Annotated in this window: 42 protein-coding genes and 8 pseudogenes (2 of these 50 cut by a window edge); 22 read left to right on the top strand and 28 right to left on the bottom strand. The window is 59.2% G+C overall.

Annotated elements, in window-relative coordinates:
* The 3 genes from HB778_RS35310 to HB778_RS35300 form a co-directional block, all read right to left on the bottom strand.
* On the bottom strand, positions 1-481 hold the 5' portion of the coding sequence (locus tag HB778_RS35310; protein WP_183465480.1) for an efflux RND transporter permease subunit. Its footprint begins 2,621 nt before the window's first position; the window shows 481 of its 3,102 coding nt (coding positions 1-481); its start codon is at positions 479-481; the stop codon falls past the left edge of the window.
* Positions 481-1,707 (bottom strand): efflux RND transporter periplasmic adaptor subunit, encoded by a 1,227-nt coding sequence (locus HB778_RS35305; protein WP_244662072.1) that lies wholly within the window; start codon positions 1,705-1,707, stop codon positions 481-483. The genes HB778_RS35310 and HB778_RS35305 overlap by 1 nt, the downstream gene beginning before the upstream one ends.
* A gap of 229 nt (positions 1,708-1,936) precedes the next feature.
* Positions 1,937-2,617, bottom strand: a complete 681-nt coding sequence (locus tag HB778_RS35300) for a response regulator transcription factor (RefSeq protein ID WP_183454827.1) — start codon at positions 2,615-2,617, stop codon at positions 1,937-1,939.
* A gap of 373 nt (positions 2,618-2,990) precedes the next feature.
* Here HB778_RS35300 and HB778_RS35295 point away from each other — a divergent pair, with 373 nt between their 5' ends.
* Together HB778_RS35295 and HB778_RS35290 are read left to right on the top strand one after the other, a co-directional pair.
* Positions 2,991-3,674 (top strand): response regulator transcription factor, encoded by a 684-nt coding sequence (locus HB778_RS35295; protein WP_183454828.1) that lies wholly within the window; start codon positions 2,991-2,993, stop codon positions 3,672-3,674.
* Positions 3,661-5,037 (top strand): sensor histidine kinase, encoded by a 1,377-nt coding sequence (locus tag HB778_RS35290; protein WP_183454830.1) that lies wholly within the window; start codon positions 3,661-3,663, stop codon positions 5,035-5,037. Before HB778_RS35295 ends, HB778_RS35290 begins: the two co-directional genes overlap by 14 nt.
* Positions 5,038-5,324: 287 nt before the next feature.
* Here HB778_RS35290 and HB778_RS35285 read toward each other — a convergent pair whose 3' ends face one another.
* Complete coding sequence (locus HB778_RS35285) at positions 5,325-6,362, bottom strand: IS110 family transposase (RefSeq protein ID WP_183459330.1); 1,038 nt, start codon at positions 6,360-6,362, stop codon at positions 5,325-5,327.
* A 168-nt stretch (positions 6,363-6,530) separates the two neighbouring features.
* Here HB778_RS35285 and HB778_RS35280 point away from each other — a divergent pair, with 168 nt between their 5' ends.
* The 3 genes from HB778_RS35280 (at position 6,531) to HB778_RS35270 (ending at position 8,636) form a co-directional block, all read left to right on the top strand.
* Positions 6,531-7,355, top strand: a complete 825-nt coding sequence (locus HB778_RS35280) for an IS5 family transposase (protein WP_183465479.1) — start codon at positions 6,531-6,533, stop codon at positions 7,353-7,355.
* Between the two features lie 76 nt (positions 7,356-7,431).
* Positions 7,432-7,662, top strand: a complete 231-nt coding sequence (locus tag HB778_RS35275; RefSeq protein ID WP_183465478.1) for a hypothetical protein — start codon at positions 7,432-7,434, stop codon at positions 7,660-7,662.
* A 602-nt stretch (positions 7,663-8,264) separates the two neighbouring features.
* On the top strand, positions 8,265-8,636 hold the full coding sequence (locus tag HB778_RS35270) for an XRE family transcriptional regulator (protein ID WP_183465477.1): 372 nt from the start codon (positions 8,265-8,267) through the stop codon (positions 8,634-8,636).
* Positions 8,637-8,866: 230 nt separating this feature from the next.
* Here the strand turns inward: HB778_RS35270 and HB778_RS35265 are convergent, their stop codons facing one another.
* From HB778_RS35265 to aztA, 8 genes and pseudogenes are all read right to left on the bottom strand, one after another.
* Positions 8,867-9,901: a sensor domain-containing diguanylate cyclase gene (locus tag HB778_RS35265; protein WP_183465476.1), complete on the bottom strand. Its 1,035-nt coding sequence runs from the start codon at positions 9,899-9,901 to the stop codon at positions 8,867-8,869.
* A gap of 81 nt (positions 9,902-9,982) precedes the next feature.
* A complete protein-coding gene (locus HB778_RS35260; protein ID WP_183465494.1) occupies positions 9,983-11,800 on the bottom strand; it encodes a sensor domain-containing phosphodiesterase in 1,818 nt (605 codons plus the stop codon).
* 346 nt (positions 11,801-12,146) lie between these two features.
* Positions 12,147-13,370, bottom strand: a complete 1,224-nt coding sequence (gene zigA / locus HB778_RS35255; protein WP_183465475.1) for a zinc metallochaperone GTPase ZigA — start codon at positions 13,368-13,370, stop codon at positions 12,147-12,149.
* An 84-nt stretch (positions 13,371-13,454) separates the two neighbouring features.
* Positions 13,455-13,994: pseudogene (locus HB778_RS42105) on the bottom strand (metal-binding protein ZinT); the annotation flags it as partial.
* Positions 13,995-14,006: 12 nt separating this feature from the next.
* Positions 14,007-15,217 (bottom strand): annotated as a pseudogene (gene aztD / locus HB778_RS43615) (zinc metallochaperone AztD); the annotation flags it as partial.
* Between the two features lie 102 nt (positions 15,218-15,319).
* Positions 15,320-16,186, bottom strand: coding sequence for a metal ABC transporter solute-binding protein, Zn/Mn family (locus HB778_RS35245; protein WP_244662070.1), 867 nt, complete (start codon positions 16,184-16,186; stop codon positions 15,320-15,322).
* A 165-nt stretch (positions 16,187-16,351) separates the two neighbouring features.
* Positions 16,352-17,227 (bottom strand): zinc ABC transporter permease AztB, encoded by an 876-nt coding sequence (gene aztB / locus HB778_RS35240; protein WP_183465473.1) that lies wholly within the window; start codon positions 17,225-17,227, stop codon positions 16,352-16,354.
* The gene (gene aztA, locus HB778_RS35235) at positions 17,227-18,075 is read right to left on the bottom strand and encodes a zinc ABC transporter ATP-binding protein AztA (protein WP_183465472.1); all 849 of its coding nucleotides are present in this window, start codon (positions 18,073-18,075) and stop codon (positions 17,227-17,229) included. Before aztA ends, aztB begins: the two co-directional genes overlap by 1 nt.
* 152 nt (positions 18,076-18,227) lie before the next feature.
* On the opposite strand from aztA, the pseudogene HB778_RS35230 reads away from it, so the two are divergent.
* From HB778_RS35230 to HB778_RS35205, 6 genes and pseudogenes are all read left to right on the top strand, one after another.
* Positions 18,228-18,599 (top strand): annotated as a pseudogene (locus tag HB778_RS35230) (Fur family transcriptional regulator); the annotation flags it as partial.
* Positions 18,592-19,785, top strand: coding sequence for a CobW family GTP-binding protein (locus HB778_RS35225; protein WP_183465470.1), 1,194 nt, complete (start codon positions 18,592-18,594; stop codon positions 19,783-19,785). The pseudogene HB778_RS35230 and the gene HB778_RS35225, both read left to right, overlap by 8 nt.
* Before the next feature lie 25 nt (positions 19,786-19,810).
* On the top strand, positions 19,811-20,815 hold the full coding sequence (locus HB778_RS35220; RefSeq protein ID WP_183465469.1) for a CobW family GTP-binding protein: 1,005 nt from the start codon (positions 19,811-19,813) through the stop codon (positions 20,813-20,815).
* Positions 20,816-20,899: 84 nt separating this feature from the next.
* Positions 20,900-21,187, top strand: a complete 288-nt coding sequence (locus HB778_RS35215) for a nitrate reductase (RefSeq protein ID WP_183465468.1) — start codon at positions 20,900-20,902, stop codon at positions 21,185-21,187.
* Between the two features lie 13 nt (positions 21,188-21,200).
* Positions 21,201-22,244, top strand: a complete 1,044-nt coding sequence (locus tag HB778_RS35210) for an NAD(P)/FAD-dependent oxidoreductase (RefSeq protein WP_348524773.1) — start codon at positions 21,201-21,203, stop codon at positions 22,242-22,244.
* A 179-nt stretch (positions 22,245-22,423) separates the two neighbouring features.
* Positions 22,424-22,699 carry a zf-TFIIB domain-containing protein gene (locus tag HB778_RS35205; protein ID WP_183465467.1) on the top strand — a complete coding sequence of 92 codons (276 nt, stop codon included), beginning with the start codon at positions 22,424-22,426 and terminating at the stop codon, positions 22,697-22,699.
* Positions 22,700-23,180: 481 nt separating this feature from the next.
* Here HB778_RS35205 and HB778_RS35200 read toward each other — a convergent pair.
* From HB778_RS35200 to HB778_RS35170, 7 genes and pseudogenes are all read right to left on the bottom strand, one after another.
* Positions 23,181-23,641: pseudogene (locus HB778_RS35200) on the bottom strand (IS6 family transposase); the annotation flags it as partial.
* Between the two features lie 265 nt (positions 23,642-23,906).
* Positions 23,907-24,479, bottom strand: coding sequence for a glutamate acetyltransferase (locus HB778_RS35195; RefSeq protein ID WP_183465466.1), 573 nt, complete (start codon positions 24,477-24,479; stop codon positions 23,907-23,909).
* A gap of 171 nt (positions 24,480-24,650) precedes the next feature.
* A complete protein-coding gene (locus tag HB778_RS35190; protein WP_183465465.1) occupies positions 24,651-25,526 on the bottom strand; it encodes a hypothetical protein in 876 nt (291 codons plus the stop codon).
* A gap of 132 nt (positions 25,527-25,658) precedes the next feature.
* Positions 25,659-26,309: a helix-turn-helix domain-containing protein gene (locus tag HB778_RS35185; protein ID WP_244662069.1), complete on the bottom strand. Its 651-nt coding sequence runs from the start codon at positions 26,307-26,309 to the stop codon at positions 25,659-25,661.
* A 230-nt stretch (positions 26,310-26,539) separates the two neighbouring features.
* The gene (locus HB778_RS35180; protein WP_244662078.1) at positions 26,540-27,583 is read right to left on the bottom strand and encodes a LysR family transcriptional regulator; all 1,044 of its coding nucleotides are present in this window, start codon (positions 27,581-27,583) and stop codon (positions 26,540-26,542) included.
* 410 nt (positions 27,584-27,993) lie between these two features.
* On the bottom strand, positions 27,994-29,349 hold the full coding sequence (locus tag HB778_RS35175; protein ID WP_183465462.1) for an alpha,alpha-trehalose-phosphate synthase (UDP-forming): 1,356 nt from the start codon (positions 29,347-29,349) through the stop codon (positions 27,994-27,996).
* A gap of 414 nt (positions 29,350-29,763) precedes the next feature.
* Positions 29,764-30,002: pseudogene (locus tag HB778_RS35170) on the bottom strand (DDE-type integrase/transposase/recombinase); the annotation flags it as partial.
* Positions 30,003-30,211: 209 nt separating this feature from the next.
* Between HB778_RS35170 and HB778_RS35165 the strand changes: the two are divergent.
* On the top strand, positions 30,212-30,910 hold the full coding sequence (locus tag HB778_RS35165) for a transposase (RefSeq protein WP_183465461.1): 699 nt from the start codon (positions 30,212-30,214) through the stop codon (positions 30,908-30,910).
* Positions 30,911-30,914: 4 nt separating this feature from the next.
* Here HB778_RS35165 and HB778_RS35160 read toward each other — a convergent pair whose 3' ends face one another.
* Complete coding sequence (locus HB778_RS35160; RefSeq protein ID WP_183465460.1) at positions 30,915-31,898, bottom strand: IS5 family transposase; 984 nt, start codon at positions 31,896-31,898, stop codon at positions 30,915-30,917.
* A gap of 462 nt (positions 31,899-32,360) precedes the next feature.
* Between HB778_RS35160 and HB778_RS42100 the strand changes: the two are divergent.
* The 3 genes and pseudogenes from HB778_RS42100 to HB778_RS42095 form a co-directional block, all read left to right on the top strand.
* Positions 32,361-32,579, top strand: a pseudogene (locus HB778_RS42100) (insulinase family protein); the annotation flags it as partial.
* A gap of 52 nt (positions 32,580-32,631) precedes the next feature.
* Complete coding sequence (locus HB778_RS35155) at positions 32,632-33,690, top strand: class I SAM-dependent methyltransferase (protein ID WP_183465459.1); 1,059 nt, start codon at positions 32,632-32,634, stop codon at positions 33,688-33,690.
* A 355-nt stretch (positions 33,691-34,045) separates the two neighbouring features.
* Positions 34,046-34,232 (top strand): annotated as a pseudogene (locus HB778_RS42095) (transposase); the annotation flags it as partial.
* A gap of 129 nt (positions 34,233-34,361) precedes the next feature.
* Here HB778_RS42095 and HB778_RS35150 read toward each other — a convergent pair.
* The 3 genes and pseudogenes from HB778_RS35150 to HB778_RS43610 form a co-directional block, all read right to left on the bottom strand.
* The gene (locus tag HB778_RS35150; protein ID WP_244662068.1) at positions 34,362-35,792 is read right to left on the bottom strand and encodes an FAD/NAD(P)-binding protein; all 1,431 of its coding nucleotides are present in this window, start codon (positions 35,790-35,792) and stop codon (positions 34,362-34,364) included.
* Positions 35,789-36,238: pseudogene (locus HB778_RS35145) on the bottom strand (LLM class flavin-dependent oxidoreductase); the annotation flags it as partial. The pseudogene HB778_RS35145 and the gene HB778_RS35150, both read right to left, overlap by 4 nt.
* Positions 36,208-37,893, bottom strand: coding sequence for a DUF4158 domain-containing protein (locus tag HB778_RS43610; protein WP_432421282.1), 1,686 nt, complete (start codon positions 37,891-37,893; stop codon positions 36,208-36,210). The gene HB778_RS43610 and the pseudogene HB778_RS35145, both read right to left, overlap by 31 nt.
* A 194-nt stretch (positions 37,894-38,087) precedes the next feature.
* Here HB778_RS43610 and HB778_RS35135 point away from each other — a divergent pair, with 194 nt between their 5' ends.
* Complete coding sequence (locus HB778_RS35135; RefSeq protein ID WP_183465458.1) at positions 38,088-38,660, top strand: recombinase family protein; 573 nt, start codon at positions 38,088-38,090, stop codon at positions 38,658-38,660.
* 351 nt (positions 38,661-39,011) lie between these two features.
* Complete coding sequence (locus tag HB778_RS42085) at positions 39,012-39,188, top strand: hypothetical protein (RefSeq protein ID WP_244662067.1); 177 nt, start codon at positions 39,012-39,014, stop codon at positions 39,186-39,188.
* A 369-nt stretch (positions 39,189-39,557) separates the two neighbouring features.
* Here HB778_RS42085 and HB778_RS35125 read toward each other — a convergent pair whose 3' ends face one another.
* From HB778_RS35125 to HB778_RS35105, 5 genes are all read right to left on the bottom strand, one after another.
* Entirely contained in the window at positions 39,558-40,646 is a 1,089-nt protein-coding gene (locus HB778_RS35125; protein ID WP_183465457.1) for a radical SAM protein, read from the bottom strand.
* Complete coding sequence (locus HB778_RS35120) at positions 40,643-41,896, bottom strand: APC family permease (RefSeq protein WP_183465456.1); 1,254 nt, start codon at positions 41,894-41,896, stop codon at positions 40,643-40,645. Before HB778_RS35120 ends, HB778_RS35125 begins: the two co-directional genes overlap by 4 nt.
* A 250-nt stretch (positions 41,897-42,146) precedes the next feature.
* The gene (locus HB778_RS35115; protein ID WP_183465455.1) at positions 42,147-42,893 is read right to left on the bottom strand and encodes a YqcI/YcgG family protein; all 747 of its coding nucleotides are present in this window, start codon (positions 42,891-42,893) and stop codon (positions 42,147-42,149) included.
* A 362-nt stretch (positions 42,894-43,255) separates the two neighbouring features.
* Entirely contained in the window at positions 43,256-44,599 is a 1,344-nt protein-coding gene (locus HB778_RS35110; RefSeq protein ID WP_183461167.1) for an IS1380 family transposase, read from the bottom strand.
* Between the two features lie 829 nt (positions 44,600-45,428).
* Positions 45,429-45,824, bottom strand: a complete 396-nt coding sequence (locus HB778_RS35105; protein ID WP_183465454.1) for a hypothetical protein — start codon at positions 45,822-45,824, stop codon at positions 45,429-45,431.
* Positions 45,825-46,031: 207 nt separating this feature from the next.
* On the opposite strand from HB778_RS35105, the gene HB778_RS35100 reads away from it, so the two are divergent.
* The 5 genes from HB778_RS35100 to HB778_RS35085 all read left to right on the top strand — a co-directional run.
* Complete coding sequence (locus HB778_RS35100; protein ID WP_244662066.1) at positions 46,032-46,853, top strand: DMT family transporter; 822 nt, start codon at positions 46,032-46,034, stop codon at positions 46,851-46,853.
* 91 nt (positions 46,854-46,944) lie between these two features.
* Positions 46,945-48,186 carry an argininosuccinate synthase-related protein gene (locus HB778_RS42080; protein ID WP_244662065.1) on the top strand — a complete coding sequence of 414 codons (1,242 nt, stop codon included), beginning with the start codon at positions 46,945-46,947 and terminating at the stop codon, positions 48,184-48,186.
* Entirely contained in the window at positions 48,183-48,926 is a 744-nt protein-coding gene (locus HB778_RS42075; RefSeq protein ID WP_244662064.1) for a 2OG-Fe dioxygenase family protein, read from the top strand. The genes HB778_RS42080 and HB778_RS42075 overlap by 4 nt, the downstream gene beginning before the upstream one ends.
* A gap of 1,079 nt (positions 48,927-50,005) precedes the next feature.
* Positions 50,006-56,455, top strand: coding sequence for a non-ribosomal peptide synthetase (locus HB778_RS35090; protein WP_244662063.1), 6,450 nt, complete (start codon positions 50,006-50,008; stop codon positions 56,453-56,455).
* Positions 56,456-56,517: 62 nt separating this feature from the next.
* Positions 56,518-57,671: the 5' portion of an MATE family efflux transporter gene (locus tag HB778_RS35085; protein ID WP_183465453.1), read on the top strand. It continues 199 nt past the right edge of the window; the window shows 1,154 of its 1,353 coding nt (coding positions 1-1,154); its start codon is at positions 56,518-56,520; the stop codon falls past the right edge of the window.

The following is a 57,671-nucleotide window of genomic DNA, read 5'->3' as shown; positions in this document are numbered from 1 at the left end:
CGTCCTCGGCATAGTGGTCGAGCTCGGTCGTCGCCATGATGTCGGAGCTCAGCGAAAGGGTCAGCAGCGTCGCCTCTGCCGGATTGACCTTGTGGTATGTCGGCGGGCTGGTCATGCTTTTGGGCAGCAAGCCGCTGGTCGCCGAGATCGCCGCTTGCACATCCTGCGCTGCGGCATTGATGTCGCGCGTCAGGTCGAACTGCATGACGATCGTGGTGCGGCCCGACGCACTGGACGACGTCATCTGCGTCACGCCGGAAACGCTCGACAGCGAATTTTCCAGCGGTGTCGCAACCGTGTTCGCCATCGTGTCGGCGCTGGCACCCGGAACCTGCGCCTCAACCTCGATCGTCGGGAAGTCGATCTGCGGCAACGGCGCCACCGGCAGGCTAAAATAAGCCACCGCGCCCAGCATCAGGACGCCGAGCGCCAGCAGGCAGGTGCCGACACGGCGCCGGATGAAGAGTTCCGAGATGCTCATCATTTCGTCTCCAGCGCCACCTTCTGGGACGGGTCGTCGGCCTGCGTCACCTTCACGCTCGTCCCCTCGGTCAGGCGGGACTGGCCAGACACCACGATGTTGTCGCCGGCCACCGCGCCGGAGGTCAGCATGGTGACGTCGCCGACCACATCGCCTGTGGTCACCTTGGCGATGGTAACGGTGTTGTCCGGCTTGACGACGAAGACATAGGGGCCGCTCTGGCCGCTCTGCACCGCGGCCGAAGGCAGCACGACGGCGTTATGCTCGGTACGCACACCGACCTGAACCGTCACCAGTGCCCCCGGCCAGAGCGCCTTGTCGTTGTTGTCGAATTCAGCTTTCAGCTTGATCATGCCGGTCGTCGTGTCGATCTGGCTGTCGATGGCCGTCAGCTTGCCGTCAGCGATCTTCCTGGAGCTGTCCCTGGCGTCGGCGGCAACCGGGAGCGACCCGGCGGACTGGCCGGACTGAAGGTCGGGCAACTGGTCCTGGGGCAGCGAGAACTGCACGGCGATCGGTTGCATCTGGGTGATGGTGACGATGCCGGTGGCATCATTGGCATGCACCAGCGTACCCTCATTGGCCTGCTTCAGGCCCACGCGCCCGGAGATCGGCGCGGTGATCGTAGCATAGTCGAGATTGAGCTTGGCGGTATCGACTGCGGCCTGATCGCCATCAACCGCCGCCTGCATGACCGCAACCTGGGCGCGGGCCGTATCGGCCGCCTGCGTGGTGCCGGCCCCGGACTGGGTGAGCTTCGTCGCCCGCGCTTCATCGGCGCGCGCATTGGCGAGCTGCGCGACATCCTTCTGCAAAGTGGCCTGCGCCTGCGCGAGCAGCGCGGCATAGGCCCGTGGATCGATCTGGGCAAGGATATCGCCCGCCTTCACCTCCTCTCCCTCGCCGAAGAAGATGCGCTGTATCTGTCCGTCGACCCTGGCCTTGACGTCGACCTGGTTCAGCGGAAGCACGGTGCCGAGCCCGGTGCGCGCGATCGGCAGGTCGCGTACAGAGGCAATGGCGGCGGTGACCGGAATCGGCGCGGCGGCGATCTTGGCAAGCGGCGCGGTATCGCCCTGGCGGAGCGTCAGGGCTCCGGCACCTGCCGCCACGACAAGGATCACGCCGAGCGCCAGCCACCGTACCGTGCCGAGAGCGGACCTCTGGCCGTCTGCCGTCTTGCCACTAGTTGTCTGGTTGTCTTGGTTTTCAGGGTCGTCGCGCACAGGGGGCTCCATGGTTCGACTGCCGTTGTGGCGGAAGAGACGGCTGGCATTTCTCTGTTTCAACGGCGTGCCCAAAAAATGGGAGCGCCCTTGGAGACAGTTTTCGGCCGGCGTCCCGCTTCTCGACAGGCAGCGCAGTGCAATTGCTGCATTGCACAATCACCATGGGGTCGCGTTCATGTCGGCCCGTTCGCCCGAACATGAAATATCGTTCAGGTAGGAACATTCGCTAGGGCCGCTGCGGACTGAGAACGTAGCCCGAGCCCTGCACCGTGTGGATCAGCGGGGCGGCGAACCCCTCATCCACCTTGCCGCGCAAGCGGTGGATATGCATGTCGACGACGTTGCCGCGCGGTTCGAAATCATAGGGCCATGCCGTTTCGAGCAGCATCGAACGCGTCACGATCTGGCCGGCGTGGCGCATCAGCAGCTCCAGCAACAGGAATTCCCGGTACTGGAGATCGATGTGGCGTGCACCGCGCACCGCGCGCCGGCCAAGCACATCAAGCTCCAGGTCGCCGACCTTCAGCACCGCCTGCCGCCGTGTCGGCTGGACGCGCCTTGCCAACGCGTCGAGTCGCGCCAGTATCTCCGAGAAGGCATAGGGCTTGGCGATGTAATCGTCGCATCCCGCCTGTAGGCCTTCGATCCTGTCTTGCGTGCTGGCGCGGGCGCTCAACATCAACGCCGGCACCTGGTTGCCGTGGGCCCGGATGCCTTTGACCAATTCGATCCCGTCCATCTGCGGAAGCATCCTGTCGAGGACGAGAACGTCGTAGATGTCTTCCAGCGCCATGGCCAGGCCCGTCGCGCCGTCGCGAGCGCGGTCGACGACATGGCCGGCTTCCGAAAGCCCGCGCTTCAGGTAGCTTGCCGTCTTTTCATCGTCTTCGACAATCAGGATACGCATCGGACCGCCATTCTCGCCACCGGAAGATGAACCGTTCCCATGATATGGCGAAATTGCCGGATCAGAGGATCTGGAAGGAGAAACCGAGCTTCCCAGGACCAGGCTGACGCCAAACGCACCGACCGGATTTGCATCTCCCGCAAAACATAGGCGCGAGAGGCGACCATGACCAGATTTGCTCAGTCTCGTCGCGGCCCGCCAGTGACCTTCCTTTGCCATCGTCAGGTCGCCGCTGTGGACCTCCGCCGAGGGCTTTCCGGAATCAAACATGAATCCGATTTAATGTTGGCGCGAAACCGATCTAGGTCGCATGCGTCTAAAGGAATACCATATGCAAGCAACAACATGACCTTGCTCGCCGTCGGAGTGCAGTGTGACAACCATACTGGTGATAGAGGACGATGCGCAGACCTCGCGCGAAATCGAGGCTGCGCTTGTCGACTATGGATATGAGACGCGGACGGCCTTCACCGGCCGCGACGGTCTCGTGAAAGCGATCAGCGATCCCTATGATGCCATCGTTCTCGATCGCATGCTGCCGGGCAACCTCGACGGGCTGGGCGTGCTGGCGGCGCTGCGTGCGGCCGGCATCCATGCGCCGGTGCTGATCCTCAGCGCCTTGACGGCCGTCGATGAACGCGTTCGCGGACTGAAGGCCGGCGGCGATGACTACTTGACCAAGCCTTTCGATTTCCTTGAGCTGACGGCCAGACTGGATGTCCTGCTCCGCCGGCGCAATGCACCGATAACCGAATCCGTACTGCGTGCCGGCTCGTTGGAGGTGGACCTTCTGACACACACCGTTCGCCGCCAGGGCCAGCTCGTCGACCTGCTGCCGCGGGAATACCGGCTCTTGGAATATCTTGTCCGCAATGCCGGACAGGTGGTGACGCGCACCATGTTGTTCGAGGAGATATGGCACTACCGTTACGACGAGCCAACCAATCTCATCGATGTGCATGTCAGCAAGCTGCGGCGCAAGATCGACACGGCCGGCGAGCCGTCGGTCATCCAGACGGTGCGCGGCTCGGGTTACGTCCTCAATGCGGCTGGTTGAGCTCTCCAGGACAACCAGCTTCAGGCTGGCGATCGCGTTCCTGGCTTTGTTCGGCCTGGCGTCGCTGACACTTTTCGCCTTCATCTCATGGGAAGTGAAAGGCTTTCTCTCGAACAGGGTTGACGAGTGGGTGCAGCGTGAGGGCAAGGTGCTATCGCGTCTCGATGCGACCGCGCTGGCGCAGAGGCTGGACAACCGCCAGCGCGACGACGCCACCACCGAGCGGCCGATTACCCTTTACGATGCGACCGGCAAGGTCCTCGCCGGCAACCCGCTACCCTTCCCCGCCGGACATGACAATGCCACCGCCCCGTTCGAGTTTGGCCACGGAAGCCATCTTCCCATGGCGCCCTTTCGCGGGCTGACCTGGCGATTGCCGACAGGCCAAACCCTGCTTGTTGCGCAAAGCGTCGACGAATTGAACGAATTCGGCGACGTCCTGCTCGGCGCAATGTTGCTCGCCGGCGGCGTGACGACGGTTCTGGGATTGGTTGGAGCGATCCTGATCGGCGCCGGTGCCGTCCGGCAACTGGACGACATCACCAGGGCGACCCGCAGCATCGTCAAGGGCGACCTCTCCGGCCGCCTGCCGACGCGAGGCAGCGGAGACGTCGGGCGGCTTGTCGCCGTGGTCAACGAGATGTTGGACGAATTGCAGCGGCTGATGAACGAGGTGAAAGGCGTCTGCGACAACATCGCCCATGAAATGCGCACGCCGCTGACCCGCCTGCTTGCCGGTCTCGACCGTTCGAGAAGACGGTCGTCATCCACTGCCGACTATGCCGAAAGCGTCGACGAGGCGATTGCCGAAACGCAAGGCATCTTGAAGACCTTCGGCGCGCTGTTGCGCATTTCCGAAATCGAGGACGGCGCGCGGCGGGCCGGTTTCATCGACGTCGACCTTGGCGCCATCGTCACCGATGCCGTCGAGTTCTACGAGCCGCTGGCCGAGGACAAGAACATCACGCTCAGATCCTATTTCGAGGGCGAGCCCGCCAGACCCTCGCGCGGTGACCCGAGCCTGCTCTTCGAGGCTTTCGCCAACCTGATCGACAATGCGATCAAATTCACGCCGGCAGGCGGCTCCGTCGAGGTCCGGTTTGCCCGCAGCGGCGCAGCCGACATCGTCTCTGTCAGCGACACCGGCCCCGGTATTTCCGAGGCCGACCGAACCATGGTTCTGAAGCGGTTCTACCGCGCGGAGCCGAGCCGTCACGAACCCGGCAACGGCCTCGGCCTCAGTCTGGTGGCGGCGATCGCGCGCTTACATGACATGGATATGGTGATCGAAGGACCACCCGGTTGCCGGATAGCCTTGACCCGCGACCGATCCGAGACGCTGTCGCACATAGTCGAGAATTGAGAGCCTTCTCTGATTGGGGTCGTTGAGGTCAAGATGCTCCTGCACTTTTTTCTGGACCGTTCCGTGGGTCACTCGCTTCTCTTCGCGGTCGGCGCTCTGGCCGCCGCATGATGGGGTCAGGAGAGCGAGGCGTCTCAATCTGTTTCACGACTTTGCCGAGTTTTGGCCGGCAGGTTCGGGACTCTCAACGAGATCGCCTCGCCCATCGTCCCCACGGAACGATCCGGGCATCGCCGTTTCGGGCGAAGGCTTTGTTCGTGTTGCGTGTTCCTTTGATTGGCCTCGGTTCACGCCGCCGCCGCGGCAGGCTCCTTTCCAAAGCGGAATTCGGTTGCCTCGGCCCACATGCGATGCAGGATGACCGCCAGCTTGCGGGCCACCGCCACCCGCGCCCGCGCCATGCCCCGGCGCCTGGCGATGGTCATGCCCCAGGCCCTGAGGCTCGACCACTTCTTCGATCGCACGAGCAGCGAATGCGCTGCCTCGTAGAGGGCGGTGCGGGCGAGTTCATCGCCGCAGCGGCTGACCCTTCCCTGGATGTCGGTCTCGCCGGACTGGTAGCGCGCCGGCGTCAGCCCCAGATGCGCTCCTACCGCCCGCGACGAGCCGAACCGCTCCGGCCGGTCGATCGTGGCGCGGAAGGCAAGCGCGGTGATCGGCCCGACGCCCGGCGCGCTCATCAGCCGCCGGCAGACTTCCTCCTTGCGCACGATATCGAGAACCTGCTTGGTCAGGCGGGCGAACTCTCCCAGCATGACGGCGAGGATCGCAAGCAGCGGCTCGACCATCGCCATCATCTGGGCGTCGGCGCCGGCCAGTTCCCGCACGCGGCCGGCAAAAGCGCTGCGCGACGGCAAGCCCAGTTTGACGCCGGCCTCGCGCAGCATCGCCCGCACCACGTTCTCGATCGAACGCATCTCGTTCAGCACCGTGCGGCGGGCAACCAGCAGCGAGCGCCAAAGCCGGCACTGCCGGCTCTTGACGTGCACCTGCTGATACCAGCCGGTGCGCATGATCTGCGCCAGCGCGCGGGCGTCATTGCGATCGGTCTTGTTGGGCATGGTCTTCATCGCCGCATTGGCCTGCCGCGTCTCGATGCAGATCGCCGGCAAGCCTTCGGCGTGCAATCCATCGTGAAGCCAGGCCGTCAGCGAGCACGCTTCCAGGCCGATCCGCTCAAGCGGCAAGCCGGTCCCCTTCAGCGCGTCACACAACGCCTGCGGATCGCTCAACGCTCTCGCCTCCTTCACGATCCGGCCAGTCTCGTCGACAATGCAAATAGAGGTCTCTTCCAAAGACACGTCCAGTCCGGCAAAGTACTTCATGGCTGCTCCTTCCAAATGTTTGTGGCGACTCACATCGACCACGTTTTCACATTTCGACAGGAGCAGCCGCCATCATCTGGCTCGGCCGAGACCCCAATCACCCCATCTGTTTTGAAAATCGGCTTGCTATGGGTTCCGTCTGAGGCTGGGTTATGATTCAAGCTGTGGATGTGGACAGAGCAGAGCCGTGGCCGGATGGCCCAGATTGCCAAGAAGACCAAGCGCTACCCGTCTGATTTGACGGACGAGGAGTGGGAGCAGTTCGCACCGCTGATGCCCAAGCCTGGGCGTCGCGGGCGTCCGCGCGAGGTTGATTTCCGGGAGGTGGTCAACGCGGTGCGCTACCTGGTCCGCTCCGGTTGCGGTTGGCGGATGCTGCCGATCCATTTCGGACCCTGGCAGACGGTCTACGGCTGGTTCCGCGAATTGGCGCGGCGCTTTCTGTTCCAGACCATCCACGACGTGGCGCTGATGCTGGATCGCGAGCGAGCCGGGCGCGAGGCCAGTCCCACGGCTGGCGTGATCGACAGCCAGTCGGTCAAGGCTCCGCAAGCTGAAACAAGGGGTTACGACGCCGGCAAGAAGATCGTCGGCCGCAAGCGACACATTGCCGTCGATACGGATGGACGGCTGTTGATGGTCAACCTCACCACCGCCGATATCTCCGACAGTGCTGGCGCTCAGGCGATCCTGGATGGTATCCGCAAGCGCTGGCCCTGGGTCAAGCATCTGTTCGCCGACGGCGCCTATGACCGGCTGAAGCTCATGGACAAAGCCACCTATCTCGACTTCGTGGTCGAGATCATCCGTCGATCCGACGACCAGAAGGGCTTCGAAGTCTTGCCCCGCCGCTGGGTCGTCGAGCGGACCTTCGGCTGGATGACCCGATGGCGCCGCCTCGTGCGCGACTACGAGCAGCGCATCGACGTCTCTCACGCCATGATCCTTGTCGCAATGGGCGGCAATCTCATCCGTCGAAACGCTCATCCGTGAATTTCAAAACGGACTCTAAGGGCGTCGCTGCTTGAGAGCTAAGAACGCACTCTCGCCCGTCTATGAGGCGCAAGAGATGCTGAAACGCTACCTTCCTAGTTGCACGCTATATCCTGCCAACCTAGCGCTGCTTCAGCGTGTGTTTGACCAGGTGTGTTGCGAGCGCGCCTACGAGGCACAATCGCTAGATGCGGAGATTGCGGCAACGACATTGCTGCACCTGTTTCAGCATGGGATGACCAATGAGGCCGCACTTTTGGCGGAAATGCGAAGATGGCAGCAAGAATTCATCCGACGAGCGAGCTGAGCTGGCGCAAACGCGAGTGATGCCGACCTTTGATCGCAAGAGAGAGCGCCAAAGCAGAGATAGTGGTCCACACAAGAATACTTCACGCATTGCCCTGGTGGGCGTCCAGCCCATTTTCGTAAATCCGCTTTAGCACGTCGCAGGCAGTCTCGGCACGCTGGCGCGCGCAGCCGATAAGCATTTTTTCCTCCCAACATCGCAGGCGCACCAGCGATGTCGTCCCATACCGTCCGTTACCAGACTGCTCAGGAACGCAGCTAAATCTAGGTTGGCTATCTTCCATCTGCGCAAACGAGTAGGAAGCCTGTTGGTTCAACAGCCGCTCATATTTCGGGGCAGAAACGGGTCGTCGGGGGCGACGACGAAGGCAACTGAGAGGCAACCTTATTGAGACAAACCTTTCAACGAATAGCGCGTGGCGGCTAGTCCGGTTGCACGCCCGCAAACCGCCGCAGTCCTGGTCCCCGGAGTTCGATGTAAGCCAGGAGGTTTGATCCAACGCGCCGTGCGGCATTCTGAGAACATTCACTATACAATATAATCGCATTGCGGCATTGATGGTCTCCGCAGGCGGCAGGTGCCTCTCTGGAGTTCGTCCATTCATGTCGCGCGTCCGCAAGCCCCAGCCGGTCGATCATTCCATCCTCAATGAAATGCTGGCGCTGCACCTCCAGCAGCTTGAGATCCAGAATGGTGGGATGGAGGCCTTCCTCTCCAAGACGGGGTTGGCGCGAGGGACCTACTACACGATGCTGCGCGGCATCGGAAATCCAACCCTGAAGACAATCGAGCGCATCGCTTCCAAGCTCAATATGACCGTATTCGAGTTGCTGGGCTTCGAGATTGACGATGCGCGCAGGGCGCTGAAGAAGCGCGGCGTCGACTATGATGAGCTGACCTCAGCCATCCGGAAAAAAGATGAAGCTACCCGGCGTGTAGTGCGGCAGACCCGGTCGCAGAAGCTATTGGGCTAAACTAAGCTCGTGTTCACGACCTCATCCTTGTTACGCGCAACCTGATGATTTCGCTGGCCGCGGTGGCCGCCTACTGAACCCGTTCAAGGGTCCGCCAGAAGAACACTCAGCGTAGTCGAGGTGATGGCTCATGGCCGAAAACCCCCGCGCTCAATGCGTGTGTATGGCCCAGACCAACGAAATCGGGACCGTCTGGCTGAGTCGGTGCGCGAGGCTGTAACGTCCTTTGATCAGGCCGCGTCGGGACCTTCCGATGCGAGGAGCAGTGCGGCTTCGACGCGGTTTCGGCCTTTGTGCTTGGCCTTGTAAAGGGCGGTGTCGGCGGCGAGAAGCAGGCCTTCCGGCATCCTGATTGTCCCGCCCGATCGTGACAGTGCGGTCGCTGAACCAATGCTGACTGTGACGCGTCCGCCGCCTTCCGGATTGTCGCCATGAGGCAGCCCGAGGTTTTCTATTGCCAGCCTCAGCCGTTCCGCTATTTCAAGTGCTCCCTCGCTGTCGGTATCAGGCAAGATGACGGCGAGCTCTTCCCCGCCGTATCGTGACGCCAGATCCCCGGGACGATGAAGCACGTCTCTTATAGCGGCAGCGACGGCACGAAGACAATCATCGCCCACCTGATGACCGTATTTGTCGTTGAAGCCTTTGAATCGATCGATATCGAGCAACAGCAAGGACATCTGTCCAGCGCTGCGAACGGTGCGTCGCCATTCCCTGTCCAAGGTCTCGTCGAAGGCTCGGCGGTTGCCCAGACCGGTCAGTCCGTCCGTCATCGCAAGCGAGCGGAGTTGTTCTTCGAGCCGTTTGCGTTCTGTGATATCTCTCATGATCAGCACGAAGTCGCCTGGAACGCCAGTTAGCGGATCACGGACGATGCGCGCCTTGCTCTCCACCCAGACAGTTTTCCCATCCTTGCGCCGGATCTCGATCGCAAGCGGCTCGCCTTCATCTGCGCCGGCAAGCAAGAGCGCGGCTGCCGCAGCGATGTTTTGAAGATGCTCCGGCGGGACGAACATTTCCGGACCATGCCCAACCATTTCCTCCGGGAGCCATCCCAGAAGCCGGGTGCATGACGGTGAAACGTAGCGTGCCTTCGTGTCCGGCCCGAGTTGCATGATGACGTCACCGCTGTTCTCAGTGAGCATCCGGAAATCCGTTTCTTCCGGATGAATGTCCGAACGGATAGCCAGGCCTGCCGATGACTGCCCGGACCCGGGGCGACCGAAAGCCTTGCGAATGAGCTGTGACGCGGATGGCAGGCGCATAATTGTTCCCTTCTGGCTCTTTTCTGCGGGCGCCGCAGCATTCTTTATCGGCCGTTCAAGCCTCCCCAGGTGAGATTTCTGTCAGGCGATTAGATCGATTGGGTTCGCTATCCCGCCCGCCATCCTAGTCTCCCCAGCAGGTGGTCGCCCGAACCGCTTCAAAAGGCCTTTCGCTATTTGACGTGGTACCGCTTGCGAAAACAAATACCCCTGACCCAGCGGGCATCCGATCTCCGCAAGTAAACCGGCCTGGGCTTCGTTCTCGATTCCTTCGGCGATCACCTGGAGGTCGAGTTTGCGGGCGATGCCGATCAAGCCCTCGACGATCGCCAGGCTCGGATCTCCCTGGACAAGGCGGTCAATGAAGGATTTGTCGATCTTGATGATATCGACCGGCACCGTCAGCAGATGCGTGAGCGAAGCGAAACCGGTTCCGAAATCATCGAGCGCGACGCGCAGGCCATGGGCGCGCAGCGCCTTGATTTCCCGAGCGACGAGGGGATCACGCTGCCCGAGATAGACCGACTCCGTGACCTCCAGAATGATGTGCTTCAACGGAACGTTCTCGCGGCCGAACGCGGCTTCGAGACGCGCGTAAAGCGTGCCGCTATGAAAATCGGCTGAGGTAATGTTGATACCGACATGCTGCAACGGAATACCTTGATCCAGCCACGAGCGCGCGTCCGCTGCGACGATCGCCATCATGCGTTCCGTCAGATTCGAGGCGACGCTGACATCGGAGGTCGCCTGGTGAAAAGCGGCGGCGGAAACGATCTCTCCATCCGGCTTGCGAAGGCGGCAGAGGGCCTCCATGCCGATGATCTCGCGGGTGTGGAGCCGCAGGATCGGCTGATAGAACGCGTCGATCCGGCCTTCGCGCAAAGCCGCGTCAACATCGCGGATCACCTCGATCCGGGTCTTGATTGTGCTGCCGATTCCCGGCGAGTACAGCACGAAGCCACCTCGCGAAGTTTCCTTGGCGTGGTAGAGCGCGAAATCGGCATTTTGGCGCACGCTTTTCGCATCGACGTCCCCCGCCGACAGCACTGCGCCGCCGATGGTGGCCTGTGCCAGGATCATGTGCCCGTCGCAGTTGGCGGGCACAGCCAGAGTGCCGAGAATATGACGCGCCGTGATCTCGATGCCAGCGGGCGCTCCGGCTCGCTGAAGGATTACGACGAACTCGTCGCCGCCCATGCGAAACACACGGTCAGGCGCTACGCTTTCGGCGAGACGTGATCCCACCGCCTGTAGCAAAGCATCGCCGGCGGCATGGCCGAAGGTGTCGTTGATGGTCTTCAGGTTGTCGAGGTCGATGATCAGGACCGCCCAGGCGCTCGGTTGGCCAAAGGACAGCCGCTCCAGGGCGACGTCCAAACTCGCCCGGTTCGGCAGGTTGGTGAGGGCATCGATATAGGCGCCGTGCTCTCGCTCGACGACCCGCCGGTGACGCTCAAGCGCGATGGCGCACAGAGAGGTACAAGAGGCGACAACCTTCTCCTCGCGAGGGGTGGGGCCGCGTTTCTCCGGAAAGTACAGGGCAAAGGTGCCGAGCACAGCGCCCTCTGCATCGCAGATCGGGCTCGACCAGCAGGCCTTCAGGCCCAGCGCCAGGACTGGCTCCTTGAAGCTGACCCAACGCGGGTCGGTCGCGATGTCCTTCGCAGCCACGGCTTTTCCGAGATAGGCCGCACTGCCGCAGGAGCCCACCAGCGGGCCGATCATCAGGCCTTCGAGAAGAGCCATATATTCATTCGGCAAGCTGGAACCTGAGAGGGGATGCAGCAAGCCGTTACCGTCAACGCGCAGAACGGAACATCTGACGTCCGGCAACAGTTTCTCGATCTGGTGGCAAAGACGGTCCGTCGTCGCTTCGAGCGTTTCGCCCCTGGCGATCATTTCGAGAATATTGTTCTGGAGATGCAGCACGTTAACCGCCAATACGTGTGCCTAAATACCCTGTAGCATTCCTGGTGAAATCACCCTGATAAGGCGCAGCGCACAAGATGACAGTGTCAGGTAATTCTTTATAAGTGTTATCTTTCGCCACTAACAAACCGCCAGGAACCATTGATCAGAGGCAGAAGGCAGTTGGGATGCAGATGGCCGAGAAAGGCGGATGCAGGTCCACGGATTTTCAGGTAAGTACAAGGGCGAGGCTGTCGGTCCCCCCTCAGACTGGCAGCCAAGCAGCGGACTGCGTTCCCAATAGTTTCAGCGTGAAACCCGGCCGGCATTTCAACGCTCATGCGACCTGTTTCTCCCAGCTGGGAAACGGGTCAGGCAGATCGCGCCAGCGACCAGGAGTGAAGTCGAGTTCGGGCACAAGACAGGCATCGAGTTCGGCCCGCAGGGCCGCCTCGTTCATCGGATCGCAGCCGATGAAGACGATCTCCTGCCGGCGGTCGCCCCAGATCGGATCGAGATAGGGCTTCATCGCGGCCTTCCATTCGGGATGATCCGGCCATTGATCCTTTGGCACGGAAGCCCACCACAGCCCTCGCTTGCCGGTGCGGATGAGCGCGCCAGCCTGGCTGATCTCGCCGACATAGTGGGGCCGCGTGGCCAGCCAGAAGAAACCTTTCGTTCGCACGACGCCGGGCCACGATCTGTCGGTGAAGTCCTTGAGCTTCATCGGGTCGAAGGGCCGCCGCTCGCGGTAGACGAAGGAACGGATGCCGTATTCCTCCGTCTCGGGCACGTGGTCCTTGAAACCGTTCAACTCCTTGAACCAGAGCGGGTGCTGCTCGGCCTTCGTGAAGTCGAAGCGGCCGGTGTTGAGAACCTTGTCCAGCGGCACCTGCGCAAAATCGACCTCGATCAGTTCTGCATCGGGATTGAGCGAGCGGACGATCTTTCGCGCCAGATCGAGATCGTGCGGCGAGGCGGCCGACACCTTGTTCATCACGACGACGTTGGCGAACTCGATCTGCTCGACCAGCAGGTCGACCAGGGCGCGGTCGTCGCCATCGCCTGCTGTTTCGCCGCGGTCGCGCAGGAAATCCCGGGAGGAATAGTCCTTCAGGAGGTTGGCGGCATCGACGACTGTGACCATCGTGTCGAGGCGCGCGACGTCAGACAGGCTTTCGCCATTTTCGTCGCGGAAATCGAAGGTGGTGGCGACGGGCAGGGGCTCGGCGATACCCGTGCCCTCGATCAGCAGATAGTCGAAGCGGCCTTCCTGCGAGAGCTGGCGAACCTCCTTCAAGAGGTCGTCACGAAGCGTGCAGCAGATGCAGCCATTGGTCATCTCGACCAGCTTTTCGTCGGTGCGCGAGAGGTTTGCACCGCCGTCACGCACGAGGGAAGCGTCGATGTTCACCTCGCTCATGTCGTTGACGATGACAGCAACGCGGCGTCCCTCGCGGTTGTTGAGCACATGGTTGAGAAGCGTGGTCTTGCCGGCGCCGAGGAAGCCGGAAAGCACGGTGACGGGCAGGCGGTTCGAGGATGTGGCTGTGTCAAGCATGGCGAGCCTCTGGTCGTGCGGACGTGCGCAGGGGGCGCCCGGCCTGTGCGGCTGGGCGCGGACGATGCAGGCGGATGCCTGCGGTCAGTGCGCCATCATCTCGCGCACGATTTCCTCCGCATGCAGGGACGACGGATAGTAGGTCGGCCAGTTCGTCACTTCCTCCAGCAAGGCGGCGCGATCATTGCCCCAGTAGAGGTGGTAGTGGTCGGCTGCCTCGGGCGCGATCTTGTGGTCGCTGAACTGAATGTATTGCGGCGCGGCGGCGTCGCCCTCGGTCTTCTTGAAGATGAAGCGCACGCCACGATTGCCCTTCTTGTAGGTCAGGATCTCATAGCCGTCGCTGGCGTAGCGGGCCTCAAGCGGCTTCCCGCCCTCGAAGAAGGCCACGGTGTCGCCATCGATCGTGATCCGCTCGACGTTGGTCCGATAGCCGATCTCGTAATAGGCGCGGTACTCGTCCGCGCTCTGGTCGCCGCTCTCCGCATTATGAGCCATGACTGGATCGAGCGTTCCATCCTTCAGGTAGGGATAGACCGACTGCCAATCCCCGGCCCAATCCGAAAGGGCGCGCTGTTTGATCTGGTCGTCCTCAAAGTAGCCCTTGTAGATCTGTTGGACCGCCGGATCGTGGCTATGTGCGTGATCTTTCTCAGCTGCTTGATCGTGGACCTTGCCGCTTCCGCCGACGGCCACGATGTTGAAGGGCTTGCCCTCCACGGCGATCTCGCCGGTCCTGGTGAACGATCCCGCCGAAACGAGATGGAGCTTGCCTCCCAGCGGGTCGGTCACGACGATGTTGTCCCCTGCCACGGCGATGCGCGGCCGCGGATCGTTCCAGTGGCCGTCCATCGAATAGGGGTCGGTCAGCCTGAGCGTATTGGCGATCTTGGCGGCGATGATATCGAGCTGGTGAAGCTGGCCGTCCTCCGTGAAAACATAGGCGAACTTCGGCCGCACCGAATCGACAGCAAAGTGCACGCGCCGGGTCGGCAACTCGATCAGGCGGAAGGCGTCTCTGTCGGCTGTCGGATCGATCAGAACGACCTTGTCGGGGCCGTAGTTGCCGAGGAAATATTGCAGTCCCCGGCCGCCAATCAACGTGGTCGATTTGCCGTCCGGCAGGTTGTCCGCATAAGGCACATGCCGGATCTCCGGCCCGCCGTCTCCATTCGCGACGATCAGCAGGCCCGTTGTGCAGGCGAAGGCCAGAATGTTGCCGGAAGACGCCTCGCCGTGAAGATCGGGGCACGCGGCGATGTCGCCGACCTGGGCGCCGGCCTCGTCAACGGTCCTGATGCCGACCGGGAGTTCGTCGGGCTTCTCCTTGTTCGGCTCCGATAGAAGGACATGGGAGCCATAGGCGACTGCGACGCCGTGCTGCGGCGCGTCCGTCTTGATTTCGTGAAAGTCCGACTTCCCTTCCAGCACCGCTTTCTCCGAGATGATGCGAGCGACACCTTCCCCGTCGAAAAAGCCGCGAACTCGCCGTCGTGTTCGACAAAGTGCGAAGGTTTTTGGCCCGCGATCTCGGTGCCGGTAAGCTTCGGCGCCTCGACGTCGATGTCGCCATGATCGCCGTGGTCGTCGAAGGAAATGCCGCTTGCGATGGCCGTAACCGCGCCGGCATCGCCCTGCACCGCGAATACGGTGCGGCCTCTATTACTGCGGTACAGCGATGCCGGCGCCTTGACCGTGAACGTGTCGAGCGTCTCGCCCTTAACGGCATCTATGACGGTCACCTTCGGCTGTTCGCGGTCCGTGACGAAAAGACGCCAGGCCGTCACTTCGTCGGCAAAAGCAGCACCTGCCGGCAGCGAAAGGAACAAAGCTACGGCGCGGCGCAAGCAAGTCTTATATTCATGTCTCTCTCCTTAATGTTATTACATAACGTAGCAAACCGAAAGAAAAGGCGGATTGCTCCGCCTCTTCGGTGACGCCCTGGATGCTCAGCTCCCGAGAATGGCGCCTTTGATCGTGCTGACGTTGTGCTTCATCATGTCGATGTAGGTTGCAGCCGGTCCGCTCTCGTCCGACAGCGCATCGGAATAGAGTTCACCGCCCACTTTCAGGCCCGTCTCGCTGGCTATCTGCTCGACGAGACGCGGATTGCTGATGTTTTCCACGAAGATTGCCGAAGCCTTGTCTTCCATGATTTGCTTGATCAGAGCAGCAACGTCCGCCGCCGAAGCATCCGATTCCGTGGAGACACCCTCTGGAGCGAGGAACTTCAGTCCGTACTCGTGTTCGAAATAGCCGAACGCGTCGTGCGAGGTGATGATGACGCGCTTGTCTTCGGGGATTTCTGCCACGACCGCCTTGATCTCACCCTCCAGCGCCTCAAGCTTCTCGCCATAAGCCTCGGCGTTCGCCTTGTAGGCGTCGCAGCCGGCGGCATCTGCGGCGCAGAATGCGTCGGCGATGTTTTTCACATAGACTTCGGCATTGTGAACCGACTGCCAGGCATGCGGGTCGAACTCACCATGGTGATGGTGACCTTCTTCGCTCGCGTGCTCGTGGCCCTCCTCGGCGTGCTGATCGCGTCCCGATTCGGCTTCCTCGTGCTTCTGCTCGCCTTCAGCGGCTTCATCGTCGTGATGCTCCTCCTCGGCATTCTTCAGAACCTCGCCACCTTTCGTCAGTTCCACGATCGGCGCCTTGGTACCGCTCGCCTCGACGAGTCGCTGGAGGAAGCCTTCAAACTGCAGACCGTTGACGAGCACAACGTCAGCCGCGCCGACCGCAGCCGCGTCGGCGGGCTTCGGTTCATAGACGTGGGCATCGCCGTTCGGCCCGACGAGCGTGGTGATCGTCACGCGATCGCCGCCGACATTTTTGGCGAAGTCGGCGATGATCGAGAAGCTGGCGACGACCTTCAGGTTCTCGGCCGAGGCGGTGGCAAGGGCGGCGGGAAACAATGATATGACGCTCACGGCGGCGGCAAGCTTCAGCATTCTGGACATTTGATCGTCTCCTTCTGTTCAGGCGGTACGGTGAGAAGCGTGACGGACGCGCGTGGCGAGAACGCCGCGCGTGCCGGCTATGATGGAAAGCAGGTAGACCACGCCGGCCGACAGGATGATGGCCGGGCCTGAGGGTAGCGAGGCGTGATAGGAAAGGAGTAGGCCGGAGATGCAGGAGGCCACGCCGATCGCGACTGCCAACAGGCACATCGGCTCGACGCGTGAAGTCCAGAAGCGCGCGGCCGCGGCCGGCAGCATCATCAAGCCGACCGACAACAGCGTGCCAAGCGCCTGGAAGCCGCCGACGAGGTTGAGCACGACCAGCCCGAGGACGATGAAGTGGACCGGCGGGCCAAGCCGCGACACCGAGCGCAGGAACAGCGGATCGAGGCATTCCGCGATCAGACCGCGCCAGAAGATCGCAAGTGCCGCCAAGGTCACAATGGTGATCGTGCCGATCAGGCTCAGGGCATCGTTGTTTAAGGCCAGTACAGTGCCGAACAGCACGTGCATGAGATCGACATTGGAGCCGCGCAGCGACACAATCAGCACGCCGAGCGCCAGCGAGATCAGGTAGAAGGCGGCAAGAGAGGCGTCTTCCTTCTGGATGGTCAGACGAGATACGGCGCCGGCCCCCAGAGCCACGACCACGCCGGCAGCCAGTCCGCCCAGTGTCATCGGGATGATCTGCAGGCCGTAGAGCAGGAAACCGGTGGCGGCGCCGGGCAGGATCGCATGGGCCATCGCATCGCCTGTCAGACTCATCCGGCGCAGCATCAGGAACACGCCAACCGGGCAGGCGCTGACAGAGAGCAGCAGCGCGCCGAGCAGCGCCCGCTGCATGAAGGCGAACTCGACGAAAGGCGCAATCAGGTATTCGTAGAGAAGGAGCATCAGGCTGCGCCCCTGTGACCGGCATTGCTCGCTTGCGCCGGCTGCTCGAGTGGCCCGTGGTGCGCCAGTCCGTCCGCAGGACGATGATCGTGGGCATGTGCGTCGCTGTGAACATGCTCCTCGGGCGGGCACCATGGCGCATCTTCATCCCATGCCTCGTGGAACTGCCGCGCGCGCAACAGATTCTCTGGCGCGAGCGTCTTTCGGGCCTCGCCCCATGCCACCGGACGGCGGGCCAAGAGCAAGGCTTCGCGAAAGTGCTGCCGCACGACATCGAAATCGTGGACGACCACCATGATCGTGCGCTGTTCTCCGTGCCAGCGCTTGATGAGGTCGATCAGGTCGGCGACGGTTCTTGCGTCGATGGCGTTGAAGGGCTCATCGAGCAGGATGAGATCCGCATCCTGCACCAGTACCCGCGCGAACAACGCCCGCTGCAACTGGCCGCCCGACAGCGTGTCGATCGGCCGCTTCTCGAAGCCCTCCATCCCGACGGCCGAAAGCGCTTTTGCGACCGCTTCACGGTCCTCGGGGCGATAGCGGCCGAGAAGACCGCGCCGAGGCCACAGGCCAAGCGAGACCAGATCGACGACGCGGGCCGGAAACGACCGGTCCAGTTCCGACAGCTGCGGCAGATAGGCGACCTTCACGCCCTGCGTGACGGTGCAGGCGCCGGCCATCGGCTTCAGGACACCGACGATTCCCTTCATCAAAGTCGACTTGCCGGATCCGTTCGCACCAACCACCGCAGTCAGCGACCCCTTGGCGACCACCCCATCCAGGTGATGAACCGCCGGATGGCTGTTGTAGCCCAGCGTCAGGTCTTCAAAGGTCACGCATGCAGACATTCGTACCTCCCAACGGAAGCCGATGCGGCTCCTGCTCTTGACGGTCGAGTATGTTATGTTATTACGTTCGTCAATCAAAACGTTATACCATCACGCCATGAACGCTATCGTCACATCCCCCCGCAGCAGCCACGAACCGCCGACACGGACGGAATCGCCAGCTCGTGCGCGAGGCTTTGGAGCAAGCACAAAAGCCGATGAGCGCGTACGAACTCCTCGAGCTTCTGCGTGAGGACGGGTTGCGCTCTCCGCTCCAGGTCTATCGCGCCCTGGAACAACTCATCGAAGACGGCGCCGCCCACAAGATCGAGAGCCTCAGCGCTTTCGCGCTCTGCACACGCGCCGAGTGCGGCACGGACGATCATGCGATCTTTGCGATCTGCACGAAGTGCGGCCGGGCCGAGGAGTTCCGCGATCATGCGCTGGAGCGCGTGTTGCGCCGGCTTGCCAGGAGGGAAGGCTTTCGCGCGAAGGCCGCTGCCGTCGAGTTGTCGGGCCTGTGCGAAACCTGCGCCCATGGATAAGATACCGGTCTTCGTGTTGACCGGCTTTCTTGGCGCCGGAAAATCGACTCTTCTGGATCGGCTGCTCGCCGATCCGGCCTTTTGCGACACGGCTGTCATCATTAACGAGTTCGGCGACGTCGCGCTCGACCACGACCTCGTGCGCGTCGGCGAAACGCAGGTTGCCCGCACGACGACAGGATGCCTCTGCTGCACGATCGGCAGCGATATTCGCTCGACCCTGCACGAACTCCACGTGTTGGCGGGCGCCGGCGAGATCTCCTTTGACCGCGTCATCGTCGAAACCACGGGGCTCGCCGATCCGGCGCCCCTGGTGAACCAGCTCATGCCGGGCGGCTCCCCGGCCTTTGGTCTGCGCGATCATCTTGTCGCGCGAAATTTCGTTGTCGAGCGAAATTTCGAGCTGGCGGGCGTCGTCACCCTCTTCGACATCGTCACGGGCGAACTATCGATCGAAAACCATTTTGAGGCCGCCAAGCAGATCGCTTTCGCCGACCGCATCGTCCTGACCAAGTCCGATCTGGCGAGCGATCCGGCCTCGCTTCGGGATATCGAGAGCCTCAGGGCACGGCTGGCTGCGCTCAATCCCGCTGCGCCGATCGACAACTCCCACCAGTCCGGATTCGATCCCGCCGAGCTGTTTCAGCGACGCGTTTATGCACCCGCATCGCTCGGCGACGACGTGATCGGCTGGCTGGCGCTCGAGGAAGCCATCCGCGGTGATGGCGGTCACGGTTCGAATGGGACCGCCAAGCCGGGAGCATCCCCCTTCGCGCGCCGCGGGGGACGAATCCGCACCTTTGCGATCACCCGTGAGTCGCCGATCGGACGAGACGCATTCCAGACGTTTCTTGGCCTGCTGTCGATGTCCGCGCGACCTCGACTGCTCAGGGTCAAGGGTCTTCTACACGACCGCGATGAGCCGCAACGCCCCCGCGTCATTCATGCGGTCCAGCACGTCGTCTACCCGCCGGCAATCCTCGACGGCTGGCCGAGCGCAGATCGCCACACCCGCCTCGTCTTCATCACCGACGGCATCGACCCGGAGCCGGTGCGGCAGCTCTTTGAAGCCGCCCTTGACGGCAAGCCGATCAAGGCAGGACGGGCGCTGAGGCAACTCGCCTCGGCTGTTGCAGAAACCTTCAGATCAGGGGCGACCCAGTTGGCGCGCGCCCTGACTGGTTGACCAAAGAAACATCCAGGAGACGATCATGTCCGCCCAACCTGCTGAACAAACACCCGTCACCGTGCTCACCGGTTATCTCGGCGCCGGCAAGACGACGCTCTTGAACCGCATCCTCTCCGAACAGCACGGCAAGAAATACGCCGTGATCGTCAACGAGTTCGGTGAAGTCGGCATCGACAATGACCTCATCGTCGATGCCGACGAAGAAGTGTTCGAGATGAACAATGGCTGCATCTGCTGCACCGTACGCGGTGACCTGATCCGCATCATCGAGGGGCTGATGCGGCGCAAGGATCGCTTCGACGCCATCCTCATCGAGACGACTGGCCTCGCCGACCCGGCACCGGTCGCACAGACCTTCTTCGTCGACGAAGAGGTGCGCCAGAAGACGAAGCTGGACGCTATTGTTACCGTGGTCGACGCCAAGCATCTGCTGGGCGAGATCGACCAGGCCCATGAGGCGCAGGAACAGCTTGCCTTCGCCGACATCGTGATCCTCAACAAGACCGATCTGGTGACGGTCGAGGAACTGGCCGCCGTCGAGGCGCGCATCCGCAAGATCAACCCGACGGCGACGATCAGGCAGTCCACGCGCTGCGACGTGCCGCTCGACCAGGTGCTCAACCGCGGAGCCTTCGACTTGGACCGCGTTCTGGAATTCGAGCCGGACTTCCTGGAGGGAGACCACGATCATGACCATGATGATCATGTCACGAGCTTCTCGCTTGTCACCGAGCAGCCGCTCGACCCGAAAAAATTCCTGCCCTGGGTGCAGATGATCACGCAGCGCTTCGGCATGGATATCCTGCGCGTGAAGGGTATCCTCTCCTTCAAGGACGATGACGATCGCTTCGTGGTTCAGGCCGTTCACATGCTGCTCGAAGGCGATCACCAGCGCCCCTGGAAGGACAATGAGCAGCGCGTCAGCCGTCTCGTCTTCATCGGCCGCAACCTGCCGAAGGACATTATTGAGGACGGCTTCCTGAAGTGCCGGGCCGAACCGGATCACGTCACCGCGCTGAGCGTATAAGCCCTCAACGCATTCATGGTCGGATTCCGTCGCCTCCAAGCCGGAGGCGACGGAACCTTTGCGGATCGCGGAGCCACAACAAGAATGAATCGTTTCGCGAACCCGTTCGCGCCGCGCCGGGCGCTTCCGGAAAAGACTCGGCAGATCAAGGTCTGGGTGCGCGAGCTTTGTAAGCTGGACGATGCTGTCGTCGTGTCGATCACCGAGCTCGCCTGCCGCGATGATGATTGTCCCGACATAGAGACCGTCATCGGGATCATGCGGCCGGGCAAGAAGATCGAGACGATCCGCATCCACCGGTCCATCGCAGAGGTAATGAGGGAGGATGTCGCCGGGGCTGTCAGCGACCGGAATCGAGCACTCCCGGACTGAAAGGATCCAGTTGATGCGTTTTGGAGTGATCATCATCGGGGGCGGCTACGCCGGAATGGCCGCCGCCCTGCAGTTGCTCCGGGCGCGGCGCCAGGTCCTCATCATCGATGCCGGGCAGCGTCGCAACCGCTTCGCCAGCCACTCGCATGGCTTCCTGACGCAGGACGGTGCCGATCCCGCTGAGATCGCCAATCGTGCACGCGAGCAGTTGTCGAGATACGGGACGTTGAGCTGGATCGACAGAACGGCCGAAAGGGCAGAGGGAACACGCGATGCCTTCAAAGTGACGCTGGCCGACGGGAACGTGGCCGAGGGCAACCGTCTCCTCTTTGCCACCGGCGTTTCCGATGCGCTGCCGGACGTGGAAGGGCTGGCGGAGCGATGGGGTAGAAGCGTTTTCCAATGCCCCTACTGCTACGGCTACGAACTCGAGCAGGGCAGGCTTGGCGTCATCGCCACCGGAGCCGGTTCTTTGCACCAGGCCCTGTTTCTACCGGAGTGGGGAGACGTGACTCTGATGACCAACGGCGCGCTGAGCCCCGGCAACGGCGAGCGGGCAGAACTTCGCCAACCGCGGCCTGAAGATCGAGGAACGGCTGATTGCGCGGCTGGAAGGCGAAGCCGATGTTCGATTGGCGGATGGACAGGTGCTGTCATTTGCGGGGCTCTTCACGACTTCACGCTGTCGGCCCGCGACACCCCTTGCAGAAACACTCGGCTGCGAATTGGAGGAGATGTCGTTCGGGTGGCAAATCAAGGCCGACCCGCAGAAGGAGACCAGCGAGGCCGGCCCGTGGAAAGAGAGGTGCGCCTGTTTACTGCCTGGATGCGTCCGGTGCAACTCCACCATATCGGGATAATCCGTCGTTTCGGAAATGACGCTGATGATGATCCGTCGTGGCCCTGTGATCCGGAGCCCCTTCGAGCGGCACATTGCTTCGACTATTTCCCTTTGTTCTGGCGCGGGCTGGTTTGGTTCCATGAGGGCTATTGGCCCGCACTTTCCGCTATGAAGCAAGAGCTCAGTTTCACGCCGGAGGCAGAACGGCGCAACTGATGGCCCAGCTCGTGGATTAGCGCTCCGAAGTCCGTATTTGGGAACTGATAAGGACAAGCTGGCCTTCCTTCTGAACGAAAAGGTTCTGCTCCATGTTTCGAATGAAGGATCGGATCGCTTGAACGCAATCGCCGGGGGCCCCATCTAGGACGTGGTATTTAGTAACCGAGGAGCAGAACATGAAATGTCCGATCGATGATGTCGCGCTCGTGATGTCCGAACGCCAGGGGATTGAGGTGGACTACTGCCCAAAATGCCGGGGTGTCTGGCTTGACCGAGGCGAACTCGACAAAATCATCGAACGCTCCGCCGCAATTGAAGCCCCGTCACGATATGCCGAAGAACCGCGCTTCCGGGAGGAGACACAGCGTGATGGATCACGCGGTGATCGCGATCACTCCTATTCCAACCACAGAAAGAAAAAGTCGATGCTTGGAGAGCTTTTCGATTTCTAGAGGTGACCAAGGTCACCAGCGAATTGAACAGGTCGAGGCCAGCATCGCGCGTCCTCTTGACTGACACCGAAAACGGCGAATCAAATCATCCATGAACGCAAAAAGGCACCCGAGAATCGACACCGGCACGCTGTCGGGGACGTACCGGTTATTCCCGGTCACCAGGACGACCATCTGGACGCCTTGTCGCCCAATAGAAGCTGAGGAATATGCCCGCAGTTAATCGCTCGTTAATCATGCGGGGCGTAGCCAAGAAGCGTCACTACAACTGCCCAATCGATTGTGACCTTAAAGACCCGGCACCCAATCCCTCCAGATTGTGCCGGGTCTTTTTGTTAGCGAGGGCAAGGGCTGAGAGGTAGTTCTGTGCATGGCGATCGTATCGTGTTGCGATGCGACGCCAATTCTCGAGCTTGCAGAACATGCGCTGGCGTTGTCACGTTGTTTGAAATGTGGCCGCGTGAGGCCGACACCGCGCTTTTCAGGCAGGCCGTGCACTCACGGCTTCCCACGCGGCCATTGCCTGGCGTCGATGGGTTCGAATTTGTGCTGCGGAGCGGTTGGTCTGGGATGGGACGAAGAGATTTCGGACGGCGGAGAAGATCGACACGAAATGCTGCAATGAGCCGACCGACCGGAAACCCTGTCGCGTTCGTTCCCGTTTTCGGAACGGCAGGTGAGAATTCTCCGCCCGGTTGTTAAGCCTTTATGCGAGCGGTGTTCCAAGTTCGGCATGAGCTGGCGTTTGGCCGCCCCGTAGGAGCGCAGTTTGTCGGTGATCATACGCTTTGGCGGCAGACCCTGCTTCTTCAGAAGTCGCGTCAGCAGGCGCCTGGCGGCCTTGGTGTTGCGACGCGTCTGGGCAATCTCGTCGAGCACATATCCGTCCTGATCAACCGCTCTCCACAACCAGCATTTCTGACCGTTGATGCGCACCACGAGTCGAGTGGCCTGGGGGAATTTCACCCCCAGGCTCTCACAGATCCGGACGTGAGCGTCTCCACTCATCCGGCTCCTACCGTCCAGCCGTTGCCCGATACAGCAATCGCCAATGTGCAAACAGCGCTGGCTCCCGACGCCTTACGTCCTGGACCCAGTACCGCGCACGCCGACGATGGCGTCTCAGGCCAGATCGCCGATGCAGGCCGCCGAAAGCCGATCGCCGTGCATCAAGGCGGCTAGCTGAATGTGGAGTCTGGCATAGGGATCAGGGCAAGACGCGCAGGTAGTACGGTGAGTCACTCGGCGGCCCGAAGCGGCCGAAAACCTGCGCGATAGTGGACTGCGTATGCTTGTTTGACAGGTTCAGGGACGCCTTCAGCAAAGTGGAGGTGAGGGCGAAACTGCCAAGGCTTCCACGGTCGAAAACAGCAAGGCAGGTTAAAGATAAATGGATTTCCGCGGAGTCGGATTGATCCAGGATGAGGCAATTGAATGCAGTCGGTTCGTCGTATTTGCTCAGATAAATACTGATTGGCTTCGCCAGATCGAACGCCGCTTTGGCGCCGTCGGCAGCATTCGCGCAAATTGAAGCAAAGGCATCGGGTAATTCCGCAACGGCCATCGTGCGGTTCAGCGTCATCGAAGTCGTGGCGGTTTCCACCTGGTTCGGTACCATTTGCATGGCGTTCTGCCACGTACTAGCATCCAAATTCAGAGTGGGGCCTTCGGATAGCTTCTGAATCAAGGCAGAGCAAATCCTCTCCGCTTCGAGCGGTCCGCTGCTCGGCGGGCCGACCACCAGGAAAAGGCCCGCACTTGTTTTCTCGAATGGGTTCATGGTTGCTTTCTTATGGAAGCGGGGCCGGAGTTCGCCGGCACCGCGGACAGAGCATCGCCAGTTCACAAAGGATTTCCGGACTGCTCCTTATTGCATCTATAAAGCCGGCAGGATTCGTCGAATCCACGCCGTGGGTTGGGTGCGCTGCTTTCGCGACCAAAAGCCAGAGGATCAGACCTGGGGCGTGATATCTTGTTGCGGCGTCGAGCCGCCGTTAAAGAAGTTCTTGGCGTTCGTAAACTGCTTGGTGGAGTTCTTATTCACGATCTCCTGGAAGTTTTTGTAATCGGGGCCGCTTTTGCGGATCCGGCGAGTCTGAACGAGGCTGGTGACCTCGTTGTAGTTTATGTCAACGTTGACGTACTGTGTCGACGAGCAAGAGGAGTTCAGTTCAAGGAAGTACTCTTTGAACTCGATTTGGCGCAGAACGATTGCTCCGTAGTCATAATATCCGCCTGCCCCGTTATCGAGAAGGTAGCTTTGATAGGTGCATGTCAGAGCCTTATACTGCTGCGCCTTGCTGTTGGCACTGAAGGTCAGGTTGCCCATCTCCGTCAGGAAGGACTTGAAATCTGTTAGCAGAGACACCCCGTCGGTGACGATCGCCTTCGCGATCAAGGAGAGGAACTTGGCTGAAACAGAGGTGCCAACAAACTTGTTTGAGTAACATTTCTGTTTTTGCCCTCCGATCGAAAGATCAGGAATGTTTCCTACAACGTTCGTCCAGGTGTTTATGTCAAGTTTTTTTGAGTCAATGTTGGGGTAATGGGTATGCATGTAGTCGTGAATGAGTCCTCCTATCGCCAGAAGGTTGTCCTGATTTTCATTCATGATGCCGCTGTACGTCGGGTCCTCGGTCTTCTGACCAATGAGGTGAAACTGTACTGTTCCTTGATCGTTGGCGATCGTTTCATCACTGGGGCGCGTAGCACCTGTCTGGGCCAAAACCAGGGGCTTGGCGTAGAAAAACGCGCACGCCGCCTCGTAGTTCTTGTCCGAATAGCCCTGTTCATGTCCTTGAACATTCGCTGCGACTGCGTTCAACATGCTTATCTTCCTGTTCTGAGCGTTGCTGTGAAAGCGGTAAAGTGCCTGGAGTGCGTAAACGCTTGAGTATCAGATGATCTTTGCGTGTACTCACTGGCTGTATACCAGCTCGTTCCGGTCCCCACCTTTGCGTCAGACAGACTTTTCTCTGCGCGCTACCATTTTGCGATAGCGGAGCGGTGAGAGCCCATGAATCGCCTTGAATGCCGTGGAGAAGTTGTTGCTGTTCTCGTAGCCAAAGGATTCCGCGACCTCGGCGACGCTTTCATGCCCGCTTCGCAAGCGGGCGGCAGCCTCCGTCATCCGGTAGTGCCGTAACCAGGTCATAGGCCCGCAGCCAAAGGAAGCCTCGAAGCGGTTGACGAGCGTTGTCTTATTGGTCCCGGCTATGCGCGCCAGTTTGCTGAGGGCGATCTGCTGATCGACCCGCTGCGCCAGCAGATCGCACGCCTTCTGAACGAGGGGATCGGCTGAGAAGAATAGCGGGGCAGAATGCCGCGCGATCTGAGCGACGCAGGCGGTAAGTCTGCTCAGAACTTCCTGCTTGATCAGCGGCCACATCAGGTAATCGGAATACCCGTTAGAGAAAATCGCCTTTCGGTCCAGCCTGTCTTCGGAAACCAGGGCCAGTTGCACCAGTCCGGAAGAGAGCTTCGCATGACCGTGCTTATGTTGCTCCGATTCGCGGCAATCGACGATGACGATTTGCGCGGAGCGCCCTAGCCGCAACAGACGGTGCTCAAGGATTTCGATCTGCCGCAGAGAACTCGCGATTTGTGCCAATGATTTACATGCCACAGGGTCCGAACCAATATACGCGGTCAGAATGGATGCATGCACCTCGGAGACACCCTGAGAATCTGGCCTGCGAGAGGCTTGACGCGGCCGATCGGCGATCGAAGAGGATGGTCTTGGTTTGTGTAGATGGCTAAAAGTGTGAATACCTTCTCGTTAGGCCAGATCGCCGAAAATCCTCATAGCAGATGCTCGCTCGAAGTCGGGGCGCGTCGGTTTCACTGCGTTGGCACAGCGTCGCCTCCCGACGGACAAGACGAAGCATCAGTCGTTTGCCCTCTCACTTTCGATGCATGCGTCGGCTCTGTTCCCGCCAACGCTGCGACGGCAATCTTGTGGCGGAGCCAGTGATGCTCTGGGTCGCGATGGCAACGCTCGTGCCAAATCAGCCCAACCTCGTAAGGCGTCAGTTCCACCGGCGGATCGACAATCGCTAGGGGGAGCAAGGCGGCGATCCGTGTCGCGACGCGGTGTGGTACAATCAGCACCAGATCGGTCGCCGCGATGGCCACAGCGGCCGTCAGGAGGTTGGAAACCAGCACCGGATCGCGATCTTGGAGGTGTAACGTGACCAGTTCATCATGCACCCGGCCGAAGCCGTCCTTGGAATCCGAGGCAATGGCGGCCTGGCGCAGGCCAGCGAAGGTCTCCATCGTCCATTCCTGCGCGAGGGCTGGGTGGTCGTAGCGTAGCAGGCAGGCGAAGCGGTCAGTATAGAGCCTGCGCCGAAAGAAGCCCGGTGGAGTGCCACCGATCTGCCCAACGGCCAGATCGATCTCGCCTTGCTCAAGCCGCCGGAGCGCGCCGGCTAAAAACGAGCCGGTGACGATGTCGAGATTAGGCGCGTGCTCGCGCAGCAGGGGTAGGAGAGGCGGCAGCAAGATCAGCGCCTGGTGGTCGGGCATCGCCATTATCGTCTTTGATCGCCATTTCCCCTGGCGGTTCACCATCCCGCGGAGCGCATCCAACACCGGCGGCAGCATTTGGGCCAACCGTTCGGCCTGCGGCGTCGGGACCAGGCCGATCGAGCCGCGAACCAAAAGATCGTCATTGAAAATGCCACGCAGCCTTGTCAACGCTCGGCTCATCGACGGTTGGCTCAAGCGCACGTGCCGAGCCGCATGCGTGACGTTACGGTGCTCCAGCAGCGCCTCAAGAGACAACAGTAAGTTCAGGTCAATGGATGCCAGCATTTGCTGTTGCTGTGCGGCGCGAGGGCCCTCGACGATCAGTCGTGGCCGCTCACGCGTTTTTGAAGACATCTGCCGACTACAAGAGAGCTCATCCATATGTTTTTCCTATGTTTTAATACGGAGTGTACTCAGGCTGACGTCTTGAGATCTGGCGTTTCGGTGTAGGTCGAGCCTGCTTAGCACATCAGCGATGTCGCCAACCGGGTCGACATGTTCAATACGCCCGGTCTCGATCAGCGAAGCGATGACAGTCGAATGCACGACGACGGACCCGTCGACGAGAGCCCTTATTGCGGATTGGCTCAACAGGCTTGATGATGTGGCCGCAGCCGCGAGTCTTCGCCTCGCGTGCCAGCACAATCGGCTACGCCCCAACTGGGTAGTTGGTCTGCAATCATCGCCATCGGGGTTACCACAGCACATTAACCACGCCTCGGCGAGGCCGGAATGCTGCCTGATTCACTTGGTCGCGGTCAGCCTCATACTGGTAAGTCCGCCGCCGCGAGCTTGGCTAGAAAGCCGTCGCACCATCGATAGACATCGTGGCCGATAAGACTGATCTTCATTGCGTTCCAACGCTCTTTCCTTTCCTGTAACGACATGCGAAAGGCCGTTTCCGTGGAGGCCGCCACAGCCTCCCGGTCATAGGGATTGACGCGCACCGCTCCCTCCAACTCGCCAGCGGCGCCGGCAAATTGCGAGAGCACGAGGACGCCCGGATTCCTTGGGTCTTGCGCAGCCACGTATTCCTTCGCCACCAGATTCATGCCGTCGCGGAGCGGCGTCACTAGACCAACGCGTGCCATTCGGTAGAGGCCGGCCAGTTCCAGCGGGCCATGGGAACGATTGCTTTTGCAGCGCCAGATAGGCCGGAATTTCCCGCGGGATTTCGGGGTAATCTGCAGCAGTAGCGTCTTGCGGATGCGATGGCTGTTACGATCAAGGAAATGGCGAAACGCTACGATGCGCTGATCGATGCCCTTGGAATAATCCAATCGGTCGACGCCAATGGCGAGGTCATAGCCTGCAGTCCTCTTGTAGACTTCCTGCAGGTCCCCGTCGCGCGTCGCTTGCTCTGCGAGGCTCTCGAACTCGGCCGTGTCGATACCGATTGGAAAAACCCCGCAGCGAAACTCCCGCCCTTGGATTAGGCAGCTACGGTCTTTCATGAGACGCCCGACGCCCTGGCGGCGTAGACATTCGGCGAAGTTGTTAAGATCGTCATCGGTTTGAAAGCCGACAAGGTCATAGAACGAAAGCGCTTCCAGCAAGCTTTCGCAGACCGGCACGGTGGCGAGGATGTCCGCCGGTGGCCATGGTATGTGCAGGAAAAAGCCGATCCGGTTGCGGCAGCCGCGCTCGCGCAGTTCTTTCCCTAGAGGGATCAGGTGATAATCCTGCACCCATATGACGTCGTCCTCGCGGCGGAGCGGCATCAAAGACTCTGCGAAGAGTCGGTTGACGCGGTAATATCCTGACTTTCTCGCGTCGTTATATTCGGCGAGGTCGACACGGCTGTGGAAGACCGGCCAAAGAACCCTGTTGGCGAAGCCGTAGTAATATTCGTCCAGATCCTTCTGCGAGAGATCGGCAAGGGCATAGGTGATGCCGTTGGCAGCCTCCTGCACCGTCAACATCTGGTTCTTCTCGGCGTTCACCTTCCCCGACCAGCCCATCCAGAGGCCGCCTTGTCGCTTGAGCGCGGCGTTCAGCGCAATGGCCATTCCGCCCGGGGGCAGTGAGCCCTGCTCGTCGGGCAGCGCAACCCTGTTGGAGACGATGACCAGTCTACGGTCTCCACCACCGTCCCCACCGACACTGATAATGTTCTTCATGGTCACTCCTGTTGACTGCCGGCTTTGGCTCCGATCACAGCCAAGTTAGGGACGGTCAGCAGGTGGGACAATCTCATCAGGCGTATGGCAGAATAGCGCAGACAAATAGGCACTAAGCGGGGCAGGAACTGAGCTCCCAAAGCTTCGGTTTTTGGATCATGTTTCTCCGTAACCGGCCGATTGTTACCGCGGTGATTTTGCTTTGATGCGCGCGATGAGCTCTTCGTCGACAAAGCTGTCGAAGGAAGTCGTTCCACTCGTCGGTCGAACGACGAGCATGGGCGAGCGTTTGTCTCAGCTCGTCAATCCCATCGTCAGTGAGAGCGATGATTGCCTCGTCCGTGCCATCGTGGACGCTGATGGGTTCTGTTGCAAATTTTCGTTGAGCCGAAGCAGTTGAGATGGCGGGCCGTGCTATGCGGCAGCAAGGATGTCGAACTGCTCGGCCAACGACGGATTAGGATTGAAGGCAAACCTCGCCTGTTGCCTGCGCATCTTGTGAACCATTTTGATGCCGACGAGGATGATGCTGGCGGTTGCGGAGACTTGAATCCGAGCATCGGCCGCACGCGGCGCTTGATCCGCCGGTGGTCCTGTTCGATCCGGTTGTTATCAGGCATGAATAGGCGCGACGCGCCAATCCGTATTTTCTTGCACGGATGGATCGACTACCGTCCACCTACCGGGATTGGGGTGTCGGGAGCACGCATGGCGGGCAGGCCGAAGTACCTGATGAACTGAGAGTTCGAGTTGTTATCTGGCCGCCCCCTTCGACTTGCCCGGTTGCGCTGCGAGCGCGGATCCGTAGTTGTCGTGTAGCCCGCCGGCTCCCATGGTTGCTGACCCTGGAAAGGAGCCGGGAATGAGAATCATTGCCCTTGATGTTCACCGATCATTCGCCCAAATGGCGATCTTGGAGAAAGGCAAAATCCGGGATGCGGGGAGGATCGATCTTGAACGCAGCCGCCTGTTGCAGTTCGCCATGAAGCTCAAGCCGGATGACGAGATCGTCATCGAGGCAACAGGCAATACAAGTGCGATCGTGCGACTATTGTCGCCTTTTGTGGGCCGCGTGGTTATAGCCAATCCGATCCTGGTCCGGGCCATCGCCTGGGCCAAGGTCAAGACCGACAAGATCGACGCGGCAGTGCTGGCGAAGCTTCATGCGAGTGGCTTTCTGCCTGAAGTCTGGATGCCGGACGAGGAAACCGAGACGCGTCGTCGCGTGGTGGCCGAACGAAACGCAGCTCGTCTCCCAGATGACCCGTCTCAAAAACCGAATCCATTCCGTTCTGCACGCCAACCTGATCCCGACACCCGCCCTACAAGGGCACCCTGTTCTCAAAAGCGGGGCAGGGCTTGGCTGGAGGCTCAGCCGCTCGCCGAGGATCAGCGCCGTGTCGTCCTTCGCCATGCCGGTGAACTCGATCGCCTTGGTGGTGAGCTTGCACAAGTAGACAAGAGTCTCGCGCAGACGGCCCTCCAGGAGCCTCGGGTCAAGCGACTGATGAGGCGTTGGTGCGCGGATATGAAATCGAACGCATTTCGATCGTCGACGTAGTTGGTTATGCCTGCGTGACTTGACGCCGGATAGACTCCGGGCGTGCCCATGCCAGCATGCGGTTGAGAACGATGCAACCGATGGCAACCTCGGTCTGTTGAGCCGGAAGAGAGCGTGCTCGCAGGCGCCGTCCGATCAGCCCCTTGTATCGTCCGATGGCTGTTTCGCTCAGCGCCCGCTTGCCGTAGCCGGTGGCTGCCTGCCATTTCAGCCGACCGTCGCTTGCGATTGCGGCAATGTGCTTGTCCCTTTGACCAGGCGGTCCGGCATCACCGCTTTCCACCGCCGTGGAACGCGGTGGAATGACGATGTTCGCGGTTGCGCTGTGCTGCAGGATAGACCGATAGGTTGGCTTGCCGTCATAGGCTCCGTCGGCTGTGAACTGGTCGATCTCGCCGTCGATCTGATCGAGCAGCGGTGCCACCTGGGAAGGATCATCCGTGTCCTGATCTGTCAGCCTTTGGGCAATGATCGCGCCACTTTTGGCATCCACTGCCAGATGCAGCTTGCGCCAGTTGCGACGTGATCTGGCGCCATGTTTCTGCTCCAGCCATTGCCCGGCGCCGTAGACTTTCAATCCCGTGCTATCGACAAGCACATGCAGCGGGCCGTCCGGCAGCGGCGGGTTTCGTCGGGCTGGTGGCTCCCACTTCTGTGCCCGACGGCTCAGCGTCGTATGATCTGGAACTGGGACTTTCAGCCCCATGAGATCCAGCAGCGAGTGGAGCAATCCCTCGGTCTGGCGCAGCCGCATTGCCAAGACGCAACCCAGCGTCAGCGCTGTCTCAATGGCGAGATCGGAATACCGGGCTTGGCCGCCGCGGGTCTTGCGTCGCGGAGCGCGCCATCCCGCCAGTGCCTCCGGCGTTACCCATAAGGTCAGGCTACCACGCCGGCGCAGACCTGCTTCGTAGTCACGCCAATTCGTCACCCTGAATTTCATCTTTCCGACGTGATGACGACGATCTGCGTTGTGTTTGTACGGCATGGCACTCAAATCAAGCTGATTTCGATCCTGCCTGCCTATCGCCAAACCGTTGACAAAGGATCCATGCACCAACGCTGCGTTCAATTGATCTGGCGCCTTAAATGGCAGGAAGGCCTCGCGGCCGGTTCGAGGCGCATCCCTCCTCCGAAGCAGCATGCGCAAGTATCCTCACAAGCCCCGAACGCTTCGCGTTCGGCGATGTCCAATTTCCGACAATGTCGGATACAGTCAGATCTACTGGATTGCGTTTGAATGGTTTCTCCTTTGGCACAGTACATGCTCGTCATCCGCAAACACGTGACCGACCAACAAGAAGTCGCATGATCACCTCACCAAAACATACAGCCGCCGCGGAACAATCACTTTGCCCCGAACTTGCTTATCGCCCGTCCCGTCACCACAACCGGAGCCATCGATGTCTGACGGGCTGCCCAGGATACCTACTGCGACCGCGCTTGCCCGGTGACGAACGCTCCGGCTCCGCCCGTTACCGACGAGGGCAAAGTGACGGATTTCCTGCTTTTCAACGGCATGGAGGTGGTTGTCATTTCCGACCACCGCGCCGGTCGCCACTCATATGGTCTGGTTCAGGATCGGCAGCGCGGATGAGCCGCGGGGAAATCCGGCATCGCGCATGTCTTCGAGCATCTGATGCTCAAGGCGACGGCCAATCACGCCTCATGACGAGCAGGGCTCCATCGCCTGGAAAGATTGAACCCAAAGGGAGATTCCAATGTCTGAAGCGAGTCAGGAAAAGTTGGACGCATTCTTAGGGAAAATGGTCGGCGATCTCGGTGCGATCGCTACTGGCGCGGGAGTCGTGCTGGGGGACAGACTCGGCCTGTTCAAGGCATTGCGCGAAGGCGGCAAGATGACGGCCGCCGAACTTTCGACACGCACCGGCACCCAGGAACGCCTTGTAAGGGAATGGCTTTCCGGGCAGGCGGCGGCGGGCTACGTCGACTACGATGAAGCGAGCGACGAGTTCTATCTCAACGCCGAGCAGGAGCTGGTGTTCGCCGATGAAGATAGCCCGGCCTTCATGGCTGGCGCATTCGAGTTCCTGTCCGCGCTGTGGCTCGATGAAGAAAAGGTGAGGCAGGCATTCCAGTCCGGCAAGGGCGTCGCGTGGCACGATCATAGCGCGTGTCTGTTTCGCGGTACGGAACGATTCTTCCGTCCAGGCTACAATGCCAATCTGATCGACTCCTGGCTGCCGGCCTTGGAGGGCGTCGTCGAGAAGCTCGAATGCGGCGTGGACGTTGCGGATGTTGGCTGCGGTCATGGCGCATCGACCGTGCTCATGGCGCGTGCTTTCCCCAATTCGCGCTTCGTCGGCTTCGACTATCACGCCCCGTCGGTCGAGCGCGCCCGCAAGGCCGCCGAGGAAGCCGGCGTCGGCGCCAACACGCGCTTCGAGGTCGCGGCCGCCAAGACCTATCCCGGCACCTATGACCTCGTCGCTTTCTTCGATTGCCTTCACGACATGGGCGACCCAGCCGGCGCCGCCACCCATGTCCACAGGTCGCTCAAGCCGGATGGCACGTGGATGATCGTCGAGCCGTTCGCGCATGATCATCTGGCGGCGAACCTCAATCCCGTCGGACGCGTCTACTATGCCGCGTCCACGTTCCTGTGCACGCCTGCGTCCGTGTCACAGGAAGTTGGGCTCGGGCTTGGCGCCCAGGCCGGCGAGGCGAGGCTGCGCAGGGTGGTGACCGGCGGCGGCTTCAAGCGATTCCGTCGCGCCGCGGAGACGCCATTCAACTTGGTGCTGGAGGCTCGCCCCTAGCCGTCGCTGGAAATTGCAGCTCATCGCATTTGGCGAAGATCGCCGCCAAATTCGGACGCACGCTATCGGGCAAATTTTTCAAGGCGTCACTCACCCCGTATATCAGATTGGGAGTTGGTAGACGTCGACAGTAGTGAAGGCACACGCAGCCAAGCTCGCCGCCTAAGGTGCTCTCAAAGAATCCGATATCCGAATGACACGCACCGGGCTTCCGGGATTTTATGCAGAGATCCCTGCCGAGCCGCCTTCTCTAAACCACTGACGTCGATGTCCGGCGGCAGATTCTTTCCATCGCTGCGGCCACAAGGCAGCAGCCTCGCTGTAGGCGGCGTCCCGCCCAGGGCTTTCTCGACCCACTTACCTGAAGGTCCGCCGCGGTGGGCTGATTGTCTCGGGTCGCCGTCATCATGGCGGCTGGCGCCAAAGCGGACCGCCGGTGCGAAGTCTGGGCATGGAGATCGGCACCTCGGAGGTCGAGCGGATCTGGACGGAGTTTGAAGGTGACCCGCCGCAGCCTTCACAACGTCAAGCTCGTCCTATCCGGCGACAAACGCGAACAGCGCCAGGAGCGCCACGCGACCAGTCGCCTATTTATCAACTCGAATGCCCTTTCCACCTTCGCAAATGCGCTCGGTCAGTGCCATCTGGATAAGCTCATCGTGTTTGCAGCTTCACGACGCCTTGCGGCGCGACGCCGTCTGGTATCCTAGCCATTGGTGAATTTCGTGGGCGACGAGCTCGGCATGCGCAGTGACTTCGGGAATTCCCATCAATTCACCGACGCTGCCACGCGCCAGCGGCCCGCTGACGAAAATGCTGTCGATCGGCCGCCCGGATGCGCCGACTGCACGGCCGTGCGCATCGGTCTCCAAACCAAGACCATTCGGGTCTAGCCGGACCAGTCCCATTCGCCCGAGAGCGGCGATCGCCGGGTTGGTCCGGAAAATATCGGCATGCGCCGGCCCGGTAGTGACGACCACCCTGTCGAATGTCTCTGTGGCCTGAGTGGATTCGCGCCTTGGCCGCAGCGTGAGGCGAATGCGCCCGTCAACCTGCACGGCGCCGGTAATCGATGCGGCACGGTAGGCGAGCGTTCCCTCGGCAACCCGGCGATCGAGAGCGGCCGCGACCTGTGGCGCGATGCGAAAGCGATGCACATCCCACAGTGCGCGCAAATGGCGCACGAGGCGGCGTTGCTCGCCGAGCGGCAGGGCCTGCCAGATGATTTGCCCTTGTCGCCGGACGGCATCGAGCACCGGGTGCCAGCCTTCGCCCTGCTGCGCGGCGGTCGCGATGGTCGACCGGATACGCCTGAGCAGCGCTGTGGCGCTGCGTGAAGGCAGGCCGGCGAAGTCGCCGATCGGATCGACATGCGTAGCCGCATGGCCTCGCGACCGGTAGCCATGGCGCGAAAGTGCTGTGATGCGACCGCGATGGCCATTGCGGTCGAGCGTCGCGATGACATCCGCCGACGTCAGTCCGGTGCCGACGACCAGCACATGGTCGTCACATCCTATCGCTTCCAGCCTTTCGAGATCATAGGGGTTGGCCACCAGCCCGGCTGCGCTAGCCACGGACTGCAAGGGCGATGGCAAGGCCGGCGGCGGATGCGTCGTCGCAATGACCAGCGCGTCGGCTGCGAGCGTCCCACCATCGGCGAGGATCAGGTGGTAGCCCTGGCCACTGAGCTCGACTGACGCGACCGCGGACCTGACATGGCGGATCGTTTTGCCAAACAGTAACGGCTGGAGATGCGATTCCACGTAGCGCCCGAAAACGCGGCGCTGGGGGTAGAGCGCTCCATTGGCGGCAATGGCCTCGGGATCGTCGACAATGGCGCCGGTCTGCTCCATCCAGTCGGCAAAGTGGCTGTTCTGGCCGGAGATCAGCGTCATCCTCGACGCCGGCACGTTGATGCGGTGTGAAGGATCGGGCGTCGAATAGGCCAGACCATAGCCGAGTCCCTCGCGGGGTTCGACGACCACGATATCGGCTGCACCGGCGGGCAAAAGCCGCGCCAGATGAAACGCGGTCGCCGCACCTGAAAAGCCACCGCCAACAATCGCGATGACCGGTCCGTTGCCCGTTTCGCTGGCACTCAAGATTGGCTCGCACGCAGCGCCGACGGGCGATGATCGCCGGCCACGGTCTCGCCGAACGGTCCCATGTTCACAGTCGTCGGCCGCGTCGAGATTTCATGATCGAGCGGCAACAGCGGCAGCACCAGTTCGCCGAAGCGATAGGCTTCCTCCAGATGCGGATAGCCGGACAGGATGAACGTATCGATGCCGATGCGCCGGTATTCGTCGATCCGTTCCGCCACGGTGGCCGCATCGCCGACCAATGCGGTGCCGGCGCCGCCGCGCACCAGGCCGACGCCGGCCCACAGGTTCGGGCTGATTTCGAGCTTGTCGCGGCTGCCGCCATGCAACCGGCTCATGCGCGACTGGCCGACCGAATCCATGCGCGCGAAAACCTTCTGGGCCTCGGCAATCGTCTTGTCGTCCAGGCGACTGATCAGCCGGTCGGCGTCGGCCCAGGCCTCGTCATGTCGGGGAATGCAGCCTTGTGCGGGGTGACGTTGAAGCCGATTTCGGTCAACTCGACATCGTCGAGTTCTCCGGCCTCTGCCAGCTGCGCGAGGTCGGAGAGTCCTCTATTCAGGATCGTCCGCTGGTTCTGGAGGTAGGTTTCGACATCGGTATCGACCGCGACCGGCAATGGCCCTTCCTCGCGCATCAGCTCGAACGTTGGCGTTGGAATGAGAAAGCTTTCGAATGACTGGAAGCGCTTCGATCCCTCGACCCAGATATCGCCAGCATCGAGCCGGCGCTTCAATTCGCTGAAGACGCAGAATTCATAAGCTTTGCGGTTGATCCTGCCATCTTCCAGAACAATCGGTAGCCATCCTTTCGGCGCGAAGGAGATGGGCGCTCTGGCCGGGACGTTCCGCTTGCCCGACCGGTAGAGATCAGTGATCGTCGCCAGGGCTCGCAAGAGATTGGCTGCCACGGCGTGGCCGCGGAACACGAAGGTCGAAAGGAATTCCGGCGCCATCTTTCGGATTGTGGGGTAACGGGAGAGCAGATCAGTCTTGCCGTCGACAACATCAGGGGCGATCAACGTATCGATCGCCTGCACGCTACTGATGAATTCGCGCCATTGCACGGTGCGGTCGATCGCCGAACTTACGTCTTCGCCATTGTCGTTGGCATTGATAATGACATGGCAGACCCGCGACACTTCCTTCAGGGGCTTCTGGAGTTCACGAACGGAGCGCGTGACCCTTTGTGCCGCCTGATTGTCGGCGCGCCGCGTCAAAGCACCGATCAGCTTCTTGAACATATCCATGGCGCAATCGGTCAGGTTGCGGGATAGGTGCAGCGCGGTCGCGGCCAGCACGGCGTGGCGCCGCTCGGGATTGAGATCGCGAAGATGCTGGGCGCTCATCCTGCTTCCTTCCGCGGAAAGCTCATCGAAAAGCTTTACCGGAATCCGGTCGGCCAACTCCGCCGGCAAGGCGAGAGACCGTAGCAGTTTGACCCGCTCGGCTATTCTGTCGAGATTGACAGCGTTCGGCGATAATGATGGCGCCCGCAACCATGCGAGAGTGGTCACGGCCGTGCCCTCGCGCATATCCAGAAGGGCGCCGAGGTCGGCTTTCTGGTGTTGCGACAGGCCATTTGAGAGTGCCCGATGAGCGATCCGGACGCCGCGCCGGATCGCCACATGAAGGATGGTTTCCAAAGCAGCGCGCGTCGGCAGAAGGATATGCCGGCGGCGCAGTTCCTCGAACACCATCTCGGCCAGAGCATCGGCGCGACGCATGGTCTGGGCGGCCGGGGTCAGCCAACCGGTCAGCGCCCGAACATCAGCTGGCGAAAACGGTCTCGCCTTCAGCCGATCGAGGAGCATGGCCAGGTGCTCTCGCCGCGTTTGTGGTCGCTCGAAATATTCATGAATGTCTCGATGATCGACGCCGATTTGCCGGGCCAGATATCGCAGCATCCCTTGTGGAGGAATCTCATTGTCCGCAAGGGCGCGACCAGGATAGCGAAGTGCGGCCAGGACGCAGGCCCGCCCCAACCGGTTAGGCGCACGATTTTGACGAAGGATGAGATCGAGGTCCGCCTGGTCCAGCGTGTAGTGCTTGACGATCTCCCGTTCGTCATCCGGCATGTTGATCGCTTGCTGCCACCACATCTCGCTTAAAAGGGTTCGTCGCGCCATTCCCCCTACTCCACTCGTTCAACAAGAAGGTGAGGATCGAAGCGCGATTGGCCTGTCCGGGAAACGTTCCTTATACGGTATCCCCAGAATTTGTCCGCACACCTTGCTCTATGATGGCAAATCGGACAGAGTCCGGAATGAACGGGAAAGCGGACAATGAGACCAGAATGGCAGCGATCGGCTATGTGAGGGTTTCGACAGGCGAACAGGATACCGCCTTGCAGCTCGATGCCCTACGCAAGGCTGGATGCGAAAAGATCTTCGAGGACCACGCTTCCGGCGTCAGGACGGATCGGCCTGGACTCGCCCAAGCTCTCAGCTATGCGCGTGAGGGCGACACAATCACGGTCTGGAAACTCGACCGGTTGGGTCGCTCGATGAAGCACCTGATCGAAATCATCACCGACCTGGACGCGAAGGGAGTCGGCTTCCGGTCCATGACCGAGAATATCGATACGACGACGCCGGGCGGAAGACTGGTCTTCCATCTGTTCGGAGCCTTGGCTCAGTTCGAGCGAGATCTGATCAGAGAACGTACCAGGGCCGGATTGAAGGCAGCCGGGGATCGCGGCCGGCGCGGCGGTCGGCAACCTGCCGTCACCCCGGAAAAACTGGAGAAGGCTCGCCAGCACATGGCAGGCGGATTGAACGTCCGTGAAGCAGCCGCTCGTGTGAAAGTCGGGAAAACCGCGCTCTATGCAGCCCTCAAAGCCGAAACCAAATCCCAGTCCAAATCCTGAGTTCGTGCTACGTTCTCAAATGTCGGACAGATCCAGCACTTTCGTGTCGTGAGGCCAAGCTGTTTCAGGAACTTTTCTTTCGTTCCTTTGCAAGGCGATCATTACCGATGGGGCCTCGTTGCTGCTCGATTTCCAGTCCTTCCTTACGGAAACTGGCAACCTCACTTACCGTGCAGGCGGCCAGGCGCAGCGATACAAAGCGCTGACGTGCACCTACCAAAGCTACCTTCTCGATAATGGGGCAGGCGGATATTACGACTACGGAGCAATCGTTCTGCGGCAGATCGGTTCAAAGAGCACTTCCTCGAGCTGAACTCCTCTTGCTCATCGACGCACTACGTCAACCTCGACATGGACTACACCGAGGTCACCAATCTCGTTCAGACCCGTCGGATCCGCAAAGGTGGCCCCGATTACGAAAGCTTCCAGGAGCTGGTGAATAAGAACTCCACAGACCAGTTCACAAGGGCCAAAAACTTCTTCAATGTCGGTTCGACGCCGCAACAAGACATCAGGCCGCTGGTTTGATCCTCTGCGAAAGCAACTCACCCCACCAACGGCGTGGATATGGGCGAACGTCGAGTTCATCGTGAACGCAAATGTCACCTGCAGGAATTCGCACATCAAGAAACAATGCGGTAAACTGTCGTAACAATTTCACATTTTTGCAAAAGTTTTCTGCGAAAGCTTTTACATTTCCGATCGCGTTAAGATGCTATATCCGTTCGCGTACACTCCCACGTTAACCCGGATAAATTTTTTCATTTAGCATGACTTGAGCTTAGCGCGCGGACGACTTTCTCTCTTCGCGCTCCCATACTCCAGCTCCGTCAAACACCTTCGTCTCAGCGTCTACCAAAGCGGCAGCCGGCCATGTCGCACCCTTCAGCCCTACAATCACTGTTGTTTCCACAGCATGAATTCGATCTTGCCTGGGACATCAAGATGCTCCGGAAAATCGGGAAAGGAAATGGGCTTGCCGTCGCGGACGAAGATGGCGACATCATTGCTGCTATTCGTCGCAACATAGTTTTCGCGCCTCATTTTTCCACCTTTGGAGTCGAACACAAATCGTGTCGAATTGATCCATGATGGTGAAATGAAGTTAAGATGATCAGCGATCTGCCAGACGCGACCCAAACGCACGCGGAATGCTGCAGAGAAGTTGATGGGATCTGGGATGAAGATTGAGAGGTTGCGTACGCCAATCTCGTCAAGCCTCTCCAGGAGCCGACTGAGAACTACATGATGATCATTTGTGTTGCGCAACAACGGAAATTGATTGTAGAGCCTGATTCTACGCCGTCGAAGATCTTCGATCTTTTCAGATACATCTGTGCAGATTTCATACGGATGCACAATGTGAAACACAACGCGGATATTGTGCGTCGCAAAGATTTCAATTTTCTCTGGTGTGAAAGCATCCGGTTGATACACAATAGCTCTCGTATGAATACGGATTGACTTTACCGATGGAACCGAGCGAATCCCCTCCATGATTACCTTAAGCCGGGATGTTGGCAGGATCAACGGATCTCCGCCTGAGAGGATCACCTCCGTGACCTCTGGGTGGGTGCGTAGATATTCGAGCAGCTGCCGCAGATCTGCATTCTGTCCATTTCGCGGGTCAACGGCATTGTTCTCTGTAAGCACGTCTGTTCGGAAACAATACTGGCAATGCCCGAAACACTTCGAGGTGGGTAGGAACAGGATGCGGTCGGCGTATTTTCTGATCATGGACGTTTTGTTCGTATCGCCGAGCGCATTTGATCGGTCATCGACGAAGTCGTTCACCTCATTGGGAGCCCTCAATGAGATTTTGTCCTGCGTTGGAAAGGACGCTCGATGAAGCGGCCCCAGATGATTGCCTAGCGCCTCAACTTCTTCCCTGATTTTCATTTCATAGAATGGCGTGACCTTCACGGGCAGCAGTCCCTGCTTGATCGAGATGGTCTTGAACGCCTCATTGATAGTGGACTGGTTCATGTTAGTTCCGCTCGATTGTTGCGGTTCAAAAAAATGGCAATGAGGGCGATAGATGCAATATAAGGGAGAGAGACTCCGGCGCCGAGTATGATCAGCACAGCGGGAATGACAATCACAGCAGCGAGTAGCCTCGAAACCAATCCTTGCCTGAGTCGGACCAGTGCAACCGCCGAAACGACGTAAATGGCAAGAAAGTTCATTCCGGCCAAGCTGAACATTAATTCGATATTGAGCAGCCCAATCTGGTCACAGGCGACGACTATGATCAGGGCTGCAGCCACGCAATAGACACTGTTGCGAGGGGCACCATGGTGCAAGCAACCGAGACTGGCGGGAAGGAAGTGTCGTCTGGAGAGGTAGAATACCAGCCGTGAGACGGCCACAACTGACCCGAAGAGATTGGCAGCGACCAGCGATGCGCCAAGCACGGGAACCAGCCAATGTGGAGCGGAAGGTGCGATTTGCGCCGCAGCCTGGAATATTGGCACATTGAAGTTCGACTTAATATCAGCGATATGCACGAGCGCCGCGCTGCCGACGTAGACGGCGCAGATCAGAATAAAGGCAAAGACCATTGCTCGGCCAAAATCCCTCTTAGGATTCCTAAAATCCGCGGCCAAATGGGACGCGATCTCCCAACCGGTGAAGGAGAAGAAGATCAGCGGAATCTGGCTCGCAATCGACGGGAAATCTGAGGGTGGACCGAAGCGGACACCGTTGGCCCGTATTGCCAGCACGATTAGCACAAAGAGAGCGCCTACCAAAAGCGATAAGGACCAACCGCCCACCAGCTTCACGCCACTGCGGAAGGTCTCACCGGCGAACAGAGCGAAAAAGCCAGCAAGCAAAATAAGTAGCGCCGCAATCAGATGAACATCAACACCGGGCCAAGTTAGCTTTTGTAGGTAGGCCGAACCCACAATCGCGATAGATGGCAAGCCCAAAATTACTGCTCCAAGAAAGAGCATTGACACGAGCAGTTCAAGGTATTGGCCAAAAGCAAGTTTAGCGTAGTACGCAACACCGCCGGCACTCGGATATGCACTGCCTAAGATAACCATCATGGCGAGGATCGGCGCAGAGAGCAGCGAGCAAGCAAACCATGCGTAGATGCCGTCCGCGCCAATTTTTGCGAACACTAGTCCTGGGAGAACAAGAATGCCGGATCCAAGGATCACTATAGCTATAAGCAAACTCCCTGAGGCGAGTCCCAAATGTCCCGTGAGTTCGTTATCGATAACATCTTTCATAATACCCTCGGAAAAGGTAACCTAGCTCGCTGTAGTAGTCACACAGATCGTGCATCGCCGACCTACTGAGACGAGTGATCTCATTCACGAGTATGTCGTACGGGCATCGCCCCCGGACTCTCACTTTCAAGCTGTTGGTTCTGCTCGCCGTCTAGACACGACGCGGCACATCTTCAAGTATAACTCAGCACTAAAGATGACGGTCAAAATATAGGCGGGGCGAATGGCGAATCCGCTGGTGTACTGCCAATCATTTGAAGTGCAGAGGGCACTCGATTGGGGCCTCCTCATTGTTGTCGGGGATCATGTATTGCGGCCACTGCGCTTCGCCGAGAAGGTAAGACCCCAGCAACGGGCTGTGTGCAACATCGTCGTAGATGTCGATGTTGCGCCTGATCGTTGCTGTTATGGCTCTGCCTTTCCGATCAGCGGGAGCAGCTATGTCGAATATCTTGCGCGGATTTATAACGAATGCCAGCCCGGGGCCTAGGTTTCTACTTTTACGAAGAACATGCCCTGGATGACTTACATTCACGAAAAGTTCACAGCCGTCAAAGCACATCGTCCAAGTATGATGCGCAGGATCCTTGGATACGTGCGCAGGCCAAGTTCCGTGATCCTCATCCAGTAAAAACTGCATCGCTTCGATGAATACCCTCTTGAAATGATCTGTGGCTGTAAGAGTGGTTATTGGCTCAAAAAGCACAAGTAGTGGGCAATGGTGGTTGAGGTCGATGGAGCGAATATCAGTGTGTGCGATGTAGGTGCGTAGTCCAGAAGCCAACACATTAAGGTCATATTGTGAAGTCTCGAATTTGTATGGAATGAGGAGGAAGCGTAAATTGCCTCGTTTGACCGCATTCTGCCCGAAAATACAGGGAAATTTAGGGCGGGTTCCTGTCTCGGCTTCGAACTTCGACAGAACGTGCGAAATCGCTGCGTGGCCCCACCAGAATTCAGCCGTGAGGTTGGCAAGTTCTCCTTGATTGATCAGCATGTCTTTCTCCCAACTCGCTTTGGTAATCCGTTGTTGGAGTTCGTTGCGCAGGCGGATTTGTGCAATGCGGCGTGCATGTATCCGATTGCCCGCGAGCCGTGCTATCGCCGTCACCGCCTCCCGCCGAGAGCTGCGCTCACACGGTGTCTCTCCGCGCGGCTCAATCCGGCAAAACGACAAATCAAAGCCGGGGCCTGAAAACACCTGCTAGCCCGTCCTATTCACGAGCGGCCTGGTTCCTTGCCGCTTAGCGTTCGGTCATGAAGGTGTGAGGCGTCTTTTTCACCGCAGCTGAGACTGGACTTTGGAACGCGCTGGAGGGTCAAGGTATCGGGTTCGGCGGGGCTTTGATGCCCCGGCGCTCATGGCCCTGCGGGCTGCAGCGTGATGGCGATCGTTCGGAACAGACTTGCTTCGGGACAGGCGGCGGCGAAGGCCAGACGGATGCGCGAGACGGTTTCGGTGACGCGGGCGCCGAGCTTGAGAAGCCTGAGCCGCAGTGTAGCGAACTCGGCGTTGCACAGATGATGGGTCGTGGGCACCGCCTCGCGCAGGGTGAGCATCAACCAGTATGCGGCGGTGTGCAGGACGAGACGGACCTGGTTGGCAATCGGTGAGCGGCAGCTGGTGCGGTCGGAGGCGAGCTGGCTCTTGTGCATCTTGATCAGGTTTTCGGCCTGGCCGCGGGCGCAGTAGATCACATCGTAGACATGCTCGGCGGAGCCTTTGTCGAGATTGGTGACGACGAAGCGGATGTCGAGGCCGAGGGTGGTTGCCTCGATGCGGGCGCAGGCGCGGCGTTCCGTCTTCCAGGATTTCGCCTTGTATCGGGTCTCGGCATAGCCGCGCAGCACCGGCTTCTGCTCGAGCGCGCGGCGGGTGCGGATATCGTCGGCGGCTTCATCAACGAGACGCTGGAGAACCTTGTTGCCGGGCAATCCGAAGAGGTAGTCGACCGCATTGTCCTCGCACCATGCCATGACTTGCGCCCGGCCATAGTGGCCATCGCCGCGGATCAGAATGCGGGTGGTCGGCCAGCGGGCGCGGATGCGCCGGACAAGCCGGCGCAGATGGCCGCGGATCTCCTTGCCCGCCGGGGTCCTGCCAGGACGCAGGATCATGGCGACCGGGCGTCCTGTCGCGGCGTCGTAGATGTGGATCGGCAGGAAGCAACGCTCGTCGTAATGGGCGTTGAACAGCGAGAGCTGCTGATGGCCGTGAACGACATCCACCGTGTCGTCGATGTCGAGCGTGACGCTTTTGGGCGGCGCGGCATAGCTCGACAGCCACAGATCGACCAGCACCCAGCCGAGCCGGATGACGGTGCGCAGGTCGGGCAGGTTCTCGAGGCGCGAGCATGTCGGCTGCGAGCACAGATCAATCCCGCTGTCGGGCAGCCGCCCGCAGGCGAGCTTGAAGGCCGGGTCGGTGCGCAGCCGGTCGAGATCGTTGGCATCCTCGTAGCCGCATGCGATCGCAAAGATGCGGGCGCGCACAATGTCGGCCATGGCGTGCGTCACCCGCGCTGGATCGCGCGGATCGTGGATCGCGGCGGCCAGCCTGTCGGCCAGTTGCAGGCGTCGCTCGGCCGCTGCCAAAAGCATGACGCCACCATCCGAGGTGATGCGTCCGCCGTCAAACGCAGCTGTGATCTTCTTGCGTCCAACGGCTGGAAATGAGAGCGGCAGCAACGTATCATCGGTCATGGCGGGTGTGGCTCGCGAGAGGCGGTGGCAGGGTTGGCTTAGACAACCGAATCCTACGCCAAATCAATCGCTTAGGCTACATCCGCCAACCTCTCAGACGCAACGTCGTGCATAAGACGGGCTAGTTGAGAGATGCCGGATGTGCCGCAGTAGTGCGCAAAATCTTCCGTCGGCTCGGAAAGCTCAGTTTTCGCGAGTAGACCGCATGTTGGGCGGGCCTGGTCATGGTTGATGTCTCCTCAGTCCGTGCCTCAGCGCGATTGCGGATAGCCCTGCATGCATCGTGCCGAACGAGGATATCGTGTCAAAACAATACGATCACTCATAGAGCGCTGTGTCTCATGCCCTACATCGTCGAGGATCCGACAATGAGTATGCGGAAGAACCTGATCAGGATGACGGTCCCACCGTTTATTATCGCCGCTCATCCCGCCCCTGATCACCCCATCACGCCGATCCGCACTCGCCGGGCTGCGCAACCCAGACCAGCTCCGCCCGGCGAGCGCTGACCATTGTGCCTCAAAAAAGGGGTCCCTTTTGTGCGGGCCGATTGACATGGACCGCACCGACTGGAGGCAGAGGGACCCGCAAGAAGAAGCGGTGGCAGAAAGATGTTGCTTTGCCGCGAGATGAACGATGGAAGCGGCGCCTGCCATGGGTGCTCCGCCAGCGCCGGGCTGTGCCGTAGGTCAACTGCGCCAGGATTGAAGCTGCCCTTGAGAGCCATGCGCCGACCTTCGCCGGGCCGGGCGCGAAGAGCGCCGACGGATGGACGAAGTGCCCTCCCCTGAAGTGCTCGACGAGCGCGGCCCGCGTGTCCGTCTCAATTTCATGGGCAAATTTGCTGTCTTCGTCGAGGAGCCGCATACAGCGATCCATCCTTAGTATAGCCGTAGATGTCGTCGGAGGCGCCGGACTGGATCGAGATGTTGCAGCCGGCGAGCTTGAGCACGAGCAAGGCGATCAGCGTGACGTCTTCGATCGGCGCACGCACGAGCGCTTCGTGGAGCGCATCGGTGCACAGCTCGCCGATCATCTCTATGCCTTTGCGCGTCACATCGGGGCGAGGCTTAGAGACCGCGCCGACGTCGTTCGGACCGCTCTGCGAGCCGGAAGCCGCCTTGCCCTTCGGCTTCTCATTTGCGACAGGGCCCTGATGAATTGCCAAGCCGGGCTGCAGCGGGAAACCTGTCCGGATAACAGGATCACAGCGTTCGGTTTGCATGCCCAGCAGTCGGACTCCTTGTCGGCCTTCTGACAACGTTGGGCATGAAACACTGCACTATCAGAGCGATCATGTGGTCTAAAAATGGTTTTCTGGATTGGCACGACATTTGCTTCGGACATCGATGAGCGCCTCGCGGAAGGCCGGACAGTTCCGCGAATTCTGCACAGTAGGATGGATGATGGCCAGCACAAAGGATACTTGACCGTGGACGTTTTCGAAAGTGCTTCAATACCTGCCAGGAGGTCACTGACCTCATCCTTCTCGGCCGACCTGGCCGTACTGGGTGTCGCATTCGTTTGGGGCGCGAGCTATCCGGTCGCGAAAAGTGCACTATTCTATGCGCCGGTTTTAATCCTCATTCTTTATCGTTTCCTGATTACCACGATCTTTATGGCAGTGGTGGCAAGACATGAGATCGCATCGATCTCTTGGGGCGATTGCATCCGTGGCCTCGTATTGGGGACAATACTTTTTTCGATTTTTATTGCTGAAACTTACGGTGTTGCATCAACAAGCGCCATGAATACGGCCATGATCATTTCGCTTTGTGTAATTTTCACGCCGATCATTGACTATGGGCTATCAGGGCGACTTCCACCTACGGGCATATTGGCAAGTGCCGCCATATCCTGCATCGGTGTCGGCCTTCTCACTGGCGGGATCGGCAAGTTCAGTCCGGGTGACGCGCTTGTGCTGGGGGCTGCGATTCTGCGAGCAATTATGGTCGTTTCTACCAAACGCCTTCTGGCCGGCCGGCAGATTTCGTCTGCGGCACTGACGGCCATCCAGGGATCGGCGGTGGCAACACTCACTTTCGTTTTGGCCGTCGCTCAATTCGGAATCTACGGCCTTACTGTGAAGGCCACCCCTCAGTTTTGGGGCGCCGTCGCCTTCCTTTCACTCTTCTGCACCATCGGTGCATTCTACATTCAAAACGCCGCGGTCAGAAAATCCACGCCGACACGGGTTGGCTTGCTGATGGGAACAGAACCTTTTTTGGTTTCGTCCTCGCGCACCTTCTCCTGACAGAATCTTTGACCGCAACGGGCTTGATAGGTGCCGGCCTCATCCTCGCCGGAACCTTTGCCGGCATCTTTTTGAGAGTAGGACCTGACAAATGAACGCCGTCTCAACTTCGATCAAACCATCTATCGGCGGCATTTTGAGTTTCGAAGATCTGGAGGCTTTTCCGGACCGAAACGCACCAGTTGCAACCATGTTCAGCGGTGGTCTCGACAGCACCTACCTTCTCTACAAGCTGCAAAGCCTTGGCTTTGCGAATATTGAAGCTGTCGCGGCGGATGTCGGAACTTCCATCGATAAGCCTTTGCTGGAACAGACGGCAGCCAGGTTCGGCGCGCGCTTTGTCTGTCTCGAAGGGCGGGAAGCTTTTGTCGAACAAGGCGTGAAACCCGCCATTCGGGCCCATGCCAAGTACCTTGGCAACTATCCGTTAAGCAGTTCCTTGAGTCGTCCTGTAATCGCCTCGTTGATTGTTGATCATGCAACATCAATCGGCTCACGGCTGCTTCTTCATACAGCAAGTCTTTCGCAGAATAGTCTTCCGCGTCTTAACAATAGCATCAAGCGCTCGGGATTTTCCGGTCACTTCGGTAGTCCGTATGAATGCTCGGTGATTTCCCGGCAGCAGAAGGCCGCCGCCCTCTCCAAGTTCGGACTGACTTTTGTGACGGACCGCACGTGGAGCGGAGACGAAAACCTCTGGTGCCGGGAATTCGAGTCTGGACCTTTGGAAGATCCCGAGAGCTTTTCTATCCCGGAAGAGGCATTTGATTGGACGCGCAACATTGCCGCAGAGCAGCCGGTAGAGATCAAACTCGGATTTATCGACGGAAATCTCGTGTCAATTGATGACCGTGATGTTGCACTGATCGACACAATCCTGCTCCTGAATAAAACAGTTGGTAAATTCGGACACGGCCGCTTTGTCGGGCTCGAACACATCTCAACCGGCGAAAAGGTTCTCGAAGTCCGCGAGGCCCCAGCGGCGGCCATCATCATGGACGCGCTGCGGCACCTCGAAACCGCTTCCCTTGGCGTCGGATCAATCGTGTTGAAGCAAGGGCTTGAGCAAGCCTGGTCCCAGGAGGCGGTGTCAGGTGCATGGAGCAGTACTATTCACAAGATGTGCGAACGGGCCATAGCGTCCGCACTCGAGGGCGTCAGCGGGAGCGTCAGCTACATAGTCGATAACACGCGCTTTTTACCTCGGTCCATCATAGCCAGCACGCCGAAATACATTACGGACCGCCACCTGTGGGAACACCAAGCCGCGAGCCACCAAGCGTCCTCTAAAACTTCCCCCTCGCCAAATTACCAAGACGGGAGACACCCATGAAAAAGGTCGCACCCCAGGCGCTATGCAGCCTCAGTCAAGTATGCACTGATCATCTGGTGACGAATGGATGGTGGTTTTCGAGAGGTGAGCGCACCGAAGCCGGCTTCGGCATCGAAATTGATGCTGGCTGGAAGAATTTTGCTGACCATTGGAACCGACTGCTTCTCGATGAATACATGCGTGACGGCGGGACCTATCGCTACCGGCGCTATAGTGCGTTTGAATATGACGCAGTTGACGGAATTTTTCGGCTCCTGCCGCATGCCCCTTACGAGCAATCGAAAGCCATCAACCCCTTGAATGGCGGCTTCAAGCGCTACTTCGAGCCCTTTGAACAATCCTTTATAGATCATCCTGTCTTAAACAAGATTCTGACAGGTTTCTGCAGAATTCTATGTGAAACCGCTGGACATGATCGTTGGAATATTAAGCTCCATCCCTACCGGATTGTTGCACGCGACGGTGTAAACGGCAAACCAGCACCCGAGGGCCTTCATCAGGACGGAGTGGATTTCATCGTTTCTTACATGATCGGGCGGGTTAACGTGACCGGCGGTGTGAGCACGATTACAGATGCCGCAAAGCGGTTCCTCGGCGATGTCGAAATGAACCTTCCAAACGATTTTGTGATCTGCAACGACCGCAAGACGTTTCATGATGTATCATCGATCGTGACCGAAAATCCGAAAATGCCGTTCGCATATCGTGACGTCCTTGTCATCGCCTTCGAGAAACTATGAATCAAGTCTAGAACCTAAGCACGTCGCGACAATCGGAGGAGCTCCATCCACCACAACTCGCCTAATGCAAGCCCCATATCGCGCAGGAACACCACGTGCAGCGGATAGATCGTGTCGTGCGGTACTTCGAACGGCTCGACCTCAACCCCGACATTGTCGAGCGCGACAGCGGCTACTTCTTTCTGATGTAGCCACTGCGCCGTCGAGAGGGCCAGGCCAGGTGCGCCTTCGCGCCAAATGCTGGCGGTTATTTTGATTCATTGCGGGGCGTTTGCTTTCTGCGGCCAGACTGTCCGTCTTGAGATCCGCGATCAAAGTCTCGATGAAAGTGACATCGACATCGAACTCATCGGGGGTCGGGACGGCGACTGTTGCTGATGCCGGATTGTCGTGGCTATACGCATTGGTCCGCGTCATGCCCTCGTGAAAACGAATGGCGAGGGTCTCGGACAGATGGACCATTCGCAATCTCTGGGTTTCGATCCGATCGACGCCCCTGCGAACCACGTCGCAGAAGATATGTTCTTCTACAAGACGCTCATAACCGCTTACGCTCCAGTCGGTGCGTAATAGAGCGGGACATAGGTTCTGCCGTCGCCGCCGCCGCGGTTCTTCGACCATGTCCGCGCATAGCGCCGAACGGCGTCGTAGCTGGCCATGCTATTCTGGCAGCGCGAAGCGCGTGATGCGTGTCCAAAACCTGACATCGTCAGAAAACATGTCAGGTTCAAAACACATCTTGGGCACTGTGGAGGTTTTCAACGCGTAATCATGCGCATCCCGCGCGCGGAGCGCGCTGGCACGGCCTTTGCTGAATGAGATGCAGCGACATTGAGTGAGGGCTGACTGCACGCAGAATCTTCCCTTGAACCCGGCGCCTCGTCTCTAAGAGGGAAACAAGCTTGCGCATAAAGTTGCGCAACCTTTGGCAATAGCTTTGGAGCAACATGGTCTTGCAGATTGAGCCCCCGGCGTGGCGAGCCCCTCACAAACTTCCAGGCCTGGAATCGGCTCTGGAGTGAGGGAGACCCCAAAAATTGTAGGTTTCGAGTGCCGCGGAGCTAGCGGCGCAGAGCTGGATGCGCATGTTTAACGAAAATTCACGTGAGAAGCACAAGCTGGACGGACGTCGGCTCACCGATGTAATCGCGGCTATCGATGAAATCGGGGCATCGTTTCCGGACAGAATCGCGATTACGCACGGCGCGGCAGAACTCACATATGGTGAGCTGCGAGTCATGTCGGCCAGCATCGCGAGCACTCTACGAGAGCGCTGCGCGGTGGGAACGATCGTGGGCTATTGTGGTGAACGAAATCCCGATTGGGCCGCTACAGTAATCGCAATTCTGAAGGGCGGCTCAACATATTTGCCGCTCGACCCATCTTTGCCGGCCTCACGCACTTCATTCATGATCGAGCAGAGTGGATGCACTCTGATTATCGGGCAAGAGCGACCGGAAGCCCTTGGTCTGCTTCAAGAAACCAGCCACGGCAATCGAGAATTCATGACGGTGCAGACCGCGTTAATTAGGGACCGTGCCTCTTCTGCGATGCCCTCTTCGGCTGAGTGCGGTCTCGCTTACATCTTGTTTACGTCCGGTTCGACGGGGTGGCCCAAAGGCGCGATGGTCGAGCGTGCCGCACTAAACAACCATCTGATAGCCAAGATCGATGCGCTCGAGCTGACCGAAAAGGACTGCATCGCTCAAACTGCATCGCATTGCTTTGACATCTCGCTGTGGCAGCTTTTGGCAGGGCTATGCGTTGGAAGCCGCGTCACGATTATAGACGATGCCACGCTTAGATCTCCGATGGCTCTTCTTAAGGCGCTGCAGGAACAAGGCGTCACAATTGTCCAATTCGTCCCATCGGTTCTTGCCATATTTGTTGAATATCTGCAGACACTCGCGGCCGACGAGCGGCCTCTCACTGCGTTGCGCATGATCTCCGCGGTCGGCGAGCCGCTGACGCCTGCCCTGGCGCGCGCCTGGCTGGCACTGTATCCCCAAGTCCCAATTCTCAATCACTATGGCCCGACAGAATGTGCTGATGGGGTTACCCACCATGTGGTTTCTGTCCCGCCTAGTGCAACTGACGCCTATGTACCGATCGGTCGGCCGATCTCCAATCTTGAAGTCTATGTCGCCGATGGATGGCGGCTGTGCAGGACGGGTGAAGTCGGCGAGATCTGTGTCAGCGGAATCGGTGTCGCTGCTGGTTACATCAATGATTGCGCGCGTACCAAAGATGCTTTTTTTCCAAACCCGTTCTCCAGCCATCCATCCCATCGGCGCCTCTACAAGACAGGTGATCTCGGACGCTTCAGAGCTGACGGCCTGCTGGAATGTCTTGGCAGACGAGATCGTCAGGTCAAGATCCGGGGGCACCGGGTCGAGCTTGGAGAGATCGAGTCTCGGCTCTGCACCCATCCTTCGGTAAGTGGCGCCGTCGCCGTAGCACCCGTCAATGAAGGCGTGAAGCTTACAGCAAGAGACATAACCAAGGCCGACGGAGGGATCAGGCCAAGACGAATAGTGGCCTATGTATCGGCCCCTCCCGAAGTCTTGGAAAGCGGACTCCGAAGCTTTGTTGCCGAAACGCTTCCTGCCTACATGGTCCCGGAGCGAATCATTCATGTCGATGGCATTCCAATTACCAGAAACGGGAAAGTCGACTTTGCAGCTTTGCCGGATCCGGCGACCATTCGCCCTCAGCTACTGAATCCGTTGGAGGAACCAAAGACGGAGCTCGAAAGCAAGCTGCGAGATATCTGGTCCAGCGTTCTTCGCATCAAAGGTATCGGCGTGAACGACCAATTCATGGACCTTGGCGGGGATTCGCTACGGGCGATGCTTATATTAGCCCAGCTACAGAGGCAGCTCGGGGCGAAGGTGGATTTCAGGCTGGTGCTAAATGGGACCGTCAGGTCGCTGGCGGCATCGCTATCAAGCCAATCCGAAACGACACATAACGTGCTTCCAGTGGGCCGAAAGCACGGACGATCAACGCTGACACGGGTGCAGGAACACCTGTGGTTCCTCTGGCAGCTCGATCCGGATGCGAAGAACTACGTCGTTCAAGGTGGCGTGCGTATACGAGGAGCAATCGATCTGACTGCTTTCAATGAAGCTTGGATCGATGTCGTCGGGGCCCACGACGCGCTTTCGGCACGTTTCAGCGACGAAGACGGGCCGGTCCAGATTTTTGATGATCCGCACTGCGCCAATTTAGAGTTGGTTGACACCACTCACCTTACGCGACAGGAGGCTGAGGAGCTTGTGGCGGAGATGCGGCGGACCGAGCTCAACCACACCTTTGATCTCAGTCAGGGCCATTTGTTTCGTGCGCGCATGATCCGCCTTGCCGCGAACGACCATCTAATACTGATAACCGCACACGAAATCATCATAGATGCTTGGTCGATCTCCGTCCTGCTCAGAGACTTGCGAACGAGATACTCCAATGCTGCCCCGTTCTCTCCAGAGCATCGTGTGTCACTATCGGCCTATGCGCTCTGGGAAAGTGTACACGTTACACCGGACTTGCTGGTTGAGCAGCGGCGCTACTGGCGTGGGCAGATCGGCGACAATCCGCCCGCGCTTTTGTTAGCGAGTGATCGACCCCGGCCGAAAGGGAGTTCCTACCGTGGAGCCTCGCATGCGGTTCCCCTTGGTGAAGAACTGTCCGATCAAGTGAGGGGTTTTGCACGTCGGCACAGGTGCACCACATCCACGATCCTGTTGGCATGCTTTAAGCTCCTGTTGCGGATGTATAGCGGCCAGGACGATATCATCGTCGGTATACCACACGTCGTGCGCGACCAGACAGGCACTGAGGAGATCGTTGGCTTTTTCCTCAATATGCTACCAATCCGAACGACGATCGATGTCAATAAGTCCTTTGTGGCTCACGTAACTCATGTGCAAGCCCTTGTCAGCGATGCCATCGCGAACTCGGCGTATCCATTCAGTTGGATGGTGAGGGACGCCCGATTGTACCGCGAAGCCGGTCGATCTCCAATCTTCCAAGTCATGTTCAACATGTACTCCGAACCCCAGGAGCCACCGGCCGAACGCGATTTGGATCTGACGTTTCGTGAATATGACACAGGCTATGTGAAGTTCGACCTTACCCTGTATGCGCAAGACCAGGGCGATGCGATTGCGCTGCAACTGGCATATGCGGAAGACATTTTTTCAAGTGACCTGATTGCTCGCATGGCCGCCAATCTTCGCCATCTTATTGCTGCCTGTGTCGACAGGCCGGCTGAGCCGATTGTCGCCCTGACCTGCCTGTGCCCCTCGGAGGTCGCCATGCTGGACGCGCTCAAGGGCCCTGAGCAGGTATATGAGAACGAACCTTCGCTCGTGGAAGCCTTCGATCAGGTCAGCGCAAAGAACGACGGGGTGGCGTATTTCGGCGAGTTCGGAGAAGTCACGTTCGGCCAACTGCGCGAACGCATGGCGGCGATCCAGTCCGCTCTGCGTACCGGCGAGGTAGGGCCGGGCGACATGGTCGCCATGCTGATCGACCGGTCACCTGAAGTGGCCACTACAACTTTGGCTATCCGGGCAATGCAGGCGACCGTCGTGCCTATATCGCCAGATTGCCCGAAGGAACGGATCAGCCACGTTGTAAGAGATAGCGGTGCAAAGCTCCTAATTCACGCCAGCGCGGACGAAGAGATCGATTTCGGTGTGCCGTCCGTTAGCTTGTCTTTCCTGCAGGCGAGATACTACCCCGTTCGGGCAATGCACTGCGAGGTCGAGCAGCCTGATAACAGCGCAGCCAGCCTGATCTACACCTCATCCTCAACGGGTAAGGCGAAAGGCGTTCTCATACCTGAGCCCGCAATACTCAATCGACTGAACTGGATGTGGCGATGCTTTCCGTTTGATGGCGCCGACGTGATCGTTGTTCAGAAGTCGGCGGGACTTGTTGCCGCAGCATGGGAGTATTTTGGAGGACTCCTGAAGGGGGTCCCAACGCTGATCCTGACCGATGACCAGTTGCTCGACCCCGACCTCTTGTTGAGTGCCTTGACTAGGCATCGCGTGACTCGGTTGTTCGCTTCCCCGCCCATTCTGTCCGGTCTGATCGCCTCTCAAAAACGACATGCGGAAACGACCAGCTTGCGCCTAGTCACAAGCAGTGCTGAACCGATGCCGCCATCGCTTCCTTCTCGTTGGCGACAGAGCTTTCCAGATGTGCCGCTATGGAATTTTTATGGCGCCACGGAATGCGCGTCTAATGCGGCAGTCTACGCAACATCGGAGGCGGACGATGGCTCTAAAGCTGTGCCGATCGGGCGCCCAATCGACAATGTGAAGATCTATGTGCTCAATGCACAGTTGGAGCGGGTTCCCGTCGGGGTAGCAGGCGAACTCTGCGTCGCGGGACGCTGCGTAAGCACGGGGTACTGGCGGGACCCAGAGCGAACGAAGCAAAGTTTCGTGCCCAATCCATACGATGACTGCCAATACGGCCTTCTTTATCGCAGTGGCGATATCGCCCGCGTCTCAGCCAAAGGTGTTTTGGAGATTTGCGGTCGATCGGACAATCAAATCAAGCTCCGAGGTTTCCGAATTGAGCTGGAGGAAATCGAAACCGCCCTTGAAGCGCATCCTGGCATTGCCAGGGCAACCGCAGTCGTTCGGGGAGTGGATGACAATCGCCGACTGGTGGCCATAGTGGTCCCAACTGACGACGGCCTTACCTCAGGAGACCTTGTGAATCACCTACGGCAGGAATTGCCGCCCTACATGATTCCATCCGATTTTCGCATGGTGGACCGTATGCCACTGACGGCGAGCGGGAAGATAGATCGTCGTCGCCTCTCTTCTGTCCGATCCCGCGAGCTTCGGAATGCCCAATCTACTGAGCCGCGCACGGAGCGGGAGAGACTTCTTGCCGAGATCTGGCAAGAACTGTTAGGCGCCAAATCCATCGGGATCGATGACAGCTTCTTTGATATCGGCGGAAACTCTCTTCTGAGTGTGCGTTGCGTTACATTAGCGCGTAAAGCCGGACTGAGCTTGACCGTTGGCCAACTGTACAGAACATCGACCATTCGGGAATTGGCCAAGGAAATCGCATCGGCCACGACGATCTCTGCCTATGAGGCTCCCGATGGACCGTTGCGAGTGACTCCCGCCGTCTCATCTTGGAACAGCCTTGTCGGATTAGGCGAGCACTACAACCTTGGCGACCTTTTCTTCCTGCCCGCGGGTCTCCTGAATCTATCAATCCTTGAAGGCGCCCTTGCTCATGTCATTGGTCGGCACGAAGGACTGAAACTTCGAATAGTCCAAACCGAGAGCGGCCTATCTCAGGCAATCGGATCGGTACCCAATCCCCTCGTGGAAGAAATAGACCTGGTCGGCATGGCCACGGCAAAACAGCTGACGGTCATCGAAGGCGCCTGCGCAGAGCGTCAAACCAGGTTTCGGTTTGACGGTCAGACACCCCTCGTCAGGCTTTCAGCCTTCCGGACATCAGAGAGCGGCAACTACTATCTGCTTGTTTTGATGCATCACTTTGTAGCTGACGGGACTGGGTACCGACTGTTCCTAAATGCACTGGAAACAGCCTACAATACGCTAGCCGTAGGCGGGACCATTGCGGATCCAGAGACGACGCCTCTCTCTCAGTGGCTGGAGCGATTGGGCCATTACGCAGATAGCGAAGCGCCAACCGAACTCGAATATTGGGAGGGGGTTCGATATGATCTGCTCGATATGCATGTGAGCGATGCTGGCTCGGGTACAGCGGAATTTTTAGATGAAACTGCAAGAAGGCTCCATTACGCCCGCTTGGAGGGATTGGTAAATGAAGAATATTGCAGCCAACTGTGGGAAGATCAGGCCAAATATTGCGTAACGATCGGCGAGAAGGCGACGGCCAGACTTCTCAATGTCTCGGCGACGTCTGCGCAATGCGAGGATTTTGATATATTCCTTGCGGCTGTGTCAGGGGCGTTTGGCCGCGCTTTCGGGAATTACTCGCTCTGGATCGACAGCCTCACATCGACCAGAGGTGAGTTATTCGACGACATCGATCCGTCTCAGATCATCGGCTATGTCGGCGAACTGGTTCCGCTTCCCTTATATCTGACTGGGAAGGAGTCTCGTCCGGATCGCGCTCGTTCGATATATCGGCAGCGCAACGCGCTGCCGCGCCGGGGGATCGGTTTTCGGGCGATGAAGTTCTTGAATCGGGATCCGGCAGTGCGGAAGCGGATCGATCATTTGCCGTTGCCTAGGATCGGACTGAACTATCGAGCACGACTGCAACGCCATTATCCACGGCGTCTGCTAGCCAGAGATCCGCACTCACTTTGGATCGGCGAAGATATGGAGCAGTCCGCCATGAACTACCTCTTCTGGTTTCGTGTCGGATACGAAGCTGGCGAGCTACAAATCGAAGTGAGATACGATCCAAGACAAGTTGGCTATGGAACGACCCGCAACCTCTGCACAATCTTGCGCCAGGAACTGCTCCAGATAATCAATACATCTGAAGATGTGTAGCCGACCTGTCAACCGACAATAGGTCCGGGGTAGGGGTTGAGGAAGAGGGGGCAATCGGAAGCATGGCAGCACCGGAACAACACATTAATCTGTCGGACGAAAAACTTTCCCGCCTCATCATGCGACTCGCCATTCCTTCGATTATTGGCTTGTCGATCAATGCGCTTCAGCAGTTCGTGAATGCGATCTTTGTTGGCACGCTCGGGGCACAGGCTATCGCCGCCGTCAGCATGACTTTCCCGATCGTTGTCCTCCTCTTGGCAGTCGGACAGGGGCTCGGCGTAGGCACAGCATCATTCGTGTCTAGCAATCTTGGCGCTGACAACTCGCTTGAGGCGAGTCGCGGCGCGAGCTTGGCGCTCGCTCTCGCGGTTCCGATCGGAGTGGGTCTTACTGTCGGTCTGTTTCTGTCTTTGCGCAAGATTCTCGCTATGCTTGGCGCCAGTCCGACAATCATGCCGGCCGCGCTTGAGTACGCATCGACGCTCTTGTTCGGCTACACTCTCATGCTGCTGAACATTGTCAATGGGTTCATCGTAAGGGCCGAGGGCAATACACGATTCAGCATGTGGACCATGATTACGGCTTTCGCGCTGAATACCGTGCTCGATCCTATCTTCATTTTCTTGCTAGATTTGGGCGTTCGAGGAGCGGCGCTTGCGACGCTGTTGTCTCAGATCGCCGCTATCAGCGTCTACATCGCATATTTCCTAAAGAAGTGTGGGATTGTTCGTATCGGAACTTCTTACATTACCTTCAGGGTGGGCCGCATCAAACAGATCGCCGCCATTGGAGCGCCGGCAACTATCACCAGTATTTTGTCTGCCGTTGCATTCATGCTCTTCTACCGTGCTGCTGCACCATTCGGCGACGCTTCCGTTGCCGCTGTGGGTATAGCCGTGCGATTGTCAACGATCGGGGCACTCCCAATTATCGGCTTCTGCATAGGCTCTCAGGCGGTTCTCGGTTTCGGTTGGGGAGCACAGGATTTCGCCCGGGTAGAGAAGGCCGCGAAGTTCATGCTTTTCATAACCGTCGCATTTTCAGTCAGCTTTTCCGCCGTGGTCCTGATTTTTGCTCGGCCAATGGTTTCGCTTTTCAGCGATAACGAGGATGTAATCGATCTCGCCGTCTCTGCCTGTATTGTTTTCCATCTTTTCTTCGGCCTCTTTGGTGTTCAGTACGTTGCGATCACCCTGCTTCAGTCATTGGGGAG

Source organism: Mesorhizobium huakuii, assembly GCF_014189455.1.
Lineage (GTDB): Bacteria > Pseudomonadota > Alphaproteobacteria > Rhizobiales > Rhizobiaceae > Mesorhizobium > Mesorhizobium huakuii_A.
Note: the sequence above shows the minus strand (reverse complement) of the source record. Positions and strands in the feature narration are given on the sequence as shown.

Coding starts and splice junctions, on each gene's coding strand:
- HB778_RS35300 (WP_183454827.1), bottom strand. CDS start 2,617: ATGCGTATCCTGATTGTCGAAGACGATGAAAAGACGGCAAGCTACCTG.
- HB778_RS35290 (WP_183454830.1), top strand. CDS start 3,661: ATGCGGCTGGTTGAGCTCTCCAGGACAACCAGCTTCAGGCTGGCGATC.
- HB778_RS35285 (WP_183459330.1), bottom strand. CDS start 6,362: ATGAAGTACTTTGCCGGACTGGACGTGTCTTTGGAAGAGACCTCTATT.
- HB778_RS35280 (WP_183465479.1), top strand. CDS start 6,531: ATGTGGACAGAGCAGAGCCGTGGCCGGATGGCCCAGATTGCCAAGAAG.
- HB778_RS35275 (WP_183465478.1), top strand. CDS start 7,432: ATGCTGAAACGCTACCTTCCTAGTTGCACGCTATATCCTGCCAACCTA.
- HB778_RS35270 (WP_183465477.1), top strand. CDS start 8,265: ATGTCGCGCGTCCGCAAGCCCCAGCCGGTCGATCATTCCATCCTCAAT.
- HB778_RS35265 (WP_183465476.1), bottom strand. CDS start 9,901: ATGCGCCTGCCATCCGCGTCACAGCTCATTCGCAAGGCTTTCGGTCGC.
- HB778_RS35260 (WP_183465494.1), bottom strand. CDS start 11,800: ATGATCGCCAGGGGCGAAACGCTCGAAGCGACGACGGACCGTCTTTGC.
- zigA (WP_183465475.1), bottom strand. CDS start 13,370: ATGCTTGACACAGCCACATCCTCGAACCGCCTGCCCGTCACCGTGCTT.
- aztB (WP_183465473.1), bottom strand. CDS start 17,227: ATGCTCCTTCTCTACGAATACCTGATTGCGCCTTTCGTCGAGTTCGCC.
- aztA (WP_183465472.1), bottom strand. CDS start 18,075: ATGTCTGCATGCGTGACCTTTGAAGACCTGACGCTGGGCTACAACAGC.
- HB778_RS35225 (WP_183465470.1), top strand. CDS start 18,592: ATGGATAAGATACCGGTCTTCGTGTTGACCGGCTTTCTTGGCGCCGGA.
- HB778_RS35220 (WP_183465469.1), top strand. CDS start 19,811: ATGTCCGCCCAACCTGCTGAACAAACACCCGTCACCGTGCTCACCGGT.
- HB778_RS35215 (WP_183465468.1), top strand. CDS start 20,900: ATGAATCGTTTCGCGAACCCGTTCGCGCCGCGCCGGGCGCTTCCGGAA.
- HB778_RS35210 (WP_348524773.1), top strand. CDS start 21,201: ATGCGTTTTGGAGTGATCATCATCGGGGGCGGCTACGCCGGAATGGCC.
- HB778_RS35205 (WP_183465467.1), top strand. CDS start 22,424: ATGAAATGTCCGATCGATGATGTCGCGCTCGTGATGTCCGAACGCCAG.
- HB778_RS35195 (WP_183465466.1), bottom strand. CDS start 24,479: ATGAACCCATTCGAGAAAACAAGTGCGGGCCTTTTCCTGGTGGTCGGC.
- HB778_RS35190 (WP_183465465.1), bottom strand. CDS start 25,526: ATGTTGAACGCAGTCGCAGCGAATGTTCAAGGACATGAACAGGGCTAT.
- HB778_RS35180 (WP_244662078.1), bottom strand. CDS start 27,583: ATGTCTTCAAAAACGCGTGAGCGGCCACGACTGATCGTCGAGGGCCCT.
- HB778_RS35175 (WP_183465462.1), bottom strand. CDS start 29,349: ATGAAGAACATTATCAGTGTCGGTGGGGACGGTGGTGGAGACCGTAGA.
- HB778_RS35165 (WP_183465461.1), top strand. CDS start 30,212: ATGAGAATCATTGCCCTTGATGTTCACCGATCATTCGCCCAAATGGCG.
- HB778_RS35160 (WP_183465460.1), bottom strand. CDS start 31,898: ATGCCGTACAAACACAACGCAGATCGTCGTCATCACGTCGGAAAGATG.
- HB778_RS35155 (WP_183465459.1), top strand. CDS start 32,632: ATGTCTGAAGCGAGTCAGGAAAAGTTGGACGCATTCTTAGGGAAAATG.
- HB778_RS43610 (WP_432421282.1), bottom strand. CDS start 37,893: ATGTGGTGGCAGCAAGCGATCAACATGCCGGATGACGAACGGGAGATC.
- HB778_RS35135 (WP_183465458.1), top strand. CDS start 38,088: ATGGCAGCGATCGGCTATGTGAGGGTTTCGACAGGCGAACAGGATACC.
- HB778_RS42085 (WP_244662067.1), top strand. CDS start 39,012: ATGGACTACACCGAGGTCACCAATCTCGTTCAGACCCGTCGGATCCGC.
- HB778_RS35125 (WP_183465457.1), bottom strand. CDS start 40,646: ATGAACCAGTCCACTATCAATGAGGCGTTCAAGACCATCTCGATCAAG.
- HB778_RS35120 (WP_183465456.1), bottom strand. CDS start 41,896: ATGAAAGATGTTATCGATAACGAACTCACGGGACATTTGGGACTCGCC.
- HB778_RS35115 (WP_183465455.1), bottom strand. CDS start 42,893: ATGCTGATCAATCAAGGAGAACTTGCCAACCTCACGGCTGAATTCTGG.
- HB778_RS35110 (WP_183461167.1), bottom strand. CDS start 44,599: ATGACCGATGATACGTTGCTGCCGCTCTCATTTCCAGCCGTTGGACGC.
- HB778_RS35105 (WP_183465454.1), bottom strand. CDS start 45,824: ATGCAAACCGAACGCTGTGATCCTGTTATCCGGACAGGTTTCCCGCTG.
- HB778_RS42080 (WP_244662065.1), top strand. CDS start 46,945: ATGAACGCCGTCTCAACTTCGATCAAACCATCTATCGGCGGCATTTTG.
- HB778_RS42075 (WP_244662064.1), top strand. CDS start 48,183: ATGAAAAAGGTCGCACCCCAGGCGCTATGCAGCCTCAGTCAAGTATGC.
- HB778_RS35090 (WP_244662063.1), top strand. CDS start 50,006: ATGCGCATGTTTAACGAAAATTCACGTGAGAAGCACAAGCTGGACGGA.